At 57.3% G+C, this 57,671-nt stretch carries 42 protein-coding genes and 1 pseudogene (1 of these 43 running past the window's edge); 26 read left to right on the forward strand and 17 right to left on the reverse strand.

The genetic code is table 11. From position 1 onward, the window contains the following. A partial coding sequence (locus tag H9X86_RS01085; protein ID WP_204899749.1) for a hypothetical protein occupies positions 1-1,155 on the reverse strand: 1,155 nt, incomplete at its 3' end. Positions 1,156-1,189: 34 nt separating this feature from the next. Here H9X86_RS01085 and H9X86_RS12840 point away from each other — a divergent pair. From H9X86_RS12840 to H9X86_RS01105, 4 genes and pseudogenes are all read left to right on the forward strand, one after another. Then, on the forward strand, positions 1,190-3,151 hold the full coding sequence (locus tag H9X86_RS12840; RefSeq protein WP_204899750.1) for an ATP-binding protein: 1,962 nt from the start codon (positions 1,190-1,192) through the stop codon (positions 3,149-3,151). Between the two features lie 243 nt (positions 3,152-3,394). After that, positions 3,395-3,493: pseudogene (locus tag H9X86_RS12420) on the forward strand (AbrB/MazE/SpoVT family DNA-binding domain-containing protein); the annotation flags it as partial. Positions 3,494-4,145: 652 nt separating this feature from the next. Beyond that, a complete protein-coding gene (locus H9X86_RS01100; protein WP_204899752.1) occupies positions 4,146-5,366 on the forward strand; it encodes a YibE/F family protein in 1,221 nt (406 codons plus the stop codon). A gap of 29 nt (positions 5,367-5,395) precedes the next feature. Next, the gene (locus H9X86_RS01105; RefSeq protein WP_204899753.1) at positions 5,396-10,612 is read left to right on the forward strand and encodes a CehA/McbA family metallohydrolase; all 5,217 of its coding nucleotides are present in this window, start codon (positions 5,396-5,398) and stop codon (positions 10,610-10,612) included. A 152-nt stretch (positions 10,613-10,764) separates the two neighbouring features. Here H9X86_RS01105 and H9X86_RS01110 read toward each other — a convergent pair whose 3' ends face one another. Both H9X86_RS01110 and H9X86_RS01115 read right to left on the reverse strand, forming a co-directional pair. Further along, the gene (locus H9X86_RS01110; RefSeq protein ID WP_204899754.1) at positions 10,765-11,049 is read right to left on the reverse strand and encodes a type II toxin-antitoxin system death-on-curing family toxin; all 285 of its coding nucleotides are present in this window, start codon (positions 11,047-11,049) and stop codon (positions 10,765-10,767) included. 171 nt (positions 11,050-11,220) lie between these two features. Further along, positions 11,221-11,388 carry a type II toxin-antitoxin system RelB/DinJ family antitoxin gene (locus tag H9X86_RS01115; RefSeq protein ID WP_204899755.1) on the reverse strand — a complete coding sequence of 56 codons (168 nt, stop codon included), beginning with the start codon at positions 11,386-11,388 and terminating at the stop codon, positions 11,221-11,223. Between the two features lie 244 nt (positions 11,389-11,632). Here H9X86_RS01115 and H9X86_RS01120 point away from each other — a divergent pair, with 244 nt between their 5' ends. Beyond that, complete coding sequence (locus tag H9X86_RS01120) at positions 11,633-15,358, forward strand: TIR domain-containing protein (RefSeq protein WP_204899756.1); 3,726 nt, start codon at positions 11,633-11,635, stop codon at positions 15,356-15,358. A 222-nt stretch (positions 15,359-15,580) separates the two neighbouring features. On the opposite strand, the gene H9X86_RS01125 is transcribed toward H9X86_RS01120, so the two are convergent. After that, positions 15,581-17,572 (reverse strand): hypothetical protein, encoded by a 1,992-nt coding sequence (locus H9X86_RS01125; RefSeq protein WP_204899864.1) that lies wholly within the window; start codon positions 17,570-17,572, stop codon positions 15,581-15,583. A 157-nt stretch (positions 17,573-17,729) separates the two neighbouring features. Here H9X86_RS01125 and H9X86_RS01130 point away from each other — a divergent pair, with 157 nt between their 5' ends. Then, positions 17,730-19,148: a RyR domain-containing protein gene (locus H9X86_RS01130; protein ID WP_204899757.1), complete on the forward strand. Its 1,419-nt coding sequence runs from the start codon at positions 17,730-17,732 to the stop codon at positions 19,146-19,148. Positions 19,149-19,508: 360 nt separating this feature from the next. Further along, the gene (locus H9X86_RS01135) at positions 19,509-20,819 is read left to right on the forward strand and encodes an ATP-binding protein (RefSeq protein WP_204899758.1); all 1,311 of its coding nucleotides are present in this window, start codon (positions 19,509-19,511) and stop codon (positions 20,817-20,819) included. A gap of 72 nt (positions 20,820-20,891) precedes the next feature. On the opposite strand, the gene H9X86_RS01140 is transcribed toward H9X86_RS01135, so the two are convergent. From H9X86_RS01140 to H9X86_RS12675, 3 genes are read right to left on the reverse strand one after another with little or no spacing between them, the layout of a single operon-like run. Next, positions 20,892-21,092: a hypothetical protein gene (locus tag H9X86_RS01140; protein ID WP_204899759.1), complete on the reverse strand. Its 201-nt coding sequence runs from the start codon at positions 21,090-21,092 to the stop codon at positions 20,892-20,894. 20 nt (positions 21,093-21,112) lie between these two features. Beyond that, entirely contained in the window at positions 21,113-21,952 is an 840-nt protein-coding gene (locus H9X86_RS01145) for a sigma-70 family RNA polymerase sigma factor (RefSeq protein ID WP_204899760.1), read from the reverse strand. Then, positions 21,949-22,686 carry a DUF6076 domain-containing protein gene (locus H9X86_RS12675; RefSeq protein WP_346011403.1) on the reverse strand — a complete coding sequence of 246 codons (738 nt, stop codon included), beginning with the start codon at positions 22,684-22,686 and terminating at the stop codon, positions 21,949-21,951. Before H9X86_RS12675 ends, H9X86_RS01145 begins: the two co-directional genes overlap by 4 nt. A gap of 58 nt (positions 22,687-22,744) precedes the next feature. Here H9X86_RS12675 and H9X86_RS01155 point away from each other — a divergent pair, with 58 nt between their 5' ends. The 3 genes from H9X86_RS01155 to H9X86_RS12845 all read left to right on the forward strand — a co-directional run bounded on the left by H9X86_RS01155 (position 22,745) and on the right by H9X86_RS12845 (position 26,010). Then, entirely contained in the window at positions 22,745-23,011 is a 267-nt protein-coding gene (locus H9X86_RS01155; RefSeq protein ID WP_204899762.1) for a hypothetical protein, read from the forward strand. Positions 23,012-23,145: 134 nt separating this feature from the next. Next, entirely contained in the window at positions 23,146-23,850 is a 705-nt protein-coding gene (locus tag H9X86_RS01160; RefSeq protein ID WP_204899763.1) for an ankyrin repeat domain-containing protein, read from the forward strand. Positions 23,851-23,868: 18 nt separating this feature from the next. After that, complete coding sequence (locus H9X86_RS12845; protein ID WP_204899764.1) at positions 23,869-26,010, forward strand: stage V sporulation T C-terminal domain-containing protein; 2,142 nt, start codon at positions 23,869-23,871, stop codon at positions 26,008-26,010. A gap of 42 nt (positions 26,011-26,052) precedes the next feature. Here the strand turns inward: H9X86_RS12845 and H9X86_RS01170 are convergent, their stop codons facing one another. Together H9X86_RS01170 and H9X86_RS01175 are read right to left on the reverse strand one after the other, a co-directional pair. After that, a complete protein-coding gene (locus H9X86_RS01170; protein WP_204899765.1) occupies positions 26,053-26,760 on the reverse strand; it encodes a M23 family metallopeptidase in 708 nt (235 codons plus the stop codon). Between the two features lie 107 nt (positions 26,761-26,867). Further along, positions 26,868-30,305 (reverse strand): pyruvate carboxylase, encoded by a 3,438-nt coding sequence (locus tag H9X86_RS01175; protein ID WP_346011404.1) that lies wholly within the window; start codon positions 30,303-30,305, stop codon positions 26,868-26,870. 268 nt (positions 30,306-30,573) lie between these two features. Between H9X86_RS01175 and recG the strand changes: the two genes are divergently transcribed. The 4 genes from recG to rsmI are packed head-to-tail and all read left to right on the forward strand — an operon-like array spanning position 30,574 to position 36,109. Continuing rightward, complete coding sequence (gene recG, locus H9X86_RS01180; RefSeq protein ID WP_204899767.1) at positions 30,574-32,667, forward strand: ATP-dependent DNA helicase RecG; 2,094 nt, start codon at positions 30,574-30,576, stop codon at positions 32,665-32,667. Between the two features lie 24 nt (positions 32,668-32,691). Continuing rightward, positions 32,692-33,078: a C-GCAxxG-C-C family protein gene (locus tag H9X86_RS01185; protein WP_204899768.1), complete on the forward strand. Its 387-nt coding sequence runs from the start codon at positions 32,692-32,694 to the stop codon at positions 33,076-33,078. A gap of 12 nt (positions 33,079-33,090) precedes the next feature. Next, positions 33,091-35,268 (forward strand): Tex family protein, encoded by a 2,178-nt coding sequence (locus H9X86_RS01190; RefSeq protein ID WP_204899769.1) that lies wholly within the window; start codon positions 33,091-33,093, stop codon positions 35,266-35,268. Between the two features lie 10 nt (positions 35,269-35,278). After that, entirely contained in the window at positions 35,279-36,109 is an 831-nt protein-coding gene (rsmI, locus tag H9X86_RS01195) for a 16S rRNA (cytidine(1402)-2'-O)-methyltransferase (protein WP_204899770.1), read from the forward strand. Between the two features lie 108 nt (positions 36,110-36,217). On the opposite strand, the gene H9X86_RS01200 is transcribed toward rsmI, so the two are convergent. Further along, entirely contained in the window at positions 36,218-36,460 is a 243-nt protein-coding gene (locus H9X86_RS01200) for an AbrB/MazE/SpoVT family DNA-binding domain-containing protein (protein ID WP_204899771.1), read from the reverse strand. 184 nt (positions 36,461-36,644) lie between these two features. Here H9X86_RS01200 and H9X86_RS01205 point away from each other — a divergent pair, with 184 nt between their 5' ends. Both H9X86_RS01205 and H9X86_RS01210 read left to right on the forward strand, forming a co-directional pair. Then, entirely contained in the window at positions 36,645-37,220 is a 576-nt protein-coding gene (locus H9X86_RS01205) for a nucleoside recognition domain-containing protein (protein WP_204899772.1), read from the forward strand. Positions 37,221-37,230: 10 nt separating this feature from the next. Further along, the gene (locus H9X86_RS01210) at positions 37,231-37,743 is read left to right on the forward strand and encodes a spore maturation protein (RefSeq protein ID WP_204899860.1); all 513 of its coding nucleotides are present in this window, start codon (positions 37,231-37,233) and stop codon (positions 37,741-37,743) included. Between the two features lie 319 nt (positions 37,744-38,062). On the opposite strand, the gene H9X86_RS01215 is transcribed toward H9X86_RS01210, so the two are convergent. The 5 genes from H9X86_RS01215 to dusB form a co-directional block, all read right to left on the reverse strand. Beyond that, the gene (locus H9X86_RS01215) at positions 38,063-39,349 is read right to left on the reverse strand and encodes a CNNM domain-containing protein (RefSeq protein WP_204899773.1); all 1,287 of its coding nucleotides are present in this window, start codon (positions 39,347-39,349) and stop codon (positions 38,063-38,065) included. 125 nt (positions 39,350-39,474) lie between these two features. Further along, complete coding sequence (locus H9X86_RS01220; protein WP_204899774.1) at positions 39,475-41,544, reverse strand: elongation factor G; 2,070 nt, start codon at positions 41,542-41,544, stop codon at positions 39,475-39,477. 289 nt (positions 41,545-41,833) lie between these two features. Further along, on the reverse strand, positions 41,834-42,475 hold the full coding sequence (locus H9X86_RS01225; protein ID WP_204899775.1) for an anti-sigma factor family protein: 642 nt from the start codon (positions 42,473-42,475) through the stop codon (positions 41,834-41,836). A gap of 53 nt (positions 42,476-42,528) precedes the next feature. Further along, entirely contained in the window at positions 42,529-43,098 is a 570-nt protein-coding gene (locus H9X86_RS01230; protein ID WP_346011405.1) for an RNA polymerase sigma factor, read from the reverse strand. Between the two features lie 34 nt (positions 43,099-43,132). Further along, complete coding sequence (gene dusB, locus H9X86_RS01235; RefSeq protein ID WP_346011406.1) at positions 43,133-44,104, reverse strand: tRNA dihydrouridine synthase DusB; 972 nt, start codon at positions 44,102-44,104, stop codon at positions 43,133-43,135. Between the two features lie 134 nt (positions 44,105-44,238). On the opposite strand from dusB, the gene H9X86_RS01240 reads away from it, so the two are divergent. After that, on the forward strand, positions 44,239-46,563 hold the full coding sequence (locus H9X86_RS01240; RefSeq protein ID WP_204899778.1) for a SpoIIE family protein phosphatase: 2,325 nt from the start codon (positions 44,239-44,241) through the stop codon (positions 46,561-46,563). Here the strand turns inward: H9X86_RS01240 and pdxR are convergent. Beyond that, on the reverse strand, positions 46,526-47,941 hold the full coding sequence (gene pdxR / locus H9X86_RS01245; protein ID WP_204899779.1) for a MocR-like pyridoxine biosynthesis transcription factor PdxR: 1,416 nt from the start codon (positions 47,939-47,941) through the stop codon (positions 46,526-46,528). The two genes, H9X86_RS01240 and pdxR, sit on opposite strands and share 38 nt — an antisense overlap. Before the next feature lie 121 nt (positions 47,942-48,062). On the opposite strand from pdxR, the gene H9X86_RS01250 reads away from it, so the two are divergent. Continuing rightward, entirely contained in the window at positions 48,063-48,635 is a 573-nt protein-coding gene (locus H9X86_RS01250) for an ECF transporter S component (protein WP_204899780.1), read from the forward strand. Between the two features lie 404 nt (positions 48,636-49,039). Here the strand turns inward: H9X86_RS01250 and H9X86_RS01255 are convergent, their stop codons facing one another. After that, positions 49,040-50,413 carry a D-alanyl-D-alanine carboxypeptidase family protein gene (locus H9X86_RS01255; protein WP_204899781.1) on the reverse strand — a complete coding sequence of 458 codons (1,374 nt, stop codon included), beginning with the start codon at positions 50,411-50,413 and terminating at the stop codon, positions 49,040-49,042. 140 nt (positions 50,414-50,553) lie between these two features. Here H9X86_RS01255 and H9X86_RS01260 point away from each other — a divergent pair, with 140 nt between their 5' ends. The 8 genes from H9X86_RS01260 to pyrE all read left to right on the forward strand — a co-directional run. Then, positions 50,554-50,895 carry a ComEA family DNA-binding protein gene (locus tag H9X86_RS01260; RefSeq protein ID WP_204899782.1) on the forward strand — a complete coding sequence of 114 codons (342 nt, stop codon included), beginning with the start codon at positions 50,554-50,556 and terminating at the stop codon, positions 50,893-50,895. 17 nt (positions 50,896-50,912) lie between these two features. Next, the gene (locus H9X86_RS01265) at positions 50,913-51,608 is read left to right on the forward strand and encodes a response regulator transcription factor (protein ID WP_204899783.1); all 696 of its coding nucleotides are present in this window, start codon (positions 50,913-50,915) and stop codon (positions 51,606-51,608) included. Then, the gene (locus tag H9X86_RS01270) at positions 51,605-53,101 is read left to right on the forward strand and encodes a sensor histidine kinase (protein WP_204899784.1); all 1,497 of its coding nucleotides are present in this window, start codon (positions 51,605-51,607) and stop codon (positions 53,099-53,101) included. Before H9X86_RS01265 ends, H9X86_RS01270 begins: the two co-directional genes overlap by 4 nt. Further along, positions 53,088-53,999, forward strand: a complete 912-nt coding sequence (locus H9X86_RS01275) for a GerMN domain-containing protein (protein ID WP_204899785.1) — start codon at positions 53,088-53,090, stop codon at positions 53,997-53,999. The genes H9X86_RS01270 and H9X86_RS01275 overlap by 14 nt, the downstream gene beginning before the upstream one ends. Before the next feature lie 70 nt (positions 54,000-54,069). Further along, on the forward strand, positions 54,070-55,344 hold the full coding sequence (locus H9X86_RS01280; protein WP_204899786.1) for an O-acetylhomoserine aminocarboxypropyltransferase/cysteine synthase family protein: 1,275 nt from the start codon (positions 54,070-54,072) through the stop codon (positions 55,342-55,344). A 23-nt stretch (positions 55,345-55,367) separates the two neighbouring features. Continuing rightward, entirely contained in the window at positions 55,368-56,108 is a 741-nt protein-coding gene (locus H9X86_RS01285; RefSeq protein WP_204899787.1) for a sugar phosphate nucleotidyltransferase, read from the forward strand. Between the two features lie 126 nt (positions 56,109-56,234). Next, positions 56,235-57,230 (forward strand): helix-turn-helix transcriptional regulator, encoded by a 996-nt coding sequence (locus H9X86_RS01290; protein ID WP_204899788.1) that lies wholly within the window; start codon positions 56,235-56,237, stop codon positions 57,228-57,230. A gap of 119 nt (positions 57,231-57,349) precedes the next feature. Beyond that, positions 57,350-57,671, forward strand: partial view of an orotate phosphoribosyltransferase gene (pyrE, locus tag H9X86_RS01295; protein WP_204899789.1) — the 5' portion only. Its footprint extends 353 nt past the window's final position; 322 of the gene's 675 nt are visible here — the first part of the coding sequence; its start codon is at positions 57,350-57,352; the stop codon falls past the right edge of the window.

Below are 57,671 nucleotides of genomic sequence, written 5' to 3' on the forward strand. Positions count from 1 at the left end.
GGGCTGAGGTTCTTGGGTGGGCTGGGGCTCCGGCGGGGTGGGTTCTCGTTCTGGAGCTTCTGGCGTGGTGCTGCCGCCCCGATTACCCTCGGAGTCATCCCCTTCCTCTTGGGGCAGCAAAAATGACTTGGAAGTCCAAAAGGCGGGTTCCCAGGGGTTTGTTGCCACCAGACGGTAGTGTTGGGGCGTGTTTTCCACGTCGTAGAAGTTACAGACCACATCGCCCTGGCTGTCGTGACCCACATCAAAATCAGGCCAGGCTGTCCAGGTCTTTCCGCCGTCTGTGGAAATTTCCCCCACAACCTGGGCGTACTCTGGAAGCTCTAAAAGCACAAAATGGGCAGAACAGGCGTTTTCTCCCTTCCAGATGGCTTGGGTTACCACCAGTTCCTCCGGCTGGTACCAGTGTACCGTGGTGGTTAGCGGGAGAATAGAGGGAATGGAGTCGCCGTTTTCGTCTAAAAATGCTCCAGTAAGGGTCATCTCTCCAGTGGTGCGTCCATCGTAGACGCTCATATCCCAGCAAAGGGGGAGTTCCATGCGCTCCTCCTTTCCCTGGTACTGGAGATTGGAGGTGAGGGTGTTGGGAAGGTGGGATGCCGTCAGAAGAGTACCCTCCTCAAGCCAGATATCCTCAGGGGAGTCATGGCCATTGTCCACAGTGGGAGGTGCCCATTGGATCAGTTCCTGGGGGATCTGAGTGGCAGTGAGAGAGATGGAGGAACCCGGCTCCTGGACAATGAGAAGCCCCTCACCTGTGGCGTCCAGGGTGACATCGGTGAGAATCAGACTACCTCCAGACTTGACAACAATGAGAGGTATTGAGGATAATGTTGCATGGATGACAGGACTTCTTTCTTGGTCGCTGCCCACAGACAGAGTTCCAATGCTCAGGGTACCGCCCTGCTCCACCACAATGGGGCCGGTGAGATTTACAGTCAGTTCCCCGGCATACATACCTTCGGGCAGATCTTGATCTGCAAACTGGGCAGATACAGTGGTGTAACTCAAGATCTCTCCCGCTTCGATGGTGCAGTTTCCCAGTGTGACGGTTTGGGTGGGAACTGTGGCGGACGCATGGGCAGAGGCGGTCAGGAAAAGACCCCCGGTGAGAAGCAGAGTCAGAAGAATCACGGCTGCTTTTTTCATAGACATATGGGATCATTCCCCCTGTATGAGGTGATAGTCGGTGAGTAAACGGATGAGATACGCCATACTGCCCTTGCTGTTGGCGGTGGTGGCCGGCGTGTTGGTATACGGCGCATGGTTTCGATGGGACAACAAATATACTGCCGCCCTGCCAGGTGGATATGGCTATAACGTATGGCAGGGGAGCAGGGATCAGGTTGCCTTCCTGGTGGACGGGTGGGAGTATTACCCGGGGCAGCTGCTGGAACCGGAGGACTGGAAAACCGGGGTGTCCCCGGAGGGGTACACCTATATCGGAGAATATCCCAACTTCTCGCACCATTTGGGCAGCCCATACGGGGAGGCCACCTACCGACTGGTGGTGGAGAATATCCCATCTGGGGCTGTCCTCTATCTACCTGAGCTGCTGTGTGCCGGGCGGGTGTATATCAACGGCACTTTGGTGGGAGAGCAGGGGAGTGTGGAGCCATATGTGCCGCTGGTCTCCGATGAAATATACCCCATAGAGGGGGAGGGCAGCACAGAAATTGTCATACAATGTGCCAACTACTCCCACTACTATTCTGGGATGTACTACCCCCCTGCTGTGGGTTCGTACTCTGCTGTATGGAACATGCTCACCGTGCGGCTGATCATTTACGGCCTGTTGTGTTTTGCCGCTTTGAGCGTAGCCCTGTCCTACCTGGTGCAATACCTGCTGGGACGGGACAGCTTGATGGGGTGGGCAGGACTTTTGAGTCTGGCTTTTTCTCTCCGGGTGTCCTATCCATTTTTTAGAGCCTTGGGTGCGCCATGGGTGGGACAGCTCTATGCAGTGGAAGATGTGTGCGGTAATGTGGTGCTGCTGTGCGCCCTGGTGCTGGCAGGGCGGCTATGCGGCATGGACCAGCACTGGATTCATCGACGGGTGGCCATTCCCGCAGCGGCAGGGCTGTGCCTGTTTACCCTGATATTTCCTGTGGCGATTTTACCATATTCTCCTATGTTTATCAACGCATACGGGTTGATTTTGTTTGCCTGGAAGGTGATAACAGGGGTGTATCTTATCGCTCTGATTGGATGTGCCAAATCCATAGACAGGCCTATGGGCCAGTATTTGATGGGTGCGGCGGGGTTGTATGCACTGTGGATGCTGATCTCAGTGGTAATGGCCAACCGCTTTGAACCCATTTACGGGGCCTGGCCAGAGGAGTATGGCGGGTTTGCCCTGGTGGTAGGCTACGCTGCGGGGATGGTGCGGCGGGGGGTACTGCTGGAGCGGGAAAACCGTCACCTGACCTGTCACCTGCAAGAGGAGGTGGAACGAAAAACCCAAGGGATGGAGACGCTGCTGGCCGAGCGCAGAGAGCTTCTGGCCCATCTGCTCCACGATGTAAAAAACCCTCTCTCTGCACTGCGGGGTTATGCGGAGTTGGTGCGCAGCGGCAATGTGGATTTGGACCCGGAGACAGCGGGGTACCTGGATGCCCTGACACAACGTGTGGAGGTGGTGGGAGATCGCTTTGAACTGCTTCAGCAGTTCTCAAGGGGAGAACGGGGGGTGTTACTGCGGGAGTCCATCTGTTTGAACCAGTTTCTCAAGGAGTTTTATCAGGACAATCGCCCGGATTTGGAGCTTTCCGGGGTGAGATTCACCTTAAAGCTGCCCACCCGGAGACTGATGGTACGGGGCAGCAAAGAGCGGCTGCGCATAGCTTTGGAAAATCTGTGTTTCAATGCGCTCTCCTTCACACCGGAGGACGGTGTAATTGCCCTGTCCCTGACTGAGGAGAATGGGTATGCCCTTCTTGTTGTGCGGGATACAGGGGCGGGCATTGATGCACAGGCTCTGCCTCACATCTTTGAGCGGGGATTCACCCAACGTCCCGATGGCAGCGGGGAGGGATTGGGACTGTATTTGGTGCGTGCCATTGCCCTGGAGCACGGTGGAACGGTGTCTGTGACTTCAGAGCGGGGCAATGGCAGCGTGTTTACGTTGCGCTTGCCAATCGTGGAAGAATAATGACGGAGAAGAATCTGTTGCCAAAAGGCCCAAACAACAAAATAAGAGGCTGACTCTTTGGTGGTTTCTCGTTTTCTCTATGAAAGATGTGTTGCATGATTGCAGCATAAATCTGGGAAAATATCCAGTCACTGAAGAAGGGCAGCTAATTGCATAACCCGTTGGAAACTGCTCATAATAATGGACAAAACAGGTATTTCTCGTAAGACCTGTAACTTTTCCAAGATAGAGGAGTGGCGAAGGATGAAAGCAACGGGCATTGTCCGAAGAATTGATGATTTGGGCCGGGTGGTTATCCCCAAGGAGATCCGCAGAACGATGCGGATTCGGGAAGGTGACCCGTCACAGACAACATGGACACGGTGGGAAATGTTCTGCTATGGAATGCTGGATCTGGCAAAACGGACCGGCATAAATGGTACATCATGACGAAGAAGACAATAGGAAAACTGACAGGGCAGAAGGGGTGCATTCCTTCTGCCCTCTTTTCTTGTATAAGTAGCTCCTTGCCAACACACGCTCTCAGACTTATGTTATCTCTAATAAATATATATAAGAGGGGAGGTTCTTATGGAATATCTTATTTTGGGTCTACTTATCCTCTCGCCTATGACGGGGTATGAGCTGCAGCAGTTTAAGGAAAGTGCGGAGAACACCAGGGAGAATTGGTTCATAATCAGCAGGAGGCCCCTATGCGGTTTAACTTGCCGCATGGGGGCCTCTTGCACCTGTTGCAAGAATCACATGGTCAAAAGTAAGTAAACTGTGACAAGATTTCACGCTTTGAACGTCTGAGCAGCCCGGTTGCCTGTGCAACTGGGCTGCCTATATTTTGCATAAAATTAGCAGCACGGCATTCAGAGAGAAGGATGAGGTGTTTACCTTTGTTTTACTGAAAACACCTGAAACTATGGTGGAAAGTGGGAAAAACCAGGTGATATACTTACGGACGGAATTCGGACGGGACACGTCAACAAGGAGAGCGTATATCATCATGGCGGGGAAACAACAGACAATACTGGACAGAGAACAGCCACAGTGCGGCAGAGATGAGAAGGGGAGAGGACAGTCTCATCTACTGCTGCGTCTTTTTCTGCTGCTGGTTGTATTGGCAATTCTGGTGGCAGCGGGGGTGTGGCTCAACCGCCCGGTGACCGGGCAGCCCACAGCGTCCGGCCAGCTGGTGTTTGTGCCGGCCAAAGTGACAGCGGTGTTGGAGGACAATGCTGCCCCTGACTGGGAGCAGGGTGAAGGCCGCCGTGTGGGTACCCAGGAGCTGGAGATTCAGCTGCTCTCGGGGAGCCATAAGGGGGAAGTGCTGCCATTGACCAACTACCTCAGCGCACTGTTCAATGTGGATGTGCAGGAGGGGGATCGGGTTATTGTGCGCCTCATCACCCAGGAGGACGGCTCCTATTATGCTGCCATGTTCAACTATGACCGAGGCTTTGTGATGGGGGGCGCACTGCTCATTTTCTGCGCCGTATTGGTGATTCTGGGTGAAAAAAAGGGCCTGAGAGCCTTGCTGGGGCTGGTATTTACTCTGCTGTGTCTGTGGCATTTGCTCTTGCCCGGTCTCGTTCGTGGGTTGCCTGCCATACCCCTGACCATTGGCGTGGTGGCGGTGACTGCGGTGGCTTCTTTGGTGCTGCTGGATGGGCTGACCCGGAAATGTCTATGTGCCAGTTTGGGGTGCGTGTGTGGAGTAGCAGTGGCTGGTTTGTTTGCCTGGGTGGCGGGGATGATTACGCCACTGAACGGGTTTAACATGACTGAGGCCGAGAACTTGATGCTCCATGGCAGCGAGTATGGACTGACCATTCAGGGGCTGCTGGTGTGTGGGGTTCTAATAGCAGCTCTGGGAGCTGTGATGGATGTGGCCATGTCCATCGCTTCAGCGGTGTGGGAGCTACGGGAGCAAAATCCCGCTCTTTCGGCGCAGACTCTCTTCTGCTCCGGAATGAACATTGGCCGGGACGCCATGGGAACCATGGCCAATACGCTGATTTTGGCCTTTGCTGGCTCCTCCTTCAATATGTTATTGCTGATCCAGGTCTATGACATCCCGTTTCTTCAGTTGGTGAATACGGATTTTCTCTGTATTGAGGTGTTGCAGAGTGTGGCAGGCTCCCTGGGCATCCTGTTGACAGTTCCTCTGGTGGCAGGCATCAGTGCCTATCTGATGTCCCGCCCGTCCAGAGTTCTTGATAGATGAAACCATTTGAGAGAAAGGAACGGATACTTATGTATCGAAGATTCAAAAGCTGGAGCAAGCGTGGATTGACTATGCTGATGGTACTGGTTCTGTGCTTGGGCATGCTTCCTGTCATGTCCTACGCCCAGGAGAACACCTATACCCGGGTCACATCTGCAGCACAGCTCCAGGCGGGCGGCAGCTTTGTGCTGGTGGCCAGCACTGATACCGGCACCCAAGCTCTAGGCTCCACCATTGGCAGCAAAATTGACGGTGTACCAGTGACGGTGAACGGGACCAACCTCAGCGGCACAAATGTGCCGGTATGGACGGTGGCGGCATCGGGAACCGGAATCAGCCTGTCCAACGGCACCAATTATTTGGGCTATGGCAGCAGCACCAGCTTTACCAAGCCTGAGGAGTCCTACACTTGGAATGTGACCGACAACCAAGATGGCACCTTCCGCTTTGTGGCCTCCACCAGCAGCACCCGGGCCATTGCATGGCAAATCTCCGGGGAGCGTTTTGGTGCATACTCCACCACCAATAATGCCAGCGAATATGTATTTGACCTGTTGGTGTTCCGGGTGGATAGCGGGGACGCAGGGATTACAGTGGCTGCACCCCAGGCACAGCCCCAGGGCGGAGAGGTGGCCTCCGGCACCGCCATCACCCTCACCTGCGCCACCCAGGGAGCTTCCATCTACTATACCACTGACGGCAGCGACCCCAGTGAGACCAGCAACCGCTATACCGAGGACACCAAGCCGGTGATCACCGGCGAGGCTGGGGCCCAGGTAATCCTGAAGGCAGTGGCTGTGTTGGACGATACCCAGAGTGCCATCCAGACCATTCGCTACACCATTCAGGGGCCGGCCACTGCCCAGCGGGTGGAGACAATTGCAGAGGGAGACGTGGTGACCGTCTACTATCCTGAAGCCAACAAAGTTATGAGCATCCAGGGCTATACCTACACCAGCAGCTCCGGCAGCACCAAGGATGAACTGGTGGCCCTGGATGCCCAGGTCAGCGATGACACTCTGACGATTCCCGAGGGTGCGGCTCAGTTCAAGGTCTATGAGCAGGACGGCCACTATGTCCTCAAAAGCGACGAGGGTTTCCTCTATCTGGACGGCACCAACGTTCGACTGGTGGAGGAGCAGGGGGAGTACACCCTCTTTGACCTGGAGGAGACCGAAAACGGCTCCTATGTCAAGGGAACCAATGCGGTAGCTTATAACAAGCCCCAGTACCTGGAGTACTACGGCGGTTATTTTACCTGCTATAGCATGAATACCAGTAAGCCTGGACTCTATACCTTCCAGTTCTACCGCAGCGGCAGCTTTGATGTGAATGACGAGCCTCTGGTGCCTGATGACGGGCAGGAGGGAGAGACTCCTATTGCTGCTGGTGACCAGGTGGTTATTTACGCTCCGGACACCATGCTGGCCCTGTCCGCCACGGTGAAGAGTACCTACTATCCCGTGGGTGTGGCGGTGAAGCTGGAAGAGGGAACCCTCAGCGGGTATGAGGCCACCGAGGTGTGGACAGTGGGGGGAGATGCTGCAACCGGCTTTACCTTTACCAATGGAGGTAAGACTCTGAGTATGGCGGGAAGCTATTCCAGCGTGTACCCCGGTGCAGGGGAGAACAAGACATGGACGCTGGAAGCCAGTGATACCACAGGAGTATACTATGTGAAAAACCAGGGCCGTGGCAATTACCTGCTCTGGGATGACAAGTACGACGATTGGACCACCAGCGAAAGCGACAAAACCGGCGTTGTGTTCCAGGTGGTGGACGGTGTTCCTGAACCTGAGCCGGAACCCACCCAGCTGGAGGTGCGGGCTACCCCGGCCAGCGGAGCCTCTCTGACCGAGGCTGCTACCATTGAACTGATGAGCGTGGAGGGTGCCACCATCTATTACACCACCGATGGCTCCAATCCCACCACCGACAGCAAAGCCTACACCCAGGCCCTCACAGTGGGCGAGGACGTGGCGGTTCCCACAGCGGACCAGCCTCTGACCCTCAAGGCCATCGCCTATCTGCCCGCCGATGAAGAGGCTGGCACCCAAGCTCAGACCAGCCCAGTGGCTGAGTTTACTTATCAGGCTCCCGTGTCTCTGAATGACTACAACCTCTACTTTGGTCAGCTCCACTCCCACACCAACATCTCCGACGGTGCAGGCAGCGTGGAGGAGGCCTTTGACCATGCCTCTCAGGTGGAGAATCTGGACTTTCTGGCCGTCACTGACCACTCCAACTCCTTCGACAACGAGAGTGCCGATGGGGTGGGCCTGGAAAATGACTGCTCCACCATCAGCAGCGAGTGGGCCCAGGGCCACGAGGCGGCTGCAAATGCCACTACCGAGGATTTTGTGGGTCTGTATGGGTTTGAGATGACCTGGTCCGACGGCTTTGGTCACATAAACACCTTCAACACCCCTGGCTTCGAGAGTCGCAGCAACAGCGAGTTTGGGAACAAGTCCGGCAGCACGGAGGGGTACCAGAACTACTATAACATGCTGTTGCAGGTCAGTTCCTCCCTGTCCCAGTTCAACCATCCCGGCACCACCTTTGGTGATTTCCAGGACTTTGCCTTCTACTCCGCTGCGCTGGATCAGCGCATCACCCTCATTGAGGTGGGCAACGGCGAAGGAGCCATTGGCTCCAGCGGCTACTTCCCCAGCTATGAGTACTACACTCGTGCCCTGGACAAGGGCTGGCACGTAGCTCCCACCAACAACCAGGACAACCACAAGGGCAACTGGGGCGACTCCAACACTGCCCGCAGCGTGGTTCTGGCCTCTGACTTGACCGAGCAGGGCATATATGATGCCATTGCCAACTACCGGGTGTACGCCACCGAGGACAACGACCTGTCCATCCTGTACTCCCTCAACGGCAACGCCATGGGCTCCATCCTGCCCCAGCAGGAGCAGGGGGTTACCATCCAGGCCCAGATCAGCGATCCCACCGACTCCGGCGATGCCAAGGTGGAGGTGATCGTCAACGGTGGTCTGGTGGCAGCCAGCAAGACCCTGTCCGGCTGCAACGGCACCGTGACCTTTACCTTTGACAGCAATGACTACTCCTACTACTATCTGCGTATCACCCAGGCCGACCAGAACATTGCCGTCACCGCTCCCGTGTGGACTGGCGAAGGGGTTAACGCCGGGATCTCCAGCACCGAGTGTGACCAGGAACTGGTGGTGCGTGGCGAGGCGGTCAACCTCTCCAGCGAGATCTACAACAACGCCGGCAGTGATATGACCATCCAGTCCCTGACCTATTCTGTGGACGGTGAAGTGGTCTACACCGTGAACACCAACGAGATCGGTACCAATGGTGTGCTGGCTTCTGGCGCTACGGCCCAGGTGTCCTTCCCCTGCACCTTTGACATGGCGGGTAAGACCACCGTGGATGTGTCCCTGGTCTCCACCATCGGCGGCACCGAGTACACTTTTACCGGGGTGCTCCAACTTAACGTCACCGATCCCTCTCTGGTCACCCGCATTCTGGTGGACGGCACCCACTACAACGACTATGTCACCGGCTACTATTCCGGGAATATGGGCAACTTCACCGCCCTGGCTGCCGAGATGAATGCCCAGGTGGCCATCAAGCAGCCCGGGGAGACCATCACCGCTGAGGACTTGGAGAATGTCTCCCTGTTGGTGGTGTCTGCCCCCCTGAAGAAGGAGCAAAATGGTGTCAGCCCCACCCAGGAGACCAACTTCTCGGAGGAGTACATCCAGATGGTGGCAGACTATGCCAAGAATGGCGGTACCGTGATCCTCTGCGGTCTGGCCGACTATCAGGACAGCTACAACGGTGCTCCCTTCTGCTCCACCGAGCAGATCAACCCCATCTTGGTGGCCATGGGCGCTACCTTGCGACTCAATGACGATGAGGTGCTGGACGACGACACCAACTATAACGGCGGGGCTACCCAGACCTACCGGGTGTACATGGACAACTTCAACACCCAGGACTTCCCCCAGCTCTTTGAGGGACTGCAAGAGGGTCAGGTGTACAGCGCATACTCCGGCTGTTCCGTGGATCTGGGCGAAAACGGTCAAGCTCTGGTGATGGGCTCTTCCAACTGCTACTCCATCAACTCCAACCTCCGCCCCGAGGGCAGTGAGGGCCAGTGGGATAGTGGCAAGGACAAGGGAAGCACCACCAGCGGCTCCTACGATGCCAGCACCGCTGTGGTGAAAAAGGGCGATGTGGTCACTCTGGCCACCGAGGCTGTGGGCCAGGGCCGGGTGTATGTGGCCGGTACCGTGTTCCTGTCCAACTTCGAGATTTCCGACAGCTCCAGCGTGGACTACGGCGACGCCAGCTATGCCAACAAGGTGATTGCCCAGAACATCGTCTCCTCCATCCTGGATGAGCGGGAGATCAGCACCATTGCCGAGGCCCGTGAGGGTGAGGTGGGTGACATCTTCACCGTGGAGGGTGTGGTTACCGCAGGTAACGTGGAACCCAATGCCTTCTTTGACACCATCTACATCCAGGATGAAACCGGAGGCATTGACCTCTATCCTGTCTCCAGTGCCGACGGCACCTTCCTGGTGGGCCAGACGGTCCGGGTTACCGGCAGCTGGGATCAGTACCAGGGTGACGTGGAACTGCGAGTCATCGATATCGAGCTGGTAGACAGCACCATCCAGCCCGTGGAGCCGAAAGAACTGACCCTGAAGCAGGCTAACGACTACGACACCTACGGTGGCTGGCTGGCCAAGGTCAGAGGCACCGTGACCTCGGTGGAGCTGGTCAGCGAGCAGGTCAGTGAGGTCATGCTCAGTGACGGTACCCATGAGTTCCGCCTGCTGTTCAACAACTACATTGGCTACTCTCAGGACGGCAGCACCCCCCTGGAAACCTTTGTGAAGGTGGGGGCCCACATCTCCGCTGTGGGTGTGGTGTACTATGATCCCGATGGGGCTTGCCTGCGTATCCGGGACCGCTCCGAGGTGGAGCTGGTGGATGATCAGCAGCCCGAAGAGGACGACACCACCAAGCCCGATGACGGTACCACCACCCAGCCGGGTGACGATGCCGGCAAACCTGGTCAGAGCACCGATGATTCCGGGGACAATACGGGCAACACCACGGACAACACCGCTAAGCCAGATGGGGACAAGAACCCCCAGACCGGCGACACCCACCAGATGATACCCTCTGTGGCGGTCCTGGTTGTGGCCTTGGGAGCCCTGTGCGGCGTGGTGACCCTGCACAAGCGGGTCCGGCGATAAGTAGGTATCCAACTGATCTAAAAAGATTCGCAATACAACAGAAGAAACGAGAAACCCGCTGCAGAAGTTTCAATTCTGCGGCGGGTTCTGGGTTCATAGAAAAAGCAGCAGAGCCACATTCCGTAGATGGAATGCGGCTCTGCTGCTTTTGATTATCGAAGATGCTGTTGAATCCATTTGCGCAAATCGGTTTCGTGGGCGGATCCGCTGGCAATGGAAATGAACATATCCGCCAGCTCTCCTTCTTGTAACTGGAGGGCATATCCGTTCCATTTGAGTAGTAGCTGCATCACCATAGCCCCGATGCGTTTGTTTCCGTCCAGAAAGGCATGGTTGGAGGCCAGGCCAAAGCCGATACGGGCAATTTTATCGATGTCACCGGGGAACAGGTCTATACCGCCAAAGGATTGCAGGGGAGCGGAGGTGGCGGCTTTCAAAGCAGATCAATCCCGGAGACCATCGATTCCGCCGCTTTTTTGGGTCACCAGAGCATGAAGGGCGATCACGTCATCTGCGGTAACCCAAATCATTCTGCCATCCTCTTGTAGTCGGCGGAGAATGTGTCCAGGAGTTCATTGGCATCCTCCAGCATATGCTCCCGGCTGATTTTAGCGGGGGGGAGCCAACTTCACCGCAAAGGGCATACCGCCGGTGCGTACAAAGGCGTTGGCAAAGATATTGAAGGCGGTGGATGGAGTCATGCCTAACTGGGCGCAGATTTCCGTCATTTGTGCCTTGGTCTGGCTGTCCATGCGAAAGGTCATATTAGTATCCACAGTAAATCCCTCCTTGCAATACAATTATGGTGCTTATTACGTGCGTTGTCAACACAAAGGCGGATATCTAAAGGGGGCGCAAGTCATTACAAGGCGTAAGCTGTTGAAAGTAGCCATAGGAGACAGATGCATGTGTACACAATGGGAGAACCACTTTGTTTTGCAACTGATCTGTTTTTTATTGTGCAGAGCCGATATTGGGAGTATAGTATAAAAAACGCAATTACCGGAGGAGGGAATGGACATGGGACTGTTTGGAGGTAAAAGAACCGGGGAGGAGATCTTGGAAAAGGGTCGGGCACTGTTTGACCAGGGAAAGTATGGGAAAGCCTGCCTAACCCTGCTCAAGGCCTCGGGGGAGCTGAATGGAGAGGTGGATTATTGGCTGGGTCGCTGTTATTTGGCCGTAGATGAAAAAAAGGGGAACCCTCCCAGCTGGACTGCCAAAAACTATCTGAAATTAGCTGCCAAAGCCGGCCATGAGGAGGCGGTCAGGCTTCTGGAGAAAACATTTGGAATCCAGCATGACCAGGTTCAGGATACTGTCCTCCAGACAGAGTCTACCCCCGCCCAAGGGGGCGGCCGGATAGGTGGGGAGGATGCTGCCACATTGCACTACAGGACCCGTGCAGGCTCCACCCCCAGGGGAAAGCCCAGAATCTATTTTTGTTGTCACCCGGAGGATTTTTCCCTCTGGTTTGAACCCTTGGCAAGAGAACTGCTGGAGCTGTGGGACTGCGCAGTCTGGTATGCTTCTGGGGTGCCTCGGGGCCGGGAGGCTGAGGAGGAGTTGGCAGATAGTTTGACCCAGATGCAGTTGTTTGTCATTCCCATTTCCGAGGCGTTTCTCCACGAGGAGAGCCATGCCAGAGCAGTGGAGTTTGCCCTGGCACAGAAGCACCACATCCCTGTGCTCCCCATTCTGGTCAACGGCGGTCTGGCCGCCGATTTCAACCGGATCTGCGGTGATCTGCAATTTCTGGATCGTACGTCGGTGGATGTTACTGAGATTCCTTACGGGGAGAAGCTGAAAAAATTCCTCACTTCGCTGCTGGTTACGGAGGACCTGGTGGAAAGAGTGCGGGAAGCCTTTGATGCGTATGTCTTTCTCAGCTACCGAAAGAAGGATCGGAAATATGCCCAGGAGCTTATGCGCCTGATTCATGAAAACCAGTTCTGCCGGGATATCGCCATCTGGTACGACGAATTTCTCATCCCAGGGGAGAATTTTAACGCAGCCATCCAGGATGCACTGGCAAAGAGCCGGCTCTTTGCCCTGGCGGTGACCCCGAATCTGGTCAATGAGAAAAACTATGTCATGGATATCGAGTACCCCATGGCCCTGCAAACAGGAAAGAAGATTCTGGCTGCAGAACTCTGCCCCACTGATCGGGGGATGTTGGAGCAGTGTTATGCGGACATTCCCAACTGCGTGGACAGCCATGATGCTGACGCCCTCTCCGTTTCTTTGATGGATAGCCTCCGGGAGGTGGCGGTCAGTGAGAATGACAGTTCACCCCAGCACCTGCTCTTCATCGGCCTGGCCTACTTGGGGGGGATTGATGTGGAGGTGAATCCCCAGCGGGGGGTGGAGCTCATTACCCAGGCAGCGGAAGGGGGACTGCCCCAGGCTATGGAGAAACTGGTCTCCCTGTACCGTACCGGCGGGGGTGTCCCCCTGAACCAGGACCAAGCCATCGCCTGGCAGGTCAGGCTGGTGGCCGCCAGGGAGGAGGAGCTTGAGAAGACCGGGCAGGGGGGAGAAGCCCTGTTGGATTCCTTGCAACTGCTGACACAGCTATATCTGGAGAGCCAGCAGTATCTCCCAGGGGCAGAGGCCTGCCAAAGACTGCACCAGAAGTTGACGACTCTGGGGGATCAGCTGGACCGGGGTACAGCGATGCTCTACACCCTCTGGTACCATGACACAATGGGTATCATTAGCCAGGAGCAGGGCCTTCTGGCTCGAGCCAGGGAGGAGTTCCGAGAGCTGGAGCGCCATGCTGTCCGGGAGTGGGAGGAGGAGGGAACAGCTGATGCTCTCTACCACATCCTGGGAAGCTGTCAGAGACAGGGTGAGCTGAGCCTGACAGAGGGAAATTTGGAACAAGCTCTGACCTGTTTTCAAAGGGGAAAAGAGCTGGCGGAGAGGGCGGACAAGCAGCTGAATAGTGTCATATCCATGTCTCGCTGCTTAGTGGCAGGGCTGAAATGTGCAGAGGTCCTCTGTCGACAGGATAACCTGTCCAGGGCAGAGAAGGTGTATGAGGAATTACTTCCCCTGGCCCAACGGCTGGCAGAGGATGGAACTCCCCAGCACAGAGAGATGTTGGCTCAGTGTTACCAGAGCATCAGTGATCTCTATGTCAGCCTGGGGAAGTACCAGAAAGCTCAGGCGTGTGAGAGGCAGAGCCTGTCCCTCGCCCGCCAGATGGCTGAGCAGGCTCCTTCCATTCACAACCTGAGACGGTTACTGGGGGATGAACTCCGCTGGGGGGATTTACTGTTCCGCCTCAATCCCGTGGGAACTCCGCTGCCCTTGGAGCTTTTGGAGTGCTATGAGGATAGTCTTAAGCTGGCCCGGAATTTGGTGGAGCGTACCGGCTCATCACAGGCTTGGCTGGATTTGGCCATGGCACAGGACAGAATGAGCCGGTACCATGCAGTGCAGGGGGATGAAGAGAGAGAAGCACAGTGCCTGATCCAGGCTGTGGAGGCGGCAGAGCATGGTGTGAACAGCTCTGGAGGAGTGGAGGCCATGCGAGCTTTGAGCGATTATCTGGGCCGTCTGGCCCAGATGCATGGGGAGAGAGGGGACGAAGAGCAGGATGGATTGTGCCGGGAGCGGAGAATCAGGATATTGAAGGACATTGGCCGGGAGAGCCAGTCTATGGAGGATCAGGTTGCTCTGGCCCTGGGCTATTACAGCATGAGCATTTGGAGTCAGGGCAGAGGGGAGTGTAAAACCGCCCTGGAACAGATGACTCAGGCGACTCAAATCTGTGAGCGAGCAGTGGAACTGGAGCCCACTGTCACCAGATATCGGAACATTCTGGCTGACTGCTATGGAAGAATGGAGCAGCTGTGCCGGGAGACAGGGGGTGAAGAGGAGGCCCGGCAATTCCGGAGCAAGGGGTTGAAGTTGGCAGAGGAAGTCCAGGGAGAGGATACCTCTGTTCAGGCCCGGCGATCTCTGGCAGCCAGATATCAGAAGCTGGGAGATAGCCATGCCTGGGACAGAGATTGGAATCAGGCGTGGCCCTACTACCGGCGGTATGTGGAAATCTATGTGGCCTTGGCAGGAGAGGAAGGCAGTAGTGAGCGTCTGGTGGAGCTGAGGGATGCGTGGATGCGGTGCAGCGCCTCTGCCCAGGAGTGCGGCAAGTACACCCAGGCAAAGGAGTTTGCCCTCCGAGGGTGCTCTGTGGGAACACAGGCCTTTGAGCTGGACCGGGGCAGTTTGGCTACCTATGACAGCCTTCTCCACTCCTATAAGTGTGTGGTGGAGCTGTGCCTGCTCCAAAATGAGTTTGATCAGGGGGAGCATTACGCTGGTGTCTACTGTGAGATGTGCAGGCAGCTGCCCAAGCTCTTTCCCAACACTGCCACTTACATGGGAAAGGGGCTAAGGGAACACGCAGGAACACGCATTCGCATAATTATGCAGACCTATGAGGAGCGGGCGGAGGCTTTGAAGGAGCAAGAAAACTATGATCTGGCTGTGGAGGCGTATGAGGGAGCAATCCGCTGCGGGGATGCGTTTCTGGAATTGTTCCCGGGAGATCTGGGAGGGAGATATCGGCTGGCAAGACTGTACTATCACTGCGGGGACGCATGGCCTGACAGCTACCTGGTATACTACATGAGAAAGTCTCTGGAGCTCTGGGAGGAACTGGAGGCCCAGGAGCCGGATAGGGAGAGTTTTGTCCGTAACGCAGAGATCGTGCGGGAAATCGTGGGTAATACATAAAGGGGCAGAGGCCGGAAGACCAACTGGTGTACTCAGCCCAAGGGGAACTGTTTGCTATGTCACAGGGCGGAAGCGAGCATTACCTCGCTTCCGCCCTGTGACATAATTCTATGGAACTCCATCAGTGAGATGGGGCTTTGTGTGAGCATTGATGTGTGGTATTATAGCGGTAGAACGGCTGGTATGATAGTTCCAGTTCCGGATGACGGTCCAATGTCTTTGTTAAGATTTCAGCCGGTAGATGCGTAGGCCGTCAAACATGCGAAGCATGGCCAGCATACACTCCATGGGTGCGGTATCTTTGTCTTGCTCCCCCTGATCCAGCCGGAGATAGTTGGCCTCTGCCTGTTCCCGGGTCACAGTGGGATAGCTGAGATCAAATCCCGGGATCATGTCCGGGTGGAGCCGCACCAGTTCCCGTTGGGCCCGGTCCGGGGTACCGTAGGCCCAGCCCATGTCATAGTGTTCCTGGAGCCAGCGTTGGTGTTCCAGTGGGCCAATGACTGCCAGCTCCTCCGGGGAAAAGTGGTCCACCATCTCCAAATCTGTCTCCTGGTCGGTGTAGAAGCAATCCACGGCGTCCAGGTAGCGGGCAAATGCCTTTGCCTGGTTGATGTTGGACAGCTTGTATTCAAGGGACAGGGACTTAAAGGACTGGGAAAATTGATTCAGATTGTCCGGGTCTGCCAGGAATGCTTCCTCCATTCCGGCAGCCTTGGCTTTCTGCCAGCCGGCACTGTTCCATCTGCCGTTGAGAACCAAGGCGAAGCGGTACAGGCTGAGAAAGTTACACCGGGACAGGTATCCGGCACGGCTGCCATGGGTGGGGGGACACAGTTCCGCCCCTACCTGGAGCCCAATGGGGTCCAAATTCACAATACGGGCGATATTGCTGAGAAATTCAGACACACCCTGGGCATTTTTTTCATACAGGTCGGAATAGGCCTTGAGTTTCGGCCTTTCTTCCAGGTCTCCGGCCTGCCACCGGCCATAGGCCTCCTGGTAAGCGTGAATTCTGGCCTGGGCGTGGTTGTCAAAGAGATAGATTGCATCCACACCGGTTTCTCTCCACTGAAAGCGGCAATCCATGGGGTGCAGTTCCAGCTTGGAGTTGCGTCCGTAAGCCATCCGATCCCAGCATTGAAGTTCATCGCACAGCATGAGCATGTAGGCCAGGGGATGCAGCTCCATGGAGAAGGGACGGTTACCCTCCTCTTTGTAGTGGGCAATGGTGAATTTATACAGGCTGTTATGGAGCAAAATGGCAGTAAGAGAATCCACGTGGGCCTCCTCCAGCACAAGACCCATCTCACAGAAAAGTTTGTTGAGAAGAACAGTGGCACTGAAATATGCATGGTCCATGAAGTGATTGAACTTGTCCGGGTGGAGAGGAATCTCCTCCAGAGCGGTGAGCAGGGACTGTTGGGAGACCGGATAAACTTCGGACAGTTTTTGGGCCAAGGCCCAGGCGAAGAGTTCGTTGGAGGTGGAGAAGTTCTGGCCGGGAAAGAGAGTGGCCAGCCGGCCCTGGACTGGGGCGGACAGATCCACCAGAGACTGGAGCGCCTGATAGGCCACAAAGGGCCGATCCTTCCTCCGGTCCCCACTGACCTCAAAGTAGGAGGCTACCTCCTCAAAGGGAAGCTCAAAGGGATAGCCAATGTCATGGAAGAGGGCGGCAAGGCCCCAGTACTGCAAATAGTGACAGGCAGCCTGCCCCTCATCCGTCAGGCCGTAGAAGTGGCAATATTCCTCTCGGTAGAGAGGGGTGTTCTGGAAAAACGCCAAACCCAGCGCAAAGACATAGACGGCGTGGGAGTAGTGATCCCGGTGTTTCATGAGCAAGCGGCTTCCGTTGGACTCAAACTCAGAGAGAAGTTCGATCATTCGGCTGGTCTTTTCATAATCCCCCACAAACATCTCCAGATAGCAAAAATACACATCAAAGGCGTCCTCCCGGGTGCCGGAGCTTAAAAAGCGATCCAAGGCCCGTTCCAGGCAGAGACGCTCCACGTCCATTTGCATGTTGTAGGGAAGTTCGTGGGGGTGCAGACCTGCACCCAGGAATGGGCCCTTTGCTTCTGCCTGTTTTTTCTCTTCGCTGAAGCGAAGATCTTGACAGCGTTCACGGATAAAAGTCAGAGCCGAATCCCTTATGTTGGAGGGATTTTTACCAACTTCTCCTCCAATGCGCTCTAACATGGTGTATCCCATGGAGATTCCCCCTTTGTTATGCCGGTATTACCGGCAATTCTATCCCTTAGATTTTACCAACAGAGAGGGGAAATGGCAATGGGTTTCTCCTCTCGGAGTGAGAGATGTAGTTGGGTGGGGCAACTAAGAAAGGTGTGGTTGTATGAAATCAAGGTGGATGAATCTGGGAAAAGCGTTGCTCTTCCTGGCTCCCTTTGTGCTGGGGGCTGTGGGCCTGATTGGTCTGGAGGGGGCACCGGTATTGGACTCCCTATTTCAGTGTGCATCCCTGTATATCATGAACTATCAAATCTCACCCCCAAATCTTTTGGTGGAACTGGCCCGATGGACTGCGCCTCTGGCTACCGCCAGTGGAGTATTTCTGGCGGTGGCTGCTGTCCGAGACGGGGTGCGGCGCTGGATTCGATACCTCTGGGGTGACAGCGTGGCGGTCTATGGCCCCCGGGAGCAGCGGGAGGACATGTTGGCCCGGCTGGGGAGGCGGGGAATTGACGGGGGAGATGCGTGGAAGCTGGTCTCTGCCCAGAGCTACCTGTTGCTGGGGGAGGAGGGGGAGAACTTTGATTTCTATGGGGACAACCGGGAGACGTTGTCCGGGCATACCGTCTACCTGCGCTCTGACACCATTCCTGCCCAGTCTGTCTCTGACCCCGGGTTACACCTGTTCTGCCCCCATGAGACGGCGGCCCGATTGTTTTGGAAGAAGAGGTGTCTCTATGAGACATCGGTCAGGTGCGGTCACCAAATGTCCATTGTCTTTGTGGGCTTTGGCCCTTTGGGGGAGCAGCTCCTGCTCCACGGTCTGCAAAATAACATTTTTGCGCCGGACCAGAAAATTGAATATCACATCTTTGGAGAAGCAGCGCAATTTTCCGCCGTTCATACCTGCCTGTCCTGTGTAGAGGACCGGGTCATTTTCCATCGGGAGTCCTGGTATGAGAAGCTGGAATTGTTGGAAGCGGCTGAGATGGTAGTGGTCCTGACCCAGGAAGGACAACTTGCTCTGGTCCGGGATTTGCTGCTGTCCACCACAGCCCTGGTGCTGGATGTATTCACCGCTGGAGAGCGTGGATTGGAGCTGCTGGCGGGGCAGGAGCGGCTGCGGGTATTCCACTGGGAGGGAGAGAGCTGTTCTCTGGTCCATATTTTCAGTGATATTCTCTTTCAGAGGGCCAAGAGGATTAACCTGCGCTATGCCCATATTTACAGCGGCGTGGAGGAGACTCCCGAGAATGGAGAGGGAGAGTGGGAGAAACTGGACGGTTTTACCCGTTACTCCAATGTCAGCGCAGCAGACTATCATCAGGTGCGCCTGCATATGCTTGCCGCCCTGGGATGGCCTGTGGAGGGAGAGAGACTAACGGAGGATCAGCTGGAGCTGCTGGCAGAGTTGGAGCACATGCGCTGGTGCCGATATCACTATCTGAATAACTGGCGGCAGGGGGTGCCGGAGGGAGGAAGGCGCAAAGACCCGGTCCAACGGCTCCACACCGATCTAGTTCCATATGGGAAACTCAGCAATGAGGAGAGAGAAAAGGACCGGGAGAATATCCGGGTTCTTCTGGAAATGGACTGAAATGAAATTTATGCAATTGCATGTTCTGTTGTATGACGACGGAAAGATTTCTATGGAAACATAGGAAAATCCTGGATGTTAGGTAATGACCCGTTGCAAATAACGCACATAAAAAAGTAAAGTGGTAGCGTTATGACTGACCCGGGATCTCCTGCGCTGGAGCCGTCAGCGGACGGCAGAGAAGAAGTTGGAGCGGCAGAAACAACAGGAACTGCAATAAATTGTAAGCTGATGATAGGCTGGTAAAGGGGATAGCACAAAAAGTCGATGTAGTTTTTGAAAGGATTCGACAGAAACTCGTTGCATTTTTTGTAATAATGGAATATGATATGTGTACCAAATGCAAGGAGGGGGTTGCCCATGTACCGGGTTGCCTTAGAAGCGCTTCACAAGTGGAAAAACAGTAAATACCGCAAGCCACTGATTATTGAGGGGGCTCGCCAGGTGGGCAAGACCTGGCTGATGAAGGAGTTTGGGAGAACCGCCTACCAAGATATGGTCTACATCAACTTCGATGCCAATTCCTCCATGGCGGAGTTATTTGCTGTGGATCTCAACACAGATCGCTTACTCATGGGATTGGAGCTATACGCCGGACGAAAAATTCATCCAGAACAGACACTCCTCATCTTTGATGAGGTGCAGGAGGTGCCCAAGGCACTGTCCAGCCTAAAATACTTTTACGAAAATGCCCCGGAGTACCACATTATCTGTGCCGGTTCTCTGTTGGGGTTGGCACTCCATGGGGGAACATCCTTCCCTGTGGGGAAGGTGGATTTCTTGAAGTTATATCCCCTGTCCTTTCGGGAATTTCTCATGGCTACAGGAAAGGAGCGATTTGCTCAGCTCCTGGACAGCATGGATTTTTCTATGATTACCCCCTTCAAGCAGACCTATATCGATGCCTTAAAGCAGTACTACTATGTGGGGGGAATGCCGGAAGCGGTGGGGCATTTTTCGGAGAATTGGGACTTTAATGAGGTGCGGGAGATTCAAAAAAGGATTCTGTCTGCCTATGAACAGGACTTCTCCAAACACGCCCCCAATGAAATTGTCCCACGCATCCGCATGGTGTGGAACAGCATTCCATCCCAACTGGCCAAGGAAAACAAAAAGTTCATCTACGGTCTGGTGCGAGAGGGGGGGAGAGCCAAGGACTATGAGGCAGCCATCATGTGGTTGTCGGACTGCGGCCTTATTCATAAAGTCAGCCGGGTCAATACCCCAAATCTGCCCCTGAAAGCATATGAGGATTTGAAGGCATTTAAGCTGTTTGTGGTGGACGTTGGTCTGCTGGGGTGTATGACCGGGCTGCGTCAGAGAACCTTGCTGGACGGGAACGATATGTTTGTGGAGTTCAAGGGGGCACTGACGGAGCAATACGTCATCCAGCAGTTGAAAACGCTGCCGCAACTGAACACTTATTATTACACAAATGACAGAGGCTCTTGCGAAATCGACTTTCTGGTGGATAACGGGGAGACCGTGGTCCCCATCGAGGTAAAAGCGGAGGAGAATTTGCAGGCCAAGAGTCTGCGCACCTATCGAGATAAGTTCCAGCCGGACATTTGTGTGCGCACCTCCATGTCGGACTATCGGAGAGAAACCTGGCTGGTGAATCTTCCGCTATATGCTATGGAAGAAGTGGAAAAAGAGATCCAGGTGAAGTAGGACGAGAGAAAGCCGAGCACACCCCATGCGATTTTTGTCGCATGGGGTGTGCTCGGTCGTTTTTCATAAAAATCACCATACATATCCAGAAAACGCTCCATCTGCCACTCCGGACCTGTGAACAGTCACGTCATAGCTTGCGCCGTTGCTTCCAGCCACAGTGCCGTGGTAAGAGGTGTCGCCCCACGGCTCCACATGCAAAACTTTTTTGTTCTGGAAATAATCATAGCCACGGGAGGCAGACTGCCCGCTGGCCAGGGATAAAATGCTCATATTATCGCCTCCCATCTGGTCTATCTGGGGTTACCACAAACTTCTCGCACCGCCTCCCGAATGGCCTTCTGCATAGCAATCCAGTGCCCATAGGCACCGCCGTTGAGTTGTTGCTTTAGCTTTCTGATGGCACTCTTATATGCTTTCTCAGCTCCGCTGGGGCCGTTGTAGTTCAAACGAATGGCCAGCTCCTGAAAGGTCATGCCCCGTCCCTCCGGCTGATCCAGGCCCAGATAGCTACGCACCAGATTCAGCTCCCGGGGGTTCAGGACCTCCTCCATACGCTGAGAAAGGAGCGTCCGGCGCATAAATCGGTCATAGGCCTTGGCGGGATCACCGCCATAACTTACATCAAAGACACGGTCACCCAAGGATTCCGTGTGAAAGAAGGTGCGGTACTCCTCCAGCAGCCGTTTGGCCACCTGGGCAGAGACCGATAGTTTTTTCTGGATTGCAGCGAGAAGTTCCTCCTCGCTTTCCTGCTCATAGTCAGCACAGAGAAAAGCCACCTGACGCACTTGTTGGTAACGCTCCGCCGGGAAAGACAGAGGGCAGGAGCTTCGGGCGGCAAAGTCCTGCATGGCGGCCTCAATGGCAGAGGTGGCATAGGTCAAAAGCTTGGTTCCTCTGGACGGGTCAAACCGCTGTGCCGCCTCCAGAAGTGCCAGCGCACCCTCTTGTTTCAAATCTTCCATCAGAGAGAGTTGGGAAAGCTGCTTGGCATATGTGGTGGCCAGTTTTGTGAGGTATCCCTCGTTCTGGGAGAGTAAGTGAGAAGCCGCCTGACGGTCTCCTGCCTGAATCTGACGGGCAAGCTCTTCATTGCTGCAAGAGGGGGAGGAGCAATGGTACATTCTCATGGCTGTTTTCCTCGTTCCAAACGCTGTTGGGCCTGAGAATAGAGTGCCTCCAGCTCCATGTCCTGTGCATACCCGTGGGTGGCATAGTCGTTGTCCATAAGGGCCTTGTCCCGATAGACTGCCGCCAAATGAAGCACCTCCTGCCGCAGCTCGTTCGAAATTTTGCCCCGCTGGTGATGTTTGCGGATGGTACCGGTGCGGGTGCTGAACAGACTGTAGATGGGGTGGTGTTTGTTTTGCTCCTTCTGGTGCATCATAGCTCCGTACTGTCGGCAGGTCATGCGACTGTCCTGGGGGGCCATGCCGTCGCAGTACTTGGGAACGTGGGCGTTGGTGGTGAGAAAATAATGCCCACAGTTCTGGCACTGGCTGGGGGCGTGTCCGTGATGCAACCCGTTCAACAGATCGAAGATGTAAAAGTGAATGAGGGTGGGGAATTCTATCCGCTGGACAAACACCATGTCTGTTTCGTGTTTGGGATTGCGGGCAAAGGTATAAGTGGAGGATATAGTAGGGGAGATGGTGAAGGGCTCAATCTCTGCATAGGAGGGTTGCTGCTGCTCTGGTTGGCCTGGGGCGGAGGCTGGAGCAAACTCAGTCTGCTGCTCCCGTGAGGGATGCCACCACCATGCCTTCCCATACCGACCGAAAAGCCCGGCGCAAACAACAGGAAAAGAAAATCGCCTTGGGACACAAGGCGGATGATCATGGGGACAAACCCACATGGGAACCATCCATGTGAATATTTTTCAGGCAAGCAGAGGAAAATGTTGGATAGGAGATGATAGCCCATTGCAAATGAACGTACGTGAAAAAAGTAAAGTGGTAGAGCTGTGGCTGACCCGAGAGGAAAAAAATGACCCGGAGTTCCGGGAATCCTTGAAACCCATCTACCAGCAGTACAAGGCGCAAAAGTATCTGGTAGCAGTGTTCCTGTCGGGAGAGGAAAACCTGTACGAGCAGACCCGGGATCTCCTGCTCTACAACCGCCGGCGGTCAGCGGAGAAAGAGGTGCAGAGGCAAAAGAAAATGCAAATGGAGCCGGTGATGACTCAGTGAGACATGGGGGAGGCAGTGCGAACTGCCTCCCCTGCTTCAGTTATTTTCCCCTTGCAATTTCGCAAGAACCGATGTACAATGTTATCTACAACAAGAGAAGTTTTGGTTAACTATATTGTTGAAAGGAGGATGCCATGGAATACAAGCAGCTGGAACTGAATCGAGCACTATTGGAAGCGGTAAAAGAAACTGATGTGGAACGGGCAGAGGTACTGCTGCAACAAGGGGCAGACCCACTGGGTATTTTTGACGAGAAAGAATATGACAATTTTGTGCTGCATGAAATGTTCATCGATGTGGCATGGGAGGAAGAACTCAATGAGAAAAGGCAAGAGTTGCTGCGCCTGTTCTTAGCCTATGGAATGGATGTATCAACCACAAATACAGCACCGGAGATTGATGACTATCTGAATCCGGTATGGTTGATGGCCCATATGAACAACGAGGGCGGTATACGGATGCTCAAACTTCTGTTGGATCATGGACTGGATGTCGTCTCTGCAGAAATTCTATTCAACCACATCTTCCTGGACATGGGACTATGTGTCGGGTGTGAAATCTATGATGAATCGTGGTTGGAGGAATGGAGATATCCTATGAAGATGATGATGCTCGTAGCGTCTTATCCGCACATATTGGAGGCCAGCGACTACATAAGAAAGTGCGTGGAGGTAGAACGCAACGATGTGTCTTGGTTGTCCAGTTTTCGGGACTGGAACCGATTTGTCTATGAGATTGACTTATCTACCTGTGACAGGCTCCCTCACGGTCTGCGCAACGCCACATTACATATCCGCGACACAAAAACAGGAGATATTGTGTGGAGTATGTACATCTGATGAAAGGAGGATTGCGGTGTGATCGAAACCTATGACATCGCCGGTTATTGCCGTATCTCGGTGGACGAGGAACTGGACCGGGACAACGTGTCCATCGAAAACCAAAAGGCCATCATCCAGGACTTTGTAAAGCAGAAATTTCCGGGTAGCACCCTCACCTTCTACGAGGACCGGGACCGCTCCGGCTACACCTTCGAGCAGCGGGAGGGCTACCAGGCCATGCGAAAGGGACTGGTGAGCCACAAATACGACATCCTGGTGGTCAAGGACTTCTCACGTTTCTCCCGCCGCAACAGTCGGGGACTGGTGGAGCTGGAGGACTTGCGGGATGCCGGGGCACGAATCATCTCCATCGGGGACGGCATCGACTTCCCCAACGACGATGACTGGCTGAAAATCCAGTTCCAATTCCTTATCAACGAAATGCCCGTCACCGACACCAGCAAAAAGGTGAAGAACGTTATCAAGCGTCGGCAGGCGGACGGGAAATGGATCTGTGCCGCTCCTTATGGCTACATTGTCAACAAACAGCAGGCCTTTGAGGTGGTTCCCACCGAGGCAGACGTGGTGCGTACCATCTTCCGTCTCTACAACGAGGAGGGGTGGGGGTATAAGAAGATCGCCAACTACCTCACCGACCAGGGCATCCCCACCCCTCGCATGGCGGAGCAGGCCCGGAAGGAGGCGGCCGGGGAGGAGTATCGCCGGACGGTGAAGCGTGACTGGGCGCTGGTGACGGTGCAGGGCATTCTGGACAACGACTTCTACATTGGTACTCTGCGCCAGGGAAAGTATACCCGCAAGAAAATCAACGGCAAGGACGTGCGCCAGGACGAGGGCGAGCATATTGTCATCGAGAACCACCATCAGGCCATCATCGACTACCGCACCTTTGCCACCACCCGGGCTTTGCGGGAAATGCGTACCACCTCCAACTACCGGGGGGTGAAAAAGTACGACAATGTGTACTCCGGGTTCCTGGTGTGCGGGGACTGCGGCAGCCCCATGTTTGCCATGAGCCGGAAGGATTTGAAAAACGCCTACACCTGTGGCACCTACCACCGCCGGGGGCGGTCGGGATGTACCTCCCACCACATCCGGGTGGACAAGCTGGATGAGCTTCTGAAAAGTTATGTCCGGCAGGTGATGGATCACTCCTCTGAGATGCTCCAGCGACTCAATGAGGACTTGGCCCGGGAGCAGGAGGATGTAGCGGAGACGGAGCAGAGCGCCGACCACCTGGCCGAGGTGCTGGTGGATCTCCAGGAAGAACTGAAGGTCACAAAACGCCAGCGCATCCGGGACCTGATGAAGCACCCGGAGCAGGAAGAGTTGCTGGAGCAGACCTACGACGAGCTGGAGGCAGACCTGCAAAAGCGAATTGAGGGCATCAGCCATCAGATTGAAATGATGTCTGACAAGCGCAACACCATCATCCAGGTCAACCGAGCCGCCCGCACCGCCATGGAGGTCTTTGAGGACATTCTCAACAAGGACACCTTGGAGCGCAACGACCTGGAGCTGATCATCCGGCAGATCAAGGTCTATGAGGACCACTTGGAGATCCAGCTGCAATCGGACGTGGACGCCATACTCCGCTCAGGAACCCTGGAGGGCGCCGTAAATTTTAATGAGGGCATGGGGCATATCTCATCGGTCACCATCGTTCAGGAGTCTAACAAGCACCTGGACAAGGCGTTCCATGCCAATGTTGTCAGTGACGGTGACCCTCTAGAGATCTATACCGACCGAGAAGGCGGCGTGATCTTCCGCAAGTATTCTCAGATGGAGGATATGAGTGAGCTGGCCGGGAATTTGTGTGAAATTATGTATCGAGTGCTCAGCGTTCCTGTGGTGGTCACTGACCGGGACTGCTGTATTGCCGCCGGGGGCGTGCCCCGGAAGGAAGTGCTGGAGCGCACTGTGTCCGCCCAGCTGGAGGACGCCATGGAACAGCGCAAAAGTGTGCGGGGCGACAGTGAGTTTGCAGTGCTGGAGGGGGATGGACGATATCTGGTGGAGAGCGTCCATCCCATCGTCAGCCACGGAGACGTTTTAGGAAGTGTGCTGTTGCTCCATGGAGACGTACCGGTGGGCGAGACAGAGGAGAAAATGGCTCAGATGGCAGCCACATTTTTGGGCCGACACATGGAGAGTTAAAAGAAAGGGATGCACGAGGCGGCGCTTCGTGCATCCCTTTTCTTATTGCCCCAGGTATTCCTCGGGGTTGATGGCATCGTTGCCCTGGTACATGGCAAAATGCAGATGGGGTTCTTTGCCGCTCTCCGAAACAGCGGTATTTCCCACCTCGCCCACCACGGTGTCCGACACCACGGTGTCTCCCACAGAAACAGGGGGATTTTCCGCCAGATTGGCGTAGACGCTGTACAGCTCGTTGCCGTGGTCCACCACCACAGTGACGCCCATCACATCGTCATCATATACCTGGCTGACTGTGCCCTTGGCGGTAGCCTGTACCCGGGTACCCAGGGAAGAGGCGATGTCAATACCGTCGTGGGTGCGCCAGTCTCCCATTGCATCGTTATAGGACAGTGCCTCCACAGAGAAGGAGGAGATCACGGTGCCGCTCACCGGCCAGGAGTACTGGGCTGCGGTCTCCTGGGTGGATGCGGTGGGTGTGGGTGTGGGTACTGCGGTGGGTGTGGGAGACGGGGTAGGAGCAGGTGTTGCGGTGGGGCGTGGGGTAGGATTCACCTTCGGGGTGACGGTGATGGATGCTGTGCTTGAGGCGGCTTGATCGGCCAGCTTCGGCATGGTTCCGCGCACACCCTGAATGAGGAAGTAGGCGGACAGGCCGATGGCCATGACACACACCAGCACAGCAAGATAGAATCCCTTTCCCGTGACAAATTCCACAGCTCGCTGCCACAAATTCGGTTTCTGGTTCATAATAACACCTCCACGGCTATTTTGGACAGGAGGTGAAATCGATATACCGACTAATGGGAAAAATATGGTGGAGATTCCCGTTGGGGAATCTCCACCATAAAAAAGGGTTATTTCACTTTGATGGTCATCAGCAGTTCGCCAGCCTTGACGCCGGTACCGTCGGTGATAAACACCTGATCTACCACACCGGCCATCCGGGCTACCACGGAGGTCTCCATCTTCATGGCCTCGATGACAGCCACCACCTGGTTTTCCTCCACAGTGTCGCCAGGCTTCACAGACACTTTGGACACCATGCCGGGGATGGAGGAGCCAACCTGGCTCTTATCCTCGGGATCGGCCATGACGACCACCTTGCCCTTGACCTCGGCCCGCTTATCCGGCACAGCCACCTCTCGGCGGGCGCCGTTGAGCTCGAAGTTCACGGTGCGGGTGCCGTCATCGTTCTGGTCGCCCAGACCCAGATACTTGATGACCAGGGTCTTGCCGTCTTCGATGTTGATCTTGTTGGTCTCACCGATGGCCATGCCGTTGAAGAACACATGGCTGCTCATCCGGGTGATGTAGCCGTATTCCTGGCGGTGGCGACGGTAGTCCTCATACACTTTGGGGAAGAGGCAGTAGGAGAGGATTCCTCGGGTGGTGATATGCTCGGGCTCCATAAAGTGGGTCATCTCCTGACGCACAGCCTCGAAATCCACGGGGGGCAGCAGCTGACCGGGGCGGCAGGTGATGGGCTTCTCGCCCTTGAGAACCACTTCTTGCAGGCCCTCGGGCTGGAATCCCCAGGCGGGCTGGCCCATCATACCCTTGAAGTAGCTCACCACCGAGTCGGGGAAGGACAGGCTCTTGCCTCGCTCCACGATGTTCTCCGGGGTGAGGTCGTTTTGCACCATGAAGATGGCCAGGTCTCCTACCATCTTGGAGGAGGGGGTCACCTTCACCAAGTCGCCCAGCATGTCGTTGACGGTCTTGTACATCTCCTTGACCTCGTCGAAACGGGAACCAAGACCCAAGGACACCACCTGCGGGTACAGGTTGGTGTACTGGCCGCCGGGGATCTCGTAGCGGTAGATGTCGGTGGTGGGGCTCTTGAGACCCTCGTCGAAGTTGGCGTAGCGCAGACGTACATCGGCCCAGTAGTTGTCCAGCCGCTGGATTTCCCGCAGATCCAGACCGGTGTCCCGCTCCTGTCCCTCCAGTGCCGCCACCACGGCGGAGAGGGAGGGCTGGCTGGTGAGGCTGGACAGGGAGGCGGTGGCACAGTCCACAATGTCTACCCCGGCCTCGGCGGCCATGAGATAGGTGGCAACCTGGTTTCCGGTGGTGTCGTGGGTGTGCAGGTGGATGGGCAGTCCCACCTCCTGCTTGAGGGTGGTAATCAGCTTCTTGGCGGCGTAGGGCTTGAGCAGGCCGGACATATCTTTGATGCACAGGGTGTGAGCACCCCGGCGCTCCAGCTCCTTGGCCATATCCACATAATATTTCAAGGTGTACTTGTCCCGCTTAGGGTCGAGGATGTCACCGGTGTAGCACATGGTGGCCTCCAGAACCTTGTTCTGGCGCAGCACCTCTTCCATGGCCACCTCCATGCCGGGGATCCAGTTCAGGGAGTCGAACACCCGGAAGATGTCGATGCCCTCACGGGCGGCCTCCCGTACAAACTCTCGCACCAGGTTGTCGGGGAAGTTGGCATATCCCACCATGTTGGAGCCTCGCAGCAGCATCTGGAAGGGAATGTTGGGAATCTTCTCCCGCAGCTGCTCCAGACGGTCCCAGGGGGACTCATGGAGGAAGCGGTAGGCAGTGTCAAAGGTGGCCCCACCCCACATCTCCAGGGAGAAGCAGTCGTTCAGGATCTCCGCAGTGCCGTCCGCTCCGTGGAGCATATCACGGGTACGCATCCGGGTGGAGAGAAGGGACTGGTGGGCATCCCGCATGGTGGTGTCGGTGATGAGCAGCTTCTTCTGGCTGAGCACCCACTCCTTCACAGCCTCGGGGCCCTTCTCATCCAGCAGCTGTTTGAGGCCATGGAGAGGCTTTCCAGTGGGGGTGGGGAAGCGGGGCTTGTGGTACTGCTTGCGCTCAGTGTCCGGGTTGTCCACCTGAATCTGGGCGATGTACTTCAAAACCTTGGTGGCACGATCCCGGCTGCTCTCAATGTCAAAGAGTTCGGGGGTGTCGTCAATGAACTTGGTGTGGCAGGCTCCGGCCAGGAAGGCAGGGTGGCTGAGGATGTTGGTGACAAAGGGAATGTTGGTCTTTACCCCTCGCACATGCTCCTCGTTCACAGCACGGGTGGCCCGACGGCAGGCCCCGGCAAAGGTGTTGTCCCAGGTGGTGACCTTTACCAGCAGGGAGTCGTAGTAGGGGGAGATGACTGCCCCGGCGGCGGCATTACCGCCGTCCAGACGCACGCCAAAACCGCCGCTGGAACGGTAGGCGGAGATTTTGCCCGTGTCAGGGGCGAAGTTGTTGGAGGGGTCCTCGGTGGTGACCCGGCACTGGATGGAGTAGCCGTAGATGCGCAAATCCTCCTGACGAGCCAGCCCAATGGCGGGGTGGGACAGGGGATGCCCCTCGGCAATGAGGATTTGGGCACGCACCAGGTCCACCCCGGTGACCATCTCGGTGACGGTGTGCTCCACCTGAATCCGGGGATTCATCTCAATGAAATAGTGCTGACCCGTCTTGCCGTCCACCAAAAACTCCACGGTTCCGGCATTGACGTAGCCCACGTGCTTGGCGATTTTTACAGCGTCCGCTCGCAGAGCTTCCACAGTGGCCTTAGGCACCGACCAGGCGGGGGCGTACTCTACTACCTTCTGATAGCGGCGCTGGAGGGAGCAGTCACGCTCACCCAGGTGCATGACATTTCCGTGCTCGTCGGCCAGGATCTGCACTTCGATGTGCTTAGGCTCCACCAGGAACTTCTCGATGAAGATATCCTCGTTGCCAAAGGCCTTGCGGGCCTCGTTTTTCACCAGCTCAAACTCCCGGCGCACGTCCTCTACGCTGTCACAGCGGCGCATACCACGGCCACCGCCGCCTGCAGCGGCCTTGAGGATAATGGGGAAGCCATAGCTCACTGCCTTTTCCACCGCCTCATCGGCGTCCTTCAAGGGCTGGGTGGAGCCGGGGATGATGGGCACGTTACAGGCAATAGCGGTGGCTTTGGCCGCCAGCTTGTCTCCCATCTGGGCCAGTACCTGGGAGGGAGGGCCGATGAACTTGATGCCGCTCTGCTCACAGGCCCGGGCAAAGTCGGCGTTCTCGGACAAAAAGCCGTAACCGGGGTGGATGGCAGTGACACCCCGGCGCTTAGCCAGGTCAATGATGGCGGGAATGTCCAGATAGGCTCCCAGGGGAGACTGGTTCTCTCCAATGAGGTAGGCCTCATCTGCCTTGATGCGGAACATGGAATTGGTGTCCTCGTTGGAGTACATGGCCATTGTATGAAGTCCTAAATCGTGGCAGGCACGGAAGATACGAATGGCGATCTCGCCCCGGTTGGCGGCGAGCACCTTGGAGAATTGTTGAGCCACAGTCTGACCTCCTTTATATGGTTGAGAGTGGTTGATAAGGTACATTATAGTGCTAGATTCCCCCTTTTGCAACGGAGAAACCCTGTTAAAAAACAAACTTAGTAAATCTGACATGAAAACCGGACTTCAGCGGTTGAAGTTGTGGCAAACAGACAAAAGTCCATCTGTGGGAGACAGATGTGCGGGAGATTGGGGTGGTCAGGGGGGCGGGATTGTGGTACAATAGAGCCTCTGAACGTGAAAATTCCAGAACATGGAGGTGAGAAGGATGGAGCAGGGGGCAAATGTAGCATTGGCTTCCCTCTCGGGGGTTGGTCCGGTGCGCAGCGGCAAGCTGGCTAAGCTGGGGCTGGAGCGGCTGGAAGATGTACTGTGGCACTTCCCCCTCCGGTATGAGGATCGGCGGAAGATCTACACGGTGCGGGAGGCCCCGGAAGGGGAGATGTGCTGTGTCAAGGCCATGATTGCCCAATCTCCCCAGCTGTCCCGGGCACGCAGCGGGGTAGAACTGGTGAAGGTGAGGTGCGTGGACGAGACGGGGACGCTGAACCTCACCTTCTTTCACCAGAGTTACCTCCGTCACACCTTTTCCCCCGGTGAGGTGTATGTCTTCTACGGCAAGGCCGAGCGGCAGGGCAGAGGGCTTGCCATGGTCAACCCACTCTTTGAAAAGGAGGGAGAGGAGAAGTACACCGGACGCATTGTCCCCGTGTACCCGCTGACGGCGGGCATCCACAACGCCCTGATGATGAATCTGGCCCGGCTGGCGGTGGATCAGGTGGCCCCTACGGTGGAAGAGGTACTTCCCCTGTGGGTGCGCCAGCGGTACGGGCTGTGCCAGCAGGAGTTTGCCCTGTCCAACATCCACTTTCCCCAGAATTTTGAGGGCCTGGAGGGGGCGAGAAAGCGGCTGATTTTTGAGGAGCTTATGACCCTCACCTGTGGCCTTGCCATGCTGAAAGGACGGCGGCAGCACTTTGACGGGTTGACCTTCACATCCAAATCCCCCGGGGAATTTGCCGCCCTGCTCCCCTTTGCTCCCACCGGTGCTCAGAGCCGGGCCATGGAGGATATCTTCCACGATGTCACTTCGGGGCAGAGCATGAACCGCTTGGTGCAGGGAGATGTGGGCTCGGGCAAGACGGCGGTGGCTGCCTACGGGGCGTGGGTGGCGGCCCTCAGCGGGGTACAGTGTGCCCTCATGGCCCCTACCGAGCTGCTGGCCGAGCAGCACTTCCGCACCCTGTCCGCCCTGTTGGGGCCCAGTGGCATCCGGGTGGAGCTGCTCACCGGGTCGGTGAAGGGAGCGGGGCGGAAAAAACTGCTCCAGGAATTGGCCCAGGGAGATATTCAGGTGCTGGTGGGCACCCACGCTCTCTTTTCCCAGGGGGTGGAGTACCATCAGCTGGGCCTGGTGATTGCCGACGAGCAGCACCGCTTTGGGGTGGCCCAGCGGGGTGCTCTGGCTGCCAAGGGGGGAAAAACTCCGCCCCATGTGCTGGTGATGTCCGCAACCCCCATTCCCCGCACCCTGGCCCTGATGATCTACGGAGATATGGAGGTGTCCATCATCGACGAACTGCCTCCCGGACGTACACCGGTTTCCACCTATGTGGTGGGGGAGGACAAGCGGCAGCGGATGTACGGCTTTGTTCGCTCCCAGGTGGGCCAGGGCAGACAGGTGTATCTGGTGTGCCCTGCTGTGGAGGAGAATCAGGGGGAGGAAGGGGAGGGGCAGACCTCCCTGTTTCCCGCCATGGATCTCAAGGCGGTGACCACCTATGCCAAGCAGCTGCAAGAGCAGGTGTTCCCTGATTTGAAGGTGGGCTTTGTCCACGGCAAGATGAAGGGAAAGGACAAGGAGACCATCATGTCCGCCTTTGCCCGAGGAGATATTCAGATCCTGGTCTCCACCACCGTCATTGAGGTGGGGGTGGATGTGCCCAACGCCACGTTGATGATCGTGGAGAATGCCGACCGCTTTGGCCTATCTCAGCTCCATCAGCTGCGGGGCCGGGTGGGCCGGGGGAAATATGAAAGTTATTGTGTGCTGGTCTCTTCCAGCCGGAGCGAAACCGCACGACAGCGGCTGCGGGTGCTCACCCAGACCACAGATGGCTTCCGCATTGCTCAGGAGGACTTGCGGTTGCGAGGCCCCGGCGACTTTTTCGGCCAGCGGCAGCACGGATTGCCCCAGCTGAAGGTGGCGGACTTTGCCTCCGATTTGGAACTGCTGCACCAGGCCCGCCAGGTGGCCCAGGAGCTGGTGGAGGGGGACCCGGACCTGATGCGGGAGGAACACCGTCCCCTTCGGCGGCGCGTTGAACTTATGTTCCGGGATAACCCGGATATTTTTCATTGAGTTAAGGAAATGGAGCGAAAAACCATGACAAGAAAAGAACACAGCAAGGCCCTGCGGGCCGATACTCAGGTACACTACAACTGCGCCCAGTCGGTGCTCATCCCCTTTGCCCAGGATATGGGGCTGGCCCATGAGCAGGCCAATGCCCTGGGGCAGAATTTTGGCGCTGGTATGGGCTGCGGCTCGGTGTGCGGAGCCATCACCGGGGCTTTTGTTGCCATGGGCGGACTGGGGATGCCCCAGGAGAAGCGCTCTCAGCTGTTGCGGGAGTTTCGCCAGGCCCACGGGGATGTCCACTGTGCCCAACTGCTCAAGGCTGCTGCCCAGCGGGGCGAGGAGCGCAAGTGCCACTGCGACCGGATGGTGGAATGGTGCATGGAGTGGGTCAGCCGGGAAAGCGGCCTGGAGTAAAGGAGAATACCAATGGAAGAACTCATCAAGCGTTTGGCCCAGGAGCTGTCTGTCCCGGCCAAGCATGTGGAAAACGTCATCAATCTTTTGGACGAGGGGAATACCGTGCCCTTCATCGCCCGGTATCGTAAGGAGCTCCACGGGGGCATGGATGACCAGCTCATCCGTCAGCTCTCTGACCGTCTGCAATATCTGCGGGGCTTGGACAAGCGGCGCCAGGAGGTAAAAACCGCCATTGAAAACCAGGGGAGACTCACCCACGAGTTGGCCCAAGCCATTGACCAGGCCCAGACCCTGGCGGAGGTGGAGGACTTGTACCGCCCCTATCAGCAAAAACGGCGCACCCGGGCCACCATGGCCAAGGAGAAGGGACTGGAGCCCCTGGCACAGACCCTCTATGAACAAAAACGGGATTGTCCCGACCCCGAGGTACTGGCTCAGGACTTCGTCAACCCGGACTTGGGTGTGGAGGATGTGGCGGCAGCGTTGCAGGGAGCCTCCGACATTGTGGCGGAGTGGATCTCAGATGATGCGGACATCCGCAAGAGCCTTCGCGCTCTCTATTCCAAAAAGGCAGTGGTGGTGTCCAAAGCTGCTGCCAAGGAGCCGGAGGACACCGTCTATCGGCTGTACTATGAGTTCTCCGCCCCTGTGAGCAAGGTGATGGGCCACCAGGTACTGGCCATGAACCGGGGAGAGCGGGAGGATATTTTGAAGGTGTCGGTGGACATGGACGAGGAGGAGGCCCTGGTGGCTGTTCGCCGCCAGGTGGTGCGCCCCGGCACCCCCGCCATGGCTTTTGTAAAGGCTGCTGCCGAGGACGCCTACCGCCGACTCATTGCTCCCTCCCTGGAGCGGGAGGTGCGCAGCGACCTCACCGAGAAGGCTTCGGAGGGGGCCATTGGCCAGTTCGCCCTCAACCTCAAGCCGCTGCTGATGCAGCCTCCGGTGAAGGGCCATGTGACCATGGGCCTGGACCCCGGCTACCGCATGGGATGCAAGGTGGCGGTCATTGACCCCACGGGCAAGGTGCTGGACACCACCGTGGTCTATCCCACCCACGGGGAGCGGGGGAAGCAGGAGGCCATTACTAAACTCTCCGCCCTGGTGAAAAAGCACCATGTGCAGCACATTGCCATCGGCAACGGCACCGCCAGCCGGGAGACCGAGCAGATGGCGGTGGAGATGATTGGAAAGCTAAACTGCGGGGTCACCTATATGATGGTCAACGAGGCAGGGGCCTCGGTGTATTCCGCCTCCAAGCTGGCCGCTGATGAGTTCCCCGACTATGACGTGAACCTGCGTTCGGCGGTGTCCATTGCCCGTCGGCTCCAGGATCCTCTGGCCGAGCTGGTGAAAATTGACCCCAAGAGCATCGGCGTGGGCCAGTACCAGCACGACATGCCCCAGGCCCGATTGGGCGAGGCTCTGGACGGGGTGGTGGAGGACTGCGTCAACGGCGTGGGGGTGGATGTGAACACCGCTTCGGCACCCTTGCTGGCCCGGGTGGCTGGCCTGACCCAGACCACCGCCAAGAACATTGTGAAGTACCGGGAGGAAAACGGCCCCTTTACCACCCGCAAACAGATTTTGAAGGTGCCAAAGCTGGGCCCCAAGGCCTTTGAGCAGTGCGCTGGATTCCTGCGGGTGCCCGAGAGCAAATCTCCCCTGGACAACACCGCCGTCCACCCAGAGAGCTATGAGGCGGCCCAGAAGCTGCTGGAGCTGTGCGGTTACACCATGGCCCAGGTGAAAGCGGGGACGCTCCAGGACCTGATGGACAAGGTGAAGGCCTACGGCGCAGAGCGGGCGGCGGAAGAGTGCGGGGTGGGTGTACCCACCCTGTTGGACGTGGCCGGAGAGCTGATGAAGCCGGGGCGTGACCCCCGAGACGAGCTGCCCGCCCCTGTGCTGCGTACCGACGTGCTGGAGATGAAGGATTTGAAGCCGGGGATGGAGCTGAAAGGCACCGTGCGCAATGTCATCGACTTCGGTGCCTTTGTGGACATCGGGGTCCACCAGGACGGTCTGGTGCACATCAGCCAGATCTGCGACCGTTTCATCAAGCACCCCTCCCAGGTGCTGTCCGTGGGTGATGTGGTGACGGTGTGGGTCAAAGAGGTGGACGAGAAGAAAAAACGCATCTCCCTGACCATGAAGGGAGCCGCAGCGGCTGCGCCGGGAAAGTGAGGAGATAGCGATGAGCGGTAAATTGTATCTGGTTCCCACCCCCATTGGCAACCTGGGGGACATCTCCCGGCGTATGGCGGACACCATGGCTCAGGCGGACTTTTTGGCCGCCGAGGACACCCGGGTGACGGTAAAGCTGCTCAATCATCTGGGGCTGAAAAAGCCCATGGTCAGCTACCACCGCCACAACTTTTCCACAGCGGGGCCTTCCATTGTGGAGCGTTTGCTGGCGGGAGAGAGTTGTGCCCTGGTCACCGATGCGGGCACCCCCGCCATTTCCGACCCCGGGGAGGATCTGGTGGCGCTGTGCGCCCAGCAGGGGATCGCTGTGGAGGCGGTTCCCGGCCCCTGTGCCCTCATCTGTGCCCTGTCCGCCTCGGGTCTACCCACTGCCCGTTTTACCTTTGAGGGGTTCCTGCCCCAAAACAAGAAAAATCGCCGTTCCCACTTGGATAGTCTCAAGGGGGAACAGCGCACCATGGTCTTTTATGAGGCCCCCCACAAGCTGGAGGACACCTTAGAGGATTTTGTGGCGGTGTTTGGCCCCCAGCGGCGGATCGCCCTGTGCCGGGAGCTGACGAAGCTCCATGAAGAGGTGGTACGTACAACCGTGGGTCAGGCCCTGGAGGACTGCGCCAGCCGTCCGCCCAGAGGAGAGTATGTTCTGGTGGTGGAAGGGGCAGAGGAGGTTCCAGTGGAGCAGGCAGATCCCCAGCTGGCCCTGAAGCGAGTGGAACAGCTGCGGAGCGAAGGGCTGTCTCTGAAGGAGGCCTGTGCCAAGGCTGGGGAAGAATTTGGCATGAAAAAGCGGCAGCTGTACGATATGAGCCTGGGAAAGTGATTACCAATAGTATAAAAACGCCCCTTTATTTTTTGGCGAAAACAGGCATAAAATGACAAAAAACCCCGGTGGAAACAATTTCCACCGGGGTTTTGCCGTAAAAAGTATTTACTTTTCTTCCAGTTCCCGCAGGCAGGATGCGCAGATGTTTTTACCCTTAAAAGTGGTGATATCAGAAGATTCTCCGCAGAAGATACAGGCGGGCTCGTACTTCTTTAGCACGATAGAGCCGCCATCCACGTAAATTTCCAGGGCGTCACGTTCCGCAATGTCCAAAGTACGGCGCAATTCAATGGGCAGAACGATGCGGCCAAGCTCGTCCACCTTGCGGACAATTCCAGTCGATTTCATGTGTGAAGTCCTCCTTACAAAATGTGCACTTTCACGAAGCAATCTCATTATAACACAGTGTATAATCTTGTCAATCGAAAAAGCATAAAATTAAAAGAAGTATAAGAATTTTCCAAGAAAATTGTCGAAGGGTTATGGCAGGCACGGAAGGGGCATAGGGATGGAGAGATAAGGGGGTGGCAGGATGGCTATGTCGTGGATTTGGGTGGTCATGGTGGGGGCATCTATTTTGTGTGGAGCAGCCACAGGGCGCATGGATGACATTGCAGCTGCGGCGCTGGAGGGTGCCAACGCCGGGGTGGAGTTGTGCCTGGCTATGGCGGGAGTGATGTGCCTGTGGATGGGTGTGATGAAGGTGATGGAGAAAAGTGGCCTGGTTGGCGGTCTGTCCCGGTGCCTTCACCCTGTGCTCTCCCGGCTCTATCCCCAACACAGTGGAGATGAGCGGGTTATGGGGGCGGTGAGTGCCAATGTGGCGGCCAATCTGCTGGGGCTGGGCAATGCGTCCACGCCTTTGGGCATTCGAGCTGCTCAGCTGATGGCGGAGGGGACGGGCGGGGTGGCCAGTGACAGCCTGTGTATGCTGGTGGTGTGCAACACAGCATCCATTCAGCTCATTCCTGCCACCGTGGCCAGTGTACGCCAGGCGGCGGGGAGTGTATCGGCCTTTGACATCCTGCCAGCGGTGTGGCTTGCTTCAGCGGTATCGGTGACCGTGGGGATTGTGGCGGCCAAGGTGATGGCACGGCTGTGGAGGTGAGTGCCTGGTGATGTCCATGGTGGTACCTTGCATTCTGCTATCGGTGGCGGTCTGGGGGCTATCCTGTAAGGTGGATGTGTGGTCAACCCTGGTGGAGGGGGGGACCCAGGGCCTGCGCACGGCAGTGGGCATGGTGCCCTCCCTGGTGGGGCTGCTGTGCGGGGTGTATATGCTCCGGGCCTCTGGGGCGCTGGAGCTGCTGGAGGGGGTGCTGGCCCCGGTTTTGAGCTGGGTGGGCATTCCGCCGGAGACGGTGGGACTGTTGGTGGTGCGGCCTGTCAGCGGCACAGCCGCCCTGGGGCTGGGGGCGGAGCTGATCAGCAGTTACGGCCCGGACTCTCTGGTGGGGCGCACAGCGGCGGTGATGCTTGGCTCCACCGAGACCACCTTTTACACGGTGGCGGTGTACTTTGGCGCCGCAAAGATTAACCGCACTCGCTATGCCATTCCGGCGGCCCTGTGCGCTGATATGGCGGGCTTTCTCGCTGCCAGCTGGGCGGTGCGGTGGCTGTTTGGAGCATAAAAAAGAACGGGCGACAGCCCGTTCTTGAGCGTGTCGAAAAAGTTCGACACGCTTCTCAAAAATGCAAGCATTTTTTCGAGGGAATGCAGCCCGCTGCATGCACCCTTGGGTCAAAGGGCGACCCAAGGCCACACTGGCGGGCTGAGATGTGTTTTTTTCGATGCGCATGTCCCCGAAAAAAACGTGATTCTAATTTATTTTCCCATCTGCGGATGGGAAAACTCTGCCGAGGGCTTTTGCCTATGCAAAAACGTTCATATTTTTGCATAGACAACATGTTTTTTGACATAAAAAAGAACGGGCCAAGGCCCGTTCTTTTTTATGCTTCGCTTTCTTTAGAAATCTTTTTCACCAAAATTTCCAGCACCCGGTGGTGCTCCACGTTGGTGACGGTGACATCCAGGTTCTCCCACACAAAGTGGTCCCCCACATCGGGGATGCGGCCCATCTGCTCCAGCACCCAGCCGGAGACAGTGGCGGCGTCGCAGGAGCCGGTGACGGAGAACAGGTCGTACATATCGTCCAGGTTTGCCGAGCAGGCGATGAGGTAGCTGCCGTCAGGCTGGGGGCGGAACTGCTCCACCACCTCGTCGTGTTCATCCCAGATGTCGCCCACCAGCTCCTCCACCACGTCTTCCATGGTCAGCAGGCCCTCGGTGCCGCCGTACTCGTCCACCACGATGGCCATGTGGGTCTTGGTGCGCTGGAACTGGCGCATGAGATCGTCAATTTTGGTGCTGGTAGTCACATGGAGCACCGGATGAATGAGGGGTTGCAGCTGGGTGCGGCCGTGGTAGCGGGCGGCAAATAGATCCTTTTGGTGGATGACACCTACCACGTTGTCCAGGGACTCGTGATACACCGGCATCCGGGAGTACCCCTCCTGGGCAAACAGGGCGGTGGCCTCCTCCATGGATGCGGTGTCCTCCAGAGCCACGATATCCACACGGGGCGTGAGAATGTCCGAGGCCTCCAGATCGTCAAAGCGAATGGCGGAACAGATGAGCTGGCTCTCCTCGGCATCCAGGCCGCCCTGGTCTTCCGCCTCGGTGACCATGGTCACCAGCTCCTCGTTGGTAATGCCCACTTCATCTTTGGTGTGGAACACCTTGGACAGCAGCTTCTTCCACAGGGTAAAGAAGAAGGTGGCGGGGGTGAGAATCACCATGAAAAAACGCAGGAAGGGGGCGGAGAACAGAGCGAAGCTCTCCGGGGACTCCTTGGCCAGGCTCTTGGGGGAGACTTCACCAAAAATCAGAATTACAATGGTAAGTACCACCGTGGACACAGCAGGACCTTTGCCCGGCCCCAGAAAATCAATAAACAGCACGGTGGATAGGGTAGTTGCCACATTGTTGACAATGTTATTGCCAATCAGGATGGTGGACAGGAGCTGGTCGTATCGTTCCGCCAGAGCCAGTACACGGGCGGCCCGGGCATCTCCGTTGTCCGCCCGGCTCTTGAGCCGAATGCGGTTGAGAGAGGTAAACGCAGTTTCGGTGGCGGAGAAATACGCACTCATCACCACCATACAAAATAATACAACCAATAGGACTATACTGTCATCACCCAACACGGAATCATCACTCCTCAATCTATTTCTCATTGTTCTTGGGTATTGTCACCAAATATACCACATTCCCAGGGAACATGCAAGAAAAAGTCGTGTAAAGGAATTGTGCCATGCCGTGGGAGGAACACGGCATGGCACAAGGGGTACGAAAGGTGAGATTATTCTGCTGCCATGGCTTTGGCGGCGGCAATGGCCTTCTCCTGAGCCGCAGGGGGGCAGTCCTCATAGCGGACAAAGTGGAAGGTAAAGGAACCACGGGACTGAGTCATAGCCCGCAGGTCGATGGCGTAAGTCATCATCTCGGCCATGGGCACCTCGGCGGTGATGATCTGGCAACCGTCGTCGATGGGGTCCATACCCATCACACGGCCCCGGCGCTTGTTGAGATCGCCGATGACATCGCCCATGTAGCTGTCAGGAATGGTCACCTTCAGCTCGCCCACCGGCTCCATGAGCACCGGGGAGGCCTCGGGCAGAGCGGCTTTGTAGGCCAACTGGGCGGCGGTCTTGAAGGCGATTTCCGAGGAGTCCACGGGGTGGTAGCTTCCATCGTACAGGGTGGCCTTCAGATTCACCACCGGGTATCCGGCCAGCACGCCGTGGAGGCAAGCCTCTCGCAGGCCCTTTTCTACGGCGGGGAAGAAGTTCTTGGGCACGGAGCCGCCGAACACCTCTTCACAGAACTCCAGCTCCTCGTTCTGGCCCGGCTCAAAGCGGATCCACACATCACCGAACTGGCCGGAGCCGCCGGTCTGCTTCTTGTGGCGGCCCTGCTTGGACACGCTCTTGCGGATCTTTTCACGGTAAGCCACACGGGGCTCGCTGAGCACCACTTCCACGCCGAAACGGCTCTTGAGCTTGCTCACCAGCACATCCATCTGAATGTCACCGGCGGTGGTCACCACCATCTGGTGGGTCTCAGCGTTGTTGACCACGTGGAAGGTGGGATCCTCTTCATTCAGACGAGCCAGACCTGCTGCGATCTTATCCTCTTGACCACGGGTCTTAGGTGCGATGGCCTTGGAGTAGTTGGGCTCGGCGAAGGGGATAGGATCCAGCTTCATAAACTTACGGGCGTCGCTGAGGGTGTCGCCGGTCTTGACTTTCTCCATCTTGCCGATGGCGCCGATGTCGCCGCACAACAGCTCTTTGACTTCCGTGCTCTTCTTGCCGCACATCACATACAGACGGCCCAGCTTCTCGCTGTTGCCGGTGTTGGTGTCCACCAGGGTCATGTCGGGGGAGAGGTGATCGGAGAGCACCTTAACGAAGGAGAACTTGCCGTACTGGTCGGCCACAGTCTTAAAGACGTAGGCGGCGGGCACGGCACCCTGAGAGACGATGAACTCAGCGGGCTCACCCTCTCGGTCGATACCGGTGGCGGGTATGCCCTCCAGAGGGGTGGGCAGCAGGTCGATGATCAGATCCAGCAACATCATGGTGCCCAGATTGGTGTAGGCGGAGCCACACAGCACGGGGATGATGGAGCCGTCCCGGACACCGGCCTTCAGGCCCTGTACCACCTCGGCGTAGGTAAAGGGCTCGCCGGAGAAGTATTTGTCCATGAACTCCTCGCTGGTCTCAGCCACAGACTCCATGAGCTTTTCGTAAATTTCATCAATGACGGGGATTTTATCCTCAGGTACCTCGATCTCCACACGCTTACCGTCGTGGAGTTCATAGGCTCTCTTATGCAGCACGTCGGCAATGCCGGTGACCTTCTTGTTCTCGTCCCAGATGGGTACCACCATGGGGGCGACATTCTTGCCGAAGTGCTCACGCAGGGTGTCGAACGCAGAGTTAAAGTCCACATTGTCTTCGTCCATCTTGGAGATGTAGACCAAGCGGGGCAGCTTGCGCTCATTGAGCATCTTCCACGCCCGCTCGGTGCCCACAGACAGCCCGCCTTTGGCAGCGCACACCAGAATACCGGCATCGGCCACAGATAGGCACTCGGCCACTTCGCCAGTGAAGTCGAAGTTACCGGGGGTGTCCAGGACGTTGATCTTACAGCCCTTATATTCCACAGGAATCACAGAGGCGGAGATGGAGATCTGACGCTTGATTTCCTCGGGATCGTAGTCGCTGACGGTGTTGCCGTCGGAGGTCTTCCCCAGACGGTCGATGACGCCGGTCGTACGCAGGAAACTCTCCACCAGGGTGGTCTTACCGTTACCACCGTGACCCAACAGACAGATGTTTCGAATTGCATGCGGAGAATAGCTCATGTTTCTTCCACTCCTTAATCTTTGCCATTTGCGCCATCCTGGGGGATGGGCTTGAATGAATTATACAATGACGCAAGATGATTTGCAACGGTAATTTGACAAAATGACGAAAAACTTTTCTGCGCTACCGTGAAGAAACCCGAAAAACCGTAAAGGGAATTGGGTTTACTGTCGTTGCGGGAGAATGAAAAATACAGGTTTTACCTGGAGGTAAAACCTGTATCAGAGTGGTGAAAAAATTGGGGGTGCATCCGGCGAAATTTGTTGAGAATGGCCAAAATGACCGCTGTCAGGCCACGGGCCAGACGATGGCGATATCTCCGCTGCCGTCAGGGGCTGTGGCAGAGCACTGGGAGTATTCCTGGCCGGACTGAGTCAAAAGCTCCGCCAGAGACTGGGCGGTGTCTGCGTCCGTGACACAGCACACATACCCACCCTCCAGGGCTGTGGTGGGCAAGCCGTTCAAAAGCTCTGAACCGGCTTGTGACAGGGGCTGGGAGAGGAGAAGCACCGTGTCGCCGCCGGGGACATCAATCTTCTGGGGCTGAACGGAGAACACCGCCGGGGCCAGTCCGGGGTTGGAACGGGCGGACACCGCCGGGGTGTTGTCACCGGGCTGATGCAGGGCGGCATATCCCAAGGTGACCACCAGGGCCAGGCAAGCTGCCAGAGGGGCCCACACCTTCCACGCCTTTTTGGGGCGGCGAATGGAGACCTGCGGGGGCAGATGCTCCAAAATGTCCTGGTGCAGGTGAGGTGGGAGGGGGCAGTCCAGCCCTTGCAGAGCTTTGCTCTGTTGGGACAGTTCCACATATCGTTGAGCGCAGGATGGGCAGTGCTGGAGATGCTGTTTTAACTGGGCGCAGTGAGCAGGGGAGAGCTGGCCATCCAGGTCTTCGCTCATCCATTCCAGATATTTCTCATGCTCCATGCCATGGACCCTCCTTTCTATGTGTCAAAGCTGTGTATCTCATTAGACGCAGATCAGGGGGAAAAGTTCCCGCTTTTTCGCAAATAAATTGCCAGAGCCAGCCGGGCCCGGGCCAACCGGGATTTTACCGTTCCCGAACTCAGACCTAAAATATCCCCGATTTCCTGATAGGACAGGCCGTTTATTTCCCGCAGTACCAGGATGCGGCGGTGCTCCTGGGACAGCTGGGCCAGCCCTTGTTCCAAGGCAGACATCTGCTCTCCGGACTCCAGACACTCCTGGGGCGAGGGATCAGGGTGGGGGAGCTGCTGGACCAGGGACAGACCCTCTTCCTGGGTCAGTGAAGTGTCCCCCCGGCGTTTTTTCTCCCGCCGCAGCAGATCCATACAGGCGTTGTCGGTGAGTCGGTAGAGCCAAGTGGAAAAGCTGCTCTCTCTGCGAAAGGTGGGCAGGGCCCGCCATACCTTCCAAAAAACCTCCTGGGTGACATCGGCAGCGTCCTCCCGGTTGTCCACCAGCCGAAGGGCCTGGTGGTAGACGGTTTTCTCATATCGCTCCACCAGGTGGGCGAAGGCCTGGCTATCTCCAGCGGCTGCCTGGGAAATCCACAACTGCTCCTCCACACCCATCACCTCCTTGTGGAGCGAATGCGTTTTTTCAACACAGATCTCTGCGGATTCCGGCAGTGACCTTGTAAAAATCCTCGGCTGTGGACATGGAACAGATCTGCTCCTTCCAGCACCCGGCGTAGGGCACCCCTTTCAGGTACCAGGCATAGTGGCGGCGCATTTCCAGGCATGCGATGCGTTCCCCTTTGTGGGCCATGGCCAGTTCAAACTGGCGCACAGCCACGTCACAGCGCTGGGCAAGGGGTGGGGTTTCAGGCACTTCCTTACCCTCCACCGCTGCGGCACACTGCTGGAGCAGCCAGGGGTTGCCAAAGCAGCCCCGGCCGATCATGACCATGTCTGCCCCGGTGTAGGACAGGGCTCGCACCGCATCCTTGGCAGAAAAAATGTCGCCATTGGCCACCACAGGGATGGACACAGCCTGTTTGACCTCTCGGATGTAGTCCCAGTTGGCGGTGCCGGAGTACATCTGTGTGCGGGTGCGGCCGTGGACCGCCACGGCGGAAACGCCCACGTCCTCCATGCGCCGGGCAAAGTCTACGCAGTTGATGGAGCCTTTGTCCCAGCCCAGACGGAATTTTACAGTGACAGGTTTGCCTGCTGCTCCCCGTACCACCGCAGCGGCCACCCTGGCGGCCTTCTCGGGATCTTTCATCAAGGCGGAGCCGTCCCCAGAGCCGGCGATCTTGGGCACAGGGCAGCCCATGTTGATGTCGATGATGTCCGCCCCCGACTGCTCCAGGGCCAGAGCAGCCCCCTTCTCCATGGCGGCCTCCTCGCTGCCGAAGATTTGCACGGCGCAGGGATGCTCCCCCTGGCCCAGGGTGAGGAGGGAGGCGGTCTTTTTATCTCCGTAGCACAGGGCTTTGGCGCTGACCATCTCGGTGACAGTGTAGCAGCCGGATAGCTCCCGGCACACGGTGCGGAAAGCGATATCGGTGACCCCGGCCATGGGGGCCAGCACGATTTTGGTGTTCAATTCAACATTGCCTATTTTCACAAAGCGTTCTCCTTTGCTCATCAATGCCACCCATCATACCACAGATTCCACCACCGGGCAAGACAGGTTACGACCACGTTCTTGAAAAGGACAGGCTATAATGGGCCAAACTGGACGAATGAGAGGGATCTGCTATGACGGGGAAAGAAGGAGCACTGAGCCGGGTTTGGTCGAAGGGACGGCGGGAGATGCCGCTGCGGGCGAGACTTGGGGAGTGTGCCATTGCGTTTTTACTCACTGCTGTTCTCACGGGGGCAGAATTTTTACAGGGACATTCCTTCTTTGCCCTGGCTCTGGTGGCAGTGTGGGGCCCAGGCTGGGAGGGGGTGTGCGCTCTGATGGGAGCAACCCTGGGCTACCTGTCCTTTTTGGGGTTTGTGGACGGGCTGCGGTACATTGCTGCCTCCATGATGGTGTACGCTGTGGCATTGGCGGTGGGGGAGTTCCGGCTCTACCGTAAAGTCTGGTTTATGCCGATCATGACGGCTTTGCTCAATGCGGCGGTGGGCTTTGTCTACCAGTCCGCCATGGGTTGGGGAAAGGAGTACATAGCGGCCTATGCAGTGGAGGTGGTTCTCACTGGGGCCATGGTGTACTGCTACCGCCAGGCCATGACCTTGCGTGGCAAAGGGTTCGCCTCTCCGTGGACGCCTGCCCAGCTGGCCGGGGTGTTGGTGCTGGGTGGCACGGTGATGATGACTCTGGCCCGGGTGATGCTGGGCGGGGTGATTTCTCTGGGCCGGGTGTTGTGTGTGCTGGTGGTGATGACGGCCGCCTGGAAGGGGGGCGCAGGTGTGGGCGCTGCCACCGGTGTGGTGGCTGGGGTGGCCATGGATGCTGCCCAGGGCACCTTGCCGTACGGCACGTTGGTCTATGCCCTGCCCGGGCTTTTGGCCGGGGCCTGCGGCGGCTCGGGACGCTTGGTGTGCGCCTTGGCCTATGTGGTCACCGGAGGAGTGTCCGTGCTGTGGACAGGGACAGATCAGGACGTGCAGGCGGTGGGGCTGGAGCTGGTGCTGGGAGCGGTGCTCTTTTTGCTCCAGCCCGAGGCGCTGGTGCGCCGTGTGGGGCTGGTGCTCCGCCGGGAGGAAGGAGAGAATGTAAGCCAGCTGGGGAGAGAGCTGGCAGCCCAGCAGCTGCGCCGCACCGCCACCGCCTTCCGGGCGGTGACCGGGGGATTGCGGGAGGCTTTTACCCCAGCAACGCCCAATGATGAGGATGTCAGCCGGGTGTTTGACCGAACCGCCGAAGAAGTGTGTGCACGGTGCCGCCAGCGGGAGCGATGCTGGCAGCAGGAGTACCAGGCTACCCGCACAGCTCTGTCTGACGCCCTGATCCCCATGCTGGAGCGGGGCGAGGGGGTGCGTGAGGACTTTCCTCTCCACTTTGCCGGGCGATGCACCCAATTTGAGTCCTTTTTGGGGACGGCCAACCGGGAACTGCGCAGTTTACTGGCCCGGCGGCGTTACGACAGCCGGGTGCGGGAGAGCCGGGCAGCGGTATGTGCCCAGTACGGGCAGCTGGCCCAGGTGCTGGACAAGGCCGCAGGGCAGTTGGATGAAGAGCCGTCCCTAGACCCCCGTCGGCAGCGGCTGTGTGCCCAGCGCATGAAGGCCCTGGGCATTCAGGGGCGGTGCACTGTGTCTCAGGACCACTTGGGCCATGTGCGGGTGCAGGCAGAGGGGCCGGATGTGGAGCGGTTGGTGCAGGGGGGCGAGCTGTCCCGCTTATCCACCCTGCTGGGTTGTCAGCTGCGCCGGGAGGCCACTGGCCAAAAGAGACAAGTGGTGCTGGTGCAGCAGGAGCCTTTGGTGGCGGTGGCGGGTCTGGCAGCGGCAGATCGAAAGGGCCAGTCTGTGAGCGGGGACTGTGGAGCCTGGTTCAAAGATGACGCTGGGCGGCTCAACTTCCTGCTCTGCGACGGCATGGGCAGCGGGCCCGCTGCCCGGGAGGACAGCAGCTGCGCCCTGGGCTTGCTGGAGAAATTCTTGCGGGCAGGGCTGGAGGTGGAGTCCGCACTGGCCACTGTGGGAGAGGCTCTGGCTCTGCGTGGGGAGGCCCAGGGGGGATTTACCACGGTGGACCTGTTCCAGGTAGACTTGTTTTCCGGCCGCAGTGGGGTGTACAAGCTGGGGGCCGCCCCCACCTACTTCAAAAAAACCGGGGGCGTGGAGCGGGTTGTGGGCCGATCCATGCCCGCAGGAGTCATTCCCGGGATGAAGGCTGATGTTTTTCCTCAGCAGCTGGGGGCGGGTGACTGGGTGGTCCTGGTCAGTGATGGTGTGGTGAGCCAACGGGAAGACGGCTGGCTGCGCCACTTGTTGGAGGACTACCAGGGCACTTCGCCCCAAGAACTGGCCGCCCGAATCTTACAGGAGAGCGGACAGCGGGAAGGAGAGGAGGACGACCGCACGGTGATGGTCATTCGCCTGGAAGTGCGGGAGCCTCAGCAGGGGTGACGGGAGCCAGAGCCTGACCCAGGTGATGGGCGCAGTCTTCCAGCTGCTCCAAGGGAAGCCCCGCATAACCCACCACAACGGTGGAGGGAGGCGGGGTGACCTGATGGCAGTAACGGCTGAGGGGGTAGATCCGGATGCCGTGTTGGGCCGCCCGTGCCACCATCTCTGCCTCTGACAGGTGAGGGGCGGAGAGAAGAAAATGGAGCCCTGCATCCTGCCCCAGCACAGTCAGGTTGGTGTAGTCACCCAGGGCTTGGGTGAGCAGGGAGCATTTGCGGCGGTACAAGTTGCCTGAACGCCGCAGGTGGCGGCTGTACAGACCCTGCACCAAAAACTGCCGCAGGGTCTCCTGCTCAAACCGGGACACGGTGCAGGCGGTTTTGGGAAAGATCTTCCGATAACGGGATAGCAGCTGGGGGGGCAAAATCAGGTAGGCAACTCGAATGGCGGGGGCAATGGACCGGGAAAACGTGCCCAGATAGATGACCCGCCCCCCAGCATCCAGCCCTTGCAGGGCAGGGATGGGGCGGGAGGCGTATCGAAATTCGCTGTCGTAGTCGTCTTCCAGCAAGTACCGCTCTGGTGCCTGCCCCGCCCAGCGCAGCAGGCGGCTGCGCCGCTCCACTGGCATGGTCACACCCAGGGGGAACTGGTGGGAGGGGGTGACGTAGGCTAGAGTGGCCCCGGACTGTTCCAGAACCTGGGGCACCATTCCCTGGTCGTCCACAGGGATGGACACGGCTCGGTGTCCGTGGCGCTCCACCGCCGACCAGGCGGTGGGATAGCCTGGGTCTTCCAGAGCCACGGTACTGCCCTGGGGAAAGAGCTGGAGAAGGAGGGAGAGCAGATAGTCTGCTCCCGCTCCCACCACAATTTGCTCCGGGGAGCAGCGCACGCCCCGGTATTGGGCCAGAAGCCCGGCCAGCGCCAAGCGCAGAGGTTCATCTCCTTGGGGATGCCCTGGCTGGAGCAGGCCGGGATTTTGGTATACCGCATCCCGGTTGATACGGGCCCAGGAGGAAAAAGGAAAGACAGAGGTGTCCACCGCCGATGTGGAGCAGTCGTATTGCCACTGGGAAGGAGGGGGTGGGGCGGCAGGCAGGTCTGGAACAGGCTGGGGCTGTACGTCGTGGAGTTGGGCTGCCACATACCCGCTGCGGGGCTGACTGCGCACATAGCCCTCCGCCAGCAATAAGGAATAGGCCCCCTCCACGGTGCTCATGCTTACCCCAAGCATGGTGCACAGCCGCCGTTTGGAGGGCAGTTTTTTTCCCGGTCCGGGACGGCCTTGCTGAATCTCCCGAGCCAGATGCTGATAAAGTTGTAAATACAGGGGTTCTTTCCCGTGAAAGACCGGCATGTGAATGGGATATTCCATGGCACACCTCCAACTGACCCTATAAAAAATATAGAAACTGGTCATTTTCATGATGTCAGATGGGAGTATAATACCACTCAACAACAGCGCCGTCAATGCGGCGCAAAAGGAGTGGATGACCATGCGTGAACAGCACAAGAAGCTGCTGCGGCTGGTGCTCGCCGCCCTGCTGGTGGCTCTGGTGTTTTGCGGCAGCAAAATTGAAGTAATCTTGCCTCTGAGCGTGGGAGGCAATTCCCGATTTCATTTGGGTAATATCATGTGCGCCCTGAGCGGAATTTTGCTGGGGCCCTGGTGGGGCGGATTGGCAGCTGGACTGGGGTCTGCCCTGTATGACTGCACCAACGTGCTCTACATCACGGAGGCTCCCATCACCTTTGTCACCAAGGGACTGTACGGTCTGATTGCCGGTGCCATCTTCTTGGGGGTGTTCCGCCGCAAGGCCACCTATCCGGCTATGGCGGTGTCCACCACCTGTGCGGCGGTGAGCTATATGGTGATCTATTTGGCTAAGACCTTCTTCTATAATTCCATGTTCCTGGAGGGGATGACCGCCGCTGCGGCGTGGACAGCTGTGGTGCTGAAAGTGCCCTCGTCCCTGTTCAACGGCGCAGTGGCCATTGTGGTGGCGCCACTGCTGGCAGTGGCGGTGATGCGGGCCATGCGTATGGCACATATGGAAGAGTACCTGTGAGAAAAGAAAAACACGATCCCGGCCAGGCTCAATGCCTGGCCGGGATCGTGTTTTTTTAGAGAGAAAAGAGAGAGAGGGAGGATGTTCAATGAAAAGTATGTTTGCTTCTTCCTGACAATCACATCATAACAGAGGGGGGCGGGAGAGTGATGGATAAAATAAAAACCTTTTATGAAGGAATTGTGAATGCCATCTCCATGTTCTCCGGGACATGAGCAGGGGAGAAAATGGCAATCCCCTCCGGTTGGGCCACCGGAGGGGATTGGCTTTGAAAAGAGAAAAGAGAGAGGGAGGTTTTTGATGATTTTATGTCTTTCTTCCTGACGTCGTAATCATAGCATTTGGTAGGGGAGAAGTGTTGTCCAAATTGAAAATGAATTATGAAAAAATCATGAATAGGGAAATCAGCGTCGGCGGCCCCGATAGCCGGAACGGCGGGAGCCGGAGTAGGGGGAGTGGCGGCGTCGGCGCTTGCTGGGCCGAATGAACAGCAGATAGAAAACGCCCAGGAGGATGAGCACCACCACGGCGATCACCAGTACCTTGACCCACCACAGGGCCCAGGCGTCGGAAATGACCTTCATGGTGTACTGGAAGTTGGAGCGGGCAACATCGTCGGTGGCCACCATATCCAGGGTGCCGTAGGTGACGCCGTTGTAAACCAGAGATACGCTGCCCACCACCTGGTTCTTCTGAATGGGGGCTTCCAGGCTTTCCGGTAGATTCATGACCACTTCTGCCTGGGCGGGGTCGTAATCCGTGGGCATGGTGGCCTCAATGGAGCCTACGGGCTGAGCCAGGACGTGGCCCACATCACCGGCCAGGGTGACCGGAATTTCCCGGATGACATTGTCTGAGGTCTCACTGAGCAGCGTGGCCCGGCTGAAGTTGTCGAAGGCCCATTCCAGCAGGCGAGAGCTCTCGCTGAAGGAATAAAATTTCCAGTCTCCAGAGGAATCCTGGGCATACTCCGAGCCCAGAACCACGCAGTAGAAGGTGCGTCCCTGCTCGTCCACAGCGGCGGAGGCCAGACAGCGGCCTGCCTCCTCGGTGTAACCGGTCTTGATGCCGATGGCTTTGGAGTAGGAGACGCCGGACACGTACCAGTTACTGATCAGGGCATTGGTGCTGTGGAGGATCCGGGGCTCAGAGACCTTGTTGGTGGGTTCCAGTGTGTAGGTGGGGGTGGAGACGATGGTGCGGAAAATGTCGTACTTCATGGCAGCGGCAGCCATGAGGTAGATGTCATAAGCGGTGGTGTAGTGATTCTCGTCGTGGAGACCGTGAGGGTTGGCAAAGTGGGTGCCGGTCATGCCCAGCTCGGCGGCAGTCTGGTTCATGCGCTCCACAAATTTCTCTTGGGTGCCACACAGAGACTCGGCCAGAATATTACAGGCCTCGTTGCCCGAGGGCACAAGGTCGCAGTACAGCAGCTGCTCAATGGTGAGTACTTCGCCTTCCACAATACCGGCAGTGGAACTGCCTTCGGGCAGAGTGACAGCCTCTTTGGAGGCGGTGACCTGGGTGTCCAAAGACAGCTCACCGGCGTCAATGGCCCGGAGGATCACCAGGGTGGTCATGATCTTGGTGACCGAGGCAGGGTAGCGCTTTTCGTAGGCATTGAAGTCGTACAGCACTTCATTGTTGTCCCCGTCCACCACGATGGCGGCGGTGCAGTGGGGTTTGGGGTCGTCCAGAGCAAAGGCGGGGACGCAAAGGGAGACGCTCATCAAAAGGGCTGTGGCCAGAGCCGCAACACGACGCAGATATTTTTTCATAGGATTCTCCTGATAATTGTGTTATAGTGTTGTCATGTGAAAGTTGCAGCAAAGAATGCATTTGCTGTTACATCTGTTACTATATCAGAATCCGCAGAAAAACGCAACTCAAGCAACCTGGAAAAAGAGGGGGAAAAGGAATGCGCAGGGGAGGCCGGGCCATTGGGGCAGTGCTGTGCGGGATGCTTGTGGCTAGTTTGGCCATCTGGCTGGTGCGGCTGGGTGGGATGGAGCGGCTGGAGATGCGTCCTGCTCCCAATGATGAGTTGCTGGTATCGGTGGTGGATCGAGGCAAGATGAACATCAATTTGGCCAGTGCGCAGCAGCTGGATCAGCTGCCTGGGATCGGCCCGGTGCTGGCAAATGCCATTGTACGATACCGGCAGGTGCATGGATATTTTGCCTATCCTGAGCATCTGATCCAGGTGCCGGGAATCAGTGAGACCATGGTGGAGTCACTGCTGGATCAAATCTGTGTATAGCGGGGAGGAATAGATCAATGCCCAACATACTTGTGGTGGACGACGAGCGTCTGCTGGTGAAGGGAATCAAATTCAACCTGGAAAACGAAGGGTATCATGTGGAGACGGGGAGCGACGGGGAAGAGGCGGTAGAGCTGGCCCGTGGGGGTCGGTTTGACCTTATTATCCTGGATCTGATGATGCCGAAAATTGACGGACTTCAGGCGTGCATGAAAATTCGGGAGTTCTCCAACGTGCCCATCATCATGCTCACCGCTAAGGGGGAGGATGCGGACAAGATCATGGGCTTTGAGTGCGGTGCCGACGACTATATCACCAAGCCCTTCAACATTTTGGAGGTGAAGGCTCGTATCCGGGCGCTGCTGCGCCGGGCTGGGACTGCCACCCAGCAGAAGAAGGCGGACAACTGTCTGGAGCATGGCGCCATTACCCTGGATCTGGCTCAGCGGGTGGCTCGCAGGCAGGGCCGGGCGGTGGAGCTCACCGCCAAGGAGTTCGATCTCATGGAACTTTTGATGCGCAACCCGGGCCGGGTATACAGCCGGGAAAATCTCCTCAATTTGGTGTGGGGCTACGAGTATGTGGGGGAATTTCGCACGGTGGATGTGCATATTCGCCGCCTGCGTGAGAAACTGGAGCCGGATCCCGCCAATCCCACCCACATTCTCACCAAATGGGGTGTGGGCTACTATCTGAGCAGTGAGACCCCATGAGAAAGGTGTGGAATCGGTGGCGGCAGCGAGTCCGCCAGGAGAGCCTTGTCCGCAAGGCGGGGGAGGTTCCCTTCTTTTACAGTATCCAGGTCAAATACGTCCTCACCTATCTGCTGTTGGTGGTGGCCATTGTGCTGGTGCTCAATACCTATCCGGTGATCATGGCCCAGAATGTGGTGTTTTCCGCCAAGGAAGCATCTTTGAAGCGACAGGCCCTGGCCATTGGCAGTGCGTTGGCCGTCTCTGAGAGCCTGACCCAGGAGGGTGTTACCCAGGCCATGGAGCTGCTGGACGATATGCAGGGGACACGGGTGTTGGTGACGGATGAATCCGGTCTCATTCTCTATGACAGCTCCACCCTGGACAAGCGCACGGGGGATTACGCCATCATCGCCGAGGTGGTGGCGGCACTGCGGGGGGCGGATGTGTGCCGCTCCGAGTACCGCCAGGGGGCGTTTCGCACCCGTGTGGCAGTGCCTGCGGTGTACCGTGGCGTGACTCTGGGGGCAGTATACCTCTATGAATACGACACAGAGCAGGCGGAAGTGCTCCTGTCCATTCAGTCCAATTTGCGCTATATCTCTGTGATTATCTGCGTGGCGGCACTGGTAGGCTCTCTGCTTTTGTCCAAGGCCCTCACCCGCAACACCGCTGTGCTGTTGGGAGGTATTCGTTCGGTGCGAGAGGGTGAGTACAGCCACCGGGTGGCGGTACAGGGCAAGGATGAGATGGCCCAGTTGGCCATGGAATTTAACCAGCTCACAGACCGATTGCAGACCACCGAGGAAGTGCGGCGGCGATTCGTCTCTGACGCATCCCACGAGCTGAAAACGCCTCTGGCCTCCATACGGCTGCTGGCGGACTCCATCCTGCAAAACGACTCCGTGGACATGGTTACGGTGCGGGAGTTTGTCTCGGACATTGGAGAAGAGGCAGATCGGCTCACCCGCATCAGCCAGCGCCTGCTTACCCTGTCCAAGCTGGATTCCCATCCCCAACGGGAGCGGGTGGCTGTGGATGTGGGAGCTCTGGTGGAAAAGGTGGGGCATATGCTGCTGCCTTTGGCCCGGTCTGTGCAGGTAGAGCTGGAATACCGACTCCAGCCTGACTGCCAGGTGATGGCTACCGAGGATGATTTGTACCAAGTGGCCTTTAATCTGATGGAAAACGCAGTGAAATACAATTTACCCGGGGGAAAGGTGGAGGTGACCGTGAACCGAGAGGACGGGTGGGTGACCTTGACCGTCCGGGACACCGGTGTGGGCATCCCGGAGGAGGATCTGCCTCGCATTTTCGACCGCTTCTACCGGGTGGATAAGGCCCGCTCCCGCCAGGCGGGAGGCACCGGCCTGGGTCTGTCCATTGCCCAGGACACTGCCCGCCTCCATGGCGGAAATATCACTGCCCAGCGAGGCCCGGATGGGGTGGGTGCTGTATTTATTGTGACATTGCCGCAGCTGGGACAAGGGGGGACGGACATTGAAACTGTGTAAACTGTGGGCGGGAGCTTTGGCCCTGGTGCTGCTGACCGTTCCCATGGGCTGTACCGCCCGCCACGATCAGGAGGGGGCCTGCCTGTGGTATACCGCAGATTTGGAGCGCTGGGACAATGCCACCACCGCCCTGGAGTCCACGGCTTACACCGGAGAGATGTCGGTGCCGGAGCTGATGGAGGCGCTGCTGGACGGGCCGAAGGAAGGCAGTGGTCTCATCTCCCCCTTCCCGGAGGGAACGAATTTGCAGCAGTGGAAACAGGAGGGGCGTCGTGTTACCGTGGATCTCTCCTGGCCCTACGGGGACTTGGTGGGGGTGGAGCTTACCCTGGCAGACTACTGCATTACCCTCACCCTCACCCAGCTGGAGGGGGTGGACGAGGTGTGCATCACCGCCAACGGAAGCTCCTTACCCTACCGGGATCGACAGGTGTTTACTGCCCAGGATGTGATGTTTACCGGGGCAGAGGAGGAGCCTGTGGAGGTGACAGCGGCGCTCCATTTTCGACGCCGTGACAGCCAGGAACTGGGGTTCGAGTTCCGTGTGTTCCGCCTTATTGAAAGCGATTCCGTGGCCCAAGTGGTGCTGGAGGCGCTGATTGGTGGGCCTCAGGACGAGGGATTGGAGCGGATCTTGCCCTCTGATCTGAAGGTACTGTCTGTGCGTCAGGAGGGAACGGTGTGCTATGCGGACTTTTCCGGTGTGCTGTTGCAGCAGATTCCCCAGGAAACATGGGAGCAGCAGATGGTCATTGATTCCCTGGTCAATACGCTGTGCAGTCTGGAGAATGTGGAACAGGTGCAGATCCTGGTGGAGGGTCAGCCTCTGGAGTGGTACGGGGATGTGCAGGTGAGCCAGCCTAGCCCCTCCCAACAGCCCGTTTCCGATGCCGACTGAGTTGACAGTACCACTTTACTGTGTTAGGATAACCAAGACTACCCAGAAACTTTGGAAAGGAAGCGTTCCCATGAAATTTGATACCAGCTGTCTCCATGCCGGATACCGGCCTGCCAACGGAGAGCCTCGCAACATTCCTATCATTCAGTCAACCACATTCCGTTATGAGACCAGCGAGGATATGGGAAAGCTGTTTGACCTGCAGGCCTCTGGCTACTTCTATACCCGGCTGCAAAACCCCACCAGTGACGCTGTGGCGGCCCGTCTGTGTGCCCTGGAGGGTGGTTCTGCTGCCATGCTCCTCTCCTCGGGACAGGCGGCCTCCTTCTTCTCTGTGTTCAACATTGCCTCTGCCGGGGATCATGTGGTGGCCTCTGCTACCATTTACGGCGGTACATATAACTTGTTTGCGGTGACCATGAAGCGCATGGGCATCGACTTCACCTTCGTAGATCCGGACTGCTCCGAGGAGGAGCTGCAAGCTGCCTTCCGTCCCAACACCAAGGCAGTGTTTGGCGAAACCATCGCCAATCCCTCTCTGGTGGTGCTGGACATCGAAAAGTTTGCCCGGGTGGCTCACAAAAACGGGGTGCCCCTCATTGTGGACAACACCTTTGCCACACCCGCCAACTGCCATCCCTTTGAGTTTGGTGCAGACATTGTCACCCACTCCACCACCAAGTACCTGGATGGCCACGCCAATGCTGTGGGTGGTGCCATTGTGGATTCTGGTAACTTCAACTGGGAGGCCCATGCCGACAAGTTCCCCGGTCTCACCACCCCCGACGAGAGCTACCATGGATTGGTATACACCCAGGCTTTTGGCCAGGAGGGCGCATACATTACCAAGTGCGTGGTGCAGCTGATGCGGGATCTGGGTGCTACCCCTGCTCCCATGAATTCCTATCTGCTGGGTGTGGGCATGGAGACCCTGCCTTTGCGTATGGCCCGTCACTGTGCCAACGCCAAGGGCGTGGCCGAGTACCTGTCCAAGCACGAGAAGGTGGCTTGGGTGCGCTACGTTGGGCTGCCTGGCGACCCTTACTATGAGTTGGGCCAAAAGTACCTGCCCAACGGCAGCTGCGGCGTGGTCTCCTTTGGTGTCAAGGGCGGCCGGGCTGCTGCCGAGCGGTTCATGGCGGGCCTGAAGCTGTGTTCCATTGCCACCCATGTGGCGGATGCCAAGACCTGCGTGCTCCATCCCGCCTCCTCCACCCATCGTCAGATGAACGACGAGGAGCTGGTGGCCGCCGGTGTTTCCCCCGACCTCATCCGCCTGTCTGTGGGCATCGAGGATCTGGATGACCTCATTGCCGACGTGGAACAGGCTCTGGCTGGAGTGTAAGAGGAGAAGGGACGGTAGGAGTTATGGATCATAAGATTCAAGCTGTGGTACTGGCAGCGGGCAAGGGCACTCGTCTGCAAACGGAAGGGATTGACCTGCCCAAGGTACTGCGAGAGGCGGACGGACAGCCGCTGCTGCATTATGTTTTGAAGTCTCTGGACTTTCTTCCCAAGGAGGACACCATTTTGGTGGTGGGCTGGATGGGGGACAAGGTGCGAGCCAGATTCCCTGACTACCCCAGCGTGGAGCAGAAGGTGCTCAACGGCACCGGCGGGGCTGTGCGCTACGCTGCGCCCCTGCTCACCGACCCGGACAGCCATGTGCTCATCTGCTACGGGGACACGCCTCTCATGCGCCGTGAGACCTTCCAAAGCCTCATTCGCACCCATCTGGACAGCGGTTGCGCCTGCACCATGCTCTCTGCTCATCTGGAGGAGGGCGGCAACTACGGCCGTATCGTCCGGGACGAGACTGGTCACTTTGCCGCCATTGTGGAGGCCAAGGACTGCACCCCTGAGCAGGCGGCCATTACAGAGGTCAATGTGGGCACCTATGTCTTCCGGGTGGGAGATCTGTTGGCCTGTCTGGATCAGCTCACCACCGACAATGCCCAGGGTGAGTACTATCTCACCGATGTCCCCGCCCTGATCGCCAAGGCAGGGGGCAAGGTGGCCTTGTGCGACACCTGTTCCCCGCTGGAGATGCTGGGTGTGAACACGGTGGAGCAGCTGCAGCAGGTGGAGAATGTGCTGCGCCAGGGTTAAGGCTTTTATTTCCCAGGCAATAGAATGAATTTCAGAGCGGAGCCAGTTTTCTGGCTCCGCTTTTTACATAGTCCTATAAATGGGACTTCCTCTGTGGTATACTAGGAGGGAAAAGGAGGGAAGACTATGCCCAAGGGAACCAATCAAAAGCGGAAATTGATGGTGCTGGCCCGGTTTCTCCTCAAGCACAGCGACGAAGAGCACCCTGTGACACTGGGTCAACTCCAGGAGGAGCTGGAGCGGTGGGACGCCCCAGCTGAACGCAAGAGCATTTATAACGACATGGAGCAGCTGCGGCAGCTGGGATTGGATGTGCAGACCCGGCGGGGTGTGGGCGGCGGCTGGTTTATCGGGCAGCGGGACTTTGAACTGGCGGAATTGAAGCTGCTGGTGGATGCCGTGCAGTCCAGCCGCTTTCTCACCCAGAAAAAGAGCAATGCCCTCATCCACAAGCTGGAGTCGTTGGCCTCTGTATACCAGGCCCGGCAGCTTCAGCGGCAGGTGTACGTGGATCGCCGGATCAAGACCATGAATGAGAGCATTTTTTATAATGTGGATCAGCTGCACGGGGCCATTGCTGCCAACAAAGTGATTTCGTTCCTGTATTTTGAGATCAATATGTACAAAGAACGGGTGTATCGCCGTGGGGGCGGCCAGTATCGGGTGACTCCCTACGGCCTAATTTGGGACAATGAGAACTATTATCTGGCTGGATGGGATCACACCCAAGGGGAGGTGCGCCACTACCGGGTGGATAAAATGCAGGATATTCAGTTCACCGGAGAGCGGGGGAAGGAACGTGGCAGCTGGGATCTGGAAGGGTATACCCGCCGCCACTTCGGCATGTACGCTGGGCGGCCCTGCCAGCTGCGTCTACGCTGTGCTGCCGCTCTGGCGGGGGTGTTTTTAGACCGATTCGGCCAGGATATCATGCTGGTGCCCCAAGATAAAGGACACTTTACCGTGACCCTGGATCTGGTGGTCAGCCCGCCCTTCTGGGGGTGGCTGTTTGGTCTGGGGGAGCAGGTGGAGGTGCTCTCTCCCGGCTGGGCGGTGGAGGAGTTCAGAGACCGCATGGCTCGGGTTGCAGCGGTCTATGAAAGCGCACAAAACACCCCTTGAGCAGGGATAAAATTTGGTCTCTCCCACAGGGAAAATGTAGGACAATCCCTTGTGAGAATGGCAGAAAAATGGTATAATACATCAATTACAGCTTAAGCTACGGAAAGGATGTATGAAACATGAACTACCGTGAGGAATTCATTCACTTTATGGTGCGCTCCGGCGTGCTGACCTTCGGGGATTTTGTCACCAAATCCGGCCGGAAGACCCCTTATTTCGTCAACACCGGCAACTACAAGACCGGCGCTCAGGCCGCACGTCTGGGTGACTACTATGCCGCCTGCATCCAGGAGAATATGCCTGAGGGCATCACTGCCCTCTTTGGCCCTGCTTATAAGGGAATTCCTCTGGCTGTCACCGCCGCCGCCTCTCTCTATCGCAACTATGAGCGGGACGTGCCCTACTGCTTCAACCGCAAGGAGGCCAAGGATCACGGTGAGG

Source organism: Pseudoflavonifractor capillosus (genome assembly GCF_016902575.1).
GTDB classification, from domain to species: domain Bacteria; phylum Bacillota; class Clostridia; order Oscillospirales; family Oscillospiraceae; genus Enterenecus; species Enterenecus capillosus_A.

Excerpts from the sequence above, each read along its gene's own strand:
- recG (WP_204899767.1), top strand. The coding sequence starts at position 30,574 with ATGGAGCAGGGGGCAAATGTAGCATTGGCTTCCCTCTCGGGGGTTGGT.
- H9X86_RS01125 (WP_204899864.1), bottom strand. The coding sequence starts at position 17,572 with ATGGGATACACCATGTTAGAGCGCATTGGAGGAGAAGTTGGTAAAAAT.
- H9X86_RS01130 (WP_204899757.1), top strand. The coding sequence starts at position 17,730 with ATGAATCTGGGAAAAGCGTTGCTCTTCCTGGCTCCCTTTGTGCTGGGG.
- H9X86_RS01240 (WP_204899778.1), top strand. The coding sequence starts at position 44,239 with ATGACGGGGAAAGAAGGAGCACTGAGCCGGGTTTGGTCGAAGGGACGG.
- H9X86_RS01250 (WP_204899780.1), top strand. The coding sequence starts at position 48,063 with ATGCGTGAACAGCACAAGAAGCTGCTGCGGCTGGTGCTCGCCGCCCTG.
- rsmI (WP_204899770.1), top strand. The coding sequence starts at position 35,279 with ATGAGCGGTAAATTGTATCTGGTTCCCACCCCCATTGGCAACCTGGGG.
- H9X86_RS01225 (WP_204899775.1), bottom strand. The coding sequence starts at position 42,475 with ATGGAGCATGAGAAATATCTGGAATGGATGAGCGAAGACCTGGATGGC.
- H9X86_RS01120 (WP_204899756.1), top strand. The coding sequence starts at position 11,633 with ATGGGACTGTTTGGAGGTAAAAGAACCGGGGAGGAGATCTTGGAAAAG.
- H9X86_RS01210 (WP_204899860.1), top strand. The coding sequence starts at position 37,231 with ATGTCCATGGTGGTACCTTGCATTCTGCTATCGGTGGCGGTCTGGGGG.
- H9X86_RS01200 (WP_204899771.1), bottom strand. The coding sequence starts at position 36,460 with ATGAAATCGACTGGAATTGTCCGCAAGGTGGACGAGCTTGGCCGCATC.
- H9X86_RS01280 (WP_204899786.1), top strand. The coding sequence starts at position 54,070 with ATGAAATTTGATACCAGCTGTCTCCATGCCGGATACCGGCCTGCCAAC.
- H9X86_RS01140 (WP_204899759.1), bottom strand. The coding sequence starts at position 21,092 with ATGAGCATTTTATCCCTGGCCAGCGGGCAGTCTGCCTCCCGTGGCTAT.
- H9X86_RS01135 (WP_204899758.1), top strand. The coding sequence starts at position 19,509 with ATGTACCGGGTTGCCTTAGAAGCGCTTCACAAGTGGAAAAACAGTAAA.
- H9X86_RS01270 (WP_204899784.1), top strand. The coding sequence starts at position 51,605 with ATGAGAAAGGTGTGGAATCGGTGGCGGCAGCGAGTCCGCCAGGAGAGC.
- H9X86_RS01185 (WP_204899768.1), top strand. The coding sequence starts at position 32,692 with ATGACAAGAAAAGAACACAGCAAGGCCCTGCGGGCCGATACTCAGGTA.
- H9X86_RS01170 (WP_204899765.1), bottom strand. The coding sequence starts at position 26,760 with ATGAACCAGAAACCGAATTTGTGGCAGCGAGCTGTGGAATTTGTCACG.
- H9X86_RS01160 (WP_204899763.1), top strand. The coding sequence starts at position 23,146 with ATGGAATACAAGCAGCTGGAACTGAATCGAGCACTATTGGAAGCGGTA.
- H9X86_RS01285 (WP_204899787.1), top strand. The coding sequence starts at position 55,368 with ATGGATCATAAGATTCAAGCTGTGGTACTGGCAGCGGGCAAGGGCACT.
- H9X86_RS01290 (WP_204899788.1), top strand. The coding sequence starts at position 56,235 with ATGCCCAAGGGAACCAATCAAAAGCGGAAATTGATGGTGCTGGCCCGG.
- pdxR (WP_204899779.1), bottom strand. The coding sequence starts at position 47,941 with ATGGAATATCCCATTCACATGCCGGTCTTTCACGGGAAAGAACCCCTG.
- H9X86_RS01260 (WP_204899782.1), top strand. The coding sequence starts at position 50,554 with ATGCGCAGGGGAGGCCGGGCCATTGGGGCAGTGCTGTGCGGGATGCTT.
- H9X86_RS01100 (WP_204899752.1), top strand. The coding sequence starts at position 4,146 with ATGGCGGGGAAACAACAGACAATACTGGACAGAGAACAGCCACAGTGC.
- H9X86_RS01145 (WP_204899760.1), bottom strand. The coding sequence starts at position 21,952 with ATGAGAATGTACCATTGCTCCTCCCCCTCTTGCAGCAATGAAGAGCTT.
- H9X86_RS01190 (WP_204899769.1), top strand. The coding sequence starts at position 33,091 with ATGGAAGAACTCATCAAGCGTTTGGCCCAGGAGCTGTCTGTCCCGGCC.
- H9X86_RS01265 (WP_204899783.1), top strand. The coding sequence starts at position 50,913 with ATGCCCAACATACTTGTGGTGGACGACGAGCGTCTGCTGGTGAAGGGA.
- H9X86_RS01255 (WP_204899781.1), bottom strand. The coding sequence starts at position 50,413 with ATGAAAAAATATCTGCGTCGTGTTGCGGCTCTGGCCACAGCCCTTTTG.
- H9X86_RS12675 (WP_346011403.1), bottom strand. The coding sequence starts at position 22,686 with ATGGTTCCCATGTGGGTTTGTCCCCATGATCATCCGCCTTGTGTCCCA.
- H9X86_RS01215 (WP_204899773.1), bottom strand. The coding sequence starts at position 39,349 with ATGAGAAATAGATTGAGGAGTGATGATTCCGTGTTGGGTGATGACAGT.
- H9X86_RS01205 (WP_204899772.1), top strand. The coding sequence starts at position 36,645 with ATGGCTATGTCGTGGATTTGGGTGGTCATGGTGGGGGCATCTATTTTG.
- H9X86_RS01105 (WP_204899753.1), top strand. The coding sequence starts at position 5,396 with ATGTATCGAAGATTCAAAAGCTGGAGCAAGCGTGGATTGACTATGCTG.
- H9X86_RS01220 (WP_204899774.1), bottom strand. The coding sequence starts at position 41,544 with ATGAGCTATTCTCCGCATGCAATTCGAAACATCTGTCTGTTGGGTCAC.